This is a genomic window from Mucilaginibacter sp. JRF, assembly GCF_015223065.1.
Lineage (GTDB): Bacteria > Bacteroidota > Bacteroidia > Sphingobacteriales > Sphingobacteriaceae > Mucilaginibacter.
This window is the reverse complement of sequence record NZ_JADFBY010000005.1, coordinates 1-57,671: the sequence shown is the minus strand read 5'-3', so window position 1 is coordinate 57,671 and position 57,671 is coordinate 1. Positions and strand designations below refer to the sequence as shown.

The following is a 57,671-nucleotide window of genomic DNA, read 5'->3' as shown; positions in this document are numbered from 1 at the left end:
GCTCAGGCTCAGTTATTTTATGTAATGAGTACGTTAGGTGCATTATCTGTAAGGTTTTTTATGGTTAGTTGTGTAGAGTTAATTAGTAAGGTATTGAACCCGCAAGCCTGCGCACCCGCTACATCGGCCAGTTTATTGTCGCCAATGTGTATGATATCCGCAGGCATTATACCCGGATGCAGTTGTTGCGCACCCTCAAACATCAGCTTAAAAAATTCGGGGTGAGGCTTTGAATAACCGGCCTCGTCAGAAAACAATTGGAAAGCGAAGAAACCATCAAGCCCTAATTGCTTAAGTACCTTGCGCAGGGTTACGCCTTTTATAAAACCCGTATTACTGAGTATATTGGCGGTGGCTCCTTGTTCGTTTATTAAATGGTTAAGTACTTCAATAGTTTGCTCGCTGTATACTACCGGCAGGTATTGAAAAAGCAATTGCTCCATACGGTTGTACAGGTCGTCAACATCAATATCGGCAATACACTCGTGGGTATCATTTATCATGCTGATCACCATCAGGTACATCTCGTCGGCATCAATGTTTTTTCCGGTTTTTTCGTTGATGTGGTTCACCATCAGGTCAACCTGGCGGAATATGCGCAGCACCTCATCCAACGGTTTATTGCTGAAGTTAAGATGCTCAAAAAAATATTGGGCACGCCGGGCCTTGAACTCGGGGTTTGAGCGGATAAGGGTTAACCAAAGGTCGAACGAATAATGCTGATAAGTGGGCATTATGGGTCAGTTTTTCTTTATAAAATACCTGTTAAAGTAAGCCTTATTTTTTAACGACACAAATTACACTTTTAAAATAACATGTTTTTAAAGATTAGTTAAAGCATAAATACGTTGATTGTTTACCAGCGTTATACTTTCAGTTTTTATGTAAGCTATTGCAAAACAAGCCATAAAAACATCTGTTTACATTGTATTCATCATATAAAACTACTATGTTTGCATAGTAAACTCTTTTGATAATGAGAGCGGGCTTATTAAGATATCTGTTAACATTTCTACTCATTTTTTCCGTAATGGAAAAAACAGGTATCTCTTTGCTTTCATTATTCAGCACCAACAGTACCGAACTTTCAGAGAAACTTTTTACTGATGACGAGGAATCATCATCATCACGTACTGAAAGTAAGGAAACCGTGGTGACCGAGTTTTGGTTACATCACCCTTCATGGCTCCTGCCGGCACCACATTTTGAAGCGCAAGCCTATGCCTACACCCATGCCGACAGCGATGAGCACCTGGCCTATTTTCCATCGGTGCCTACCCCGCCGCCCAACGCCGTTATACCAGCCTGAGTACTTTTTATTTTGACCCCTTGAACTAAACGCATTGCGGCAGCGGTTGCCGCGAACGTTTGTTTACTTCTATTATTTTTTCTAATAAAATGACTATTAATAAAATTGGTGTTGCCTTAGCAACCATTGCCGGTGTAATTACATTTAATACAGCGTCGGCACAAACCGTGAGTGATAAACAGCTGCAAAAAAACGCCGAGCCTATCAAAAACTCGCTTACCTACATTAATCAGCTGGAGCCATTGAAATTCGAGTTCAACCTGGATAAATACAAACAACTTAACCTGCCTGCCGGTACCCAGTACGGTTTCTCGGCCGATGATGTTAAGCTGGTATTGCCTGAGTTGGTAAAGCAGGATAACAAATGGTACACAGCCGGTAAAAGCAACCAACGCGCCCTAACTACCGGTGCCGTTGATTACGAAAAGCTGATACCTATACTGGTAGGCGCCATAAAAGAGCAGCAAGCCGAAATAAACGAGCTGCGCGCCCACATACAGCAGCTAAAAAGCAAATAGTAAAATACAGTAAGTTTAGTGAATAGTGAGAGCGCCCTTGGCATAATGCCGGGGCGCTTTTTTTATGCAGCCTTAATTGGAAGTTCTCTATAGATTTTACCATCTAACTCACACCCACCTTTAGCGTGTTGCGGGTGATCTTTGTCAATTGTTGGATCATTAGGATTTATATTGAATTTGGGCTTTCCCCATTGTTTAAAAAAGAAAGGAACCGTGCCATTCTCACATTGCACCCTTACTTCGTCAATCCATTCGTATTTAACTGGCCTTGCACCATGACCAGATTCGCCACCAACTATAACCCAATTTATTTTTTCTAAGTTGATTTCACCTACAGAACCTAATAATGGCTCAATGGATAAAAACTTGGTTTTTGCCGGAGTTTGGCTTAGCTCATTAATTCTGAATGTATATTTTTCATTTTCAACCGAAACCCCCATCCAAATATTTTCCGTCCAATTCAGTTCATTAGCAATAGCCAAAAGCCTGTCTGACCGTTTGGTTAGCACCTGATAAATATGCTGAGGTGTATTATTCATTACAGAAAAAACCGCTTTGATAAAATCAAGCGGGATTTCATCATGGAATAAATCACTCATTGAATTGACAAATACAACTTTGGGCTTCTTCCATGAATAAGGAATGCTAAGTGCATCCGGATGAATTCTTATTTTGAACCCATCCTTATATTTTTCGACACCCATAGCTTTCAATCTCCGCGACATAACTTCTGCATAACAGAACTTACATCCGGGGCTTATTTTCTTGCAACCAGTAACAGGATTCCATGTTAGCTCGGTCCATTCAATAGATGATTCTGCCATTATAGTTTATATTGTGGCTTAATAACCTCATTTGCTATTTTTAGTCCTGATGGGTTGTTTGTAGCCATCATAAAATGATACATTATTGAATTTGTCTTATTACGCATAACGAAAGGCTCGGATACATACTCAAAAACTGTTTTCAATCTTTCTGAATATAACTTACTCGCTTTTTCGATAGCCGCTTTTTCTTTGTTCAATATTTCCAACTCTCCAAACAAAGTATTTACTATATCTTTTTTATAAAATCGGTTGTATACATCTGTTCGAGATATCCCTAAAAACTGTTCTAATTTATTTAACCAACCGTCATCTATTTCTCCACTTTTAGTTAGCAACCGATTTACGCCTAATCCCGTTGGCACCAATATCCAAAAATCAATTCCTAACCCTTTTAGCGCCTCAATGGAATTCCAATTAACCGACATTCCATATGGATCGATAAAAGCTAATGCTCTGAAATTTTTATTCTTTTGCAAGTATCGAGCCATATCTAATAATTTAGCATTACAGTCATCTTGCACTACGAATGCCTTCTTTTTAGGATATTCAATACTTACCTTATTTTCTAATGCCTTTTTATTTTTCTCATCCTTTTCAACAAAATAATATAAATCAAATGGTTTGGGTTCATCAATATCAAGTATTCTCAAAGCTGTACCTTTAATGGCATCCTCAGCCTCATTTTTCTCTATTAATCCCGAGCCAGCAAAACCGTCGAAATAAAGTGTTTTTACCCAAGGTTGTTTATTCATGATAGTTAAATATGCCTTAGCATAATCAACTACGATTTTCATTTTTGCTTCAGTCCAATTTCCTCCAAATTGATTTACATTTTTCATCAAAATTACTAAAATAATTAGCAATAAAAATATTATTGCTCGGTTTAGGTATTATTGTTATTTATCAGCCTAAACTTACAAACTTTTTTATGCAAAAAAGCCTCTCCCTTGCGGAGAGGCTTTTCTAACTAAATTAAACCAACAACATTTTATCCAAATGCTGTTATCTATTGCAGCTGTGCTGAGCTGTATATGTGGTACTCGCCCGGTTGCAGGGTGAGGCTCATGCTTGTGCTGGTTACGTTTAGGGTACTGCCGGTAACATAATCATACCAGGTACCGGTTTTGGTGAACGCTACGGTTGCGGTTTGAGCCGTTACATCATAGTTACCTACTACCTGCACATCAACCCCGCTGCCGCTAAGCGCCATGTTTTTCACCGCGCCGGTTAGCGTGTATGTAGCGGTGTTAGCGCCGAATACCGGGTTCTTCAACTTCATTTTTATGTATTTGGCGTAGGCATTGTACAGGGCTTTGCGCTCGGGTACGTTTTGGTAATCCCAAAGTATGGGCTTGTTGCCGGTACGGCCGTTTTGGTCAATGCTGATATCATAACCCAGCTCGCCAAACTGCCATATCATTTTTGGCCCTGGTGATGCCATCAGGAAGGCTGCCGTCATGGCGCCACGTTTAAGGCCGTTGTTCAGCAGGCGGGCGTTGTATCCATCCTGGTTACCGTAGGTTACATTCTTAAACATTACGCGTTCCTCGTCATGGCTTTCGGCGTAGCTAATCAAACCATCAGCAATGGTAAAGGTATGCGCCGCGAACATCAGCTGCGACAGGTCAGACGTCGGCATCCAACCCATATTAGCTTCCTGGAAACCATAGGCCAGGTTGTTCCACAGCATCATGCCATTAGCGGCCAGTTCCTTTTCTTCCTGCGGGGCGGCAAAGTGTTCCAGTATCACATAGGCGTTCGGATCTACGCTTTTAATAAAGGTGTTGTAATCTTTCCATATCGCTATACGGCTGGCATCATAGGCCGACCATGCGTTAACATCATTAGGGTTATTAGTTTGCGTAAAGCCTTTTGAAAGGTCGAAACGGTAGCCGTCTATCTTATACTCCTTCAACCAGTGGCGCATTACGTTTTTAGAGAAATACTTGGTTGCCTGGCTTTCGTGGTTAAAATCGTAACCTACGTTAAAAGGGTGCTTGGCATCGGCATTAAACCACGGGCTTAATGTTGATGGCTTGCCGGTATTTTGATCAAAGTACATCCTCACCATGGGCGATGAACCAAAGGCATGGTTAAGCACAATATCCATAATAACGGCAATACCACGCTCGTGGCAGGCATCAACCAAGGCTTTCAGATCATTCTTGGTACCATAATACTTATCGGGCGCGAAAAAGAACGAATCATTATATCCCCATGATTCATTACCCTCAAACTCGGCAACCGGCATCAGCTCAATTGCGTTTATACCCAGTCGACTGATATAGTCCAGCGTATCAATAATGGTTTTGTAACTATGGTCGGCCACAAAATCGCGCACCAGCAGTTCATAAACTACCAGATCTTTCTTAGCCGGGCGGGTAAAGTTGTTCACTTTCCAGCTGTATGATGGCTGGTTGGCCTGCATCACACTCACTATCTGGCTGGTTTTTCCTGTTGGGTAAGCCTTCAGGTTAGGATATACCGATGCCGGGATGTATTTATCATTATCCGGGTCGAGTATCTTCTCGGTATATGGGTCGGCCACGCGCAGGTTGCCATTGATGAGGTACTGATAAGCATATTCGGTATTGGCATTAAGGTTATCAACCTGCACCCACCAGCGGGTACCATCGGTACTGCGTTTCATGGCAGTGCCTGTCCAGTTGTTAAATTCACCAATTACCGATACCGATACTTTGCCCGGCGCATACAGGTTAAATATGGCCGATGTACCGTTGTTAATAAACGTTACACCATCGCCCGCGTTGTTGGGGATACCATTACTGCTGGTATCGGGCTTGTTGGTTCCCGGGTCGGTGGGGTTATTTGTTACCGGGTCGCTTTTTTTGCAGGCCACGTTGGCCAGCAGCAGCGCTATAATGGATAGTTTATATATTACTCTCATAACTGATATATGGGGTAGCTGTTAATAATTTATAACAAATTCGGTGCTGTTATTGGGTAAGGTAATGGTTCGGGTATCGCTGCCCTCGGCCTTGTTGGCCACCCCTTGCGGGTCAAACTTTGATATAGGGTTGATGAACGATACAAAGTCCGTTTTGGCCTGCACCTGCTTACCTGCCTGCTTAACCGTAGCACTGCCAAAGCCGTGCATATACAAGCGCACATATTTAAATTTAGATGTTAACGAGCCCTCAGCCTTTGCAAAGGTGATGGCTTTTTTAGCCGCGTTGTAGCTGATGTTACGTTTGTAAAAACTTCCTTTTTCGTAATTGTAACTTTCACCATCATCCTCGTAATACACAAAGCTATTGTTAACATCGCCTTTGTAAATGTGTACGTTAAGGGTATCGGTAGGTTGTTCAGTAGTGTTTTGTATAAGCGATTGCATCGGGATGATGGCGCTCTCTTTTACATAAACCGGCAGCTTGTTGTTAACCAGCTTAACAATGGTTTCGGTACCGCCATTGCTCACCTCATCTGAATATAGATTGTACCATTTGCCTTTAGGCAGATAGATAGTTCCGTAAGCATCAGTACCGGCAAACGGCGCTATCAGGAAAGCGTTACCAAACAGGTATTGGTTTTGATACTGATAAACTTTGGCATCGTGCGCGTAATTAATAGCCAGCGAACGCACCACGGGCCAACCATCCTGCGTAGCCTCATAAAAAGTGGAGTACAGGTATGGCAGCAATTTGTAGCGCAGGTTAATGTAGTTGCGGGCTATCTCCAGGGTTTCCTCACCAAAAGCCCATGGCTCGGCCGATTTGGTATTTACCCCCGTATGGTTACGAAAGTATGGGTTAAAAGCGCCTATCTGCACCCAACGGGTGTACAATGCAACGCTGGCATTGCCGGTAAAACCACCAATATCCATACCTGTGAAAGGCACACCACTTAGGCCCAAACTGCTTAGCAAACGTACGCCTTGCAGCATGTGGTCGTCCTCGGCACGGTTATCGCCTGTCCATAGGGCTGAATAGCGCTGCAAACCCGCATATCCTGAACGGCTCAAAATAAACGGACGCTTATTCAATGCCTTGCGGAAACCCTCGTAACTTGCCCTTGCCATTTGCATGCCGTAAGCATTGCGTGCCTCCGGATGAGCTGCTTTGCGGCCTTCCCAATCAAATATCACGTTATCCGGCATTTTTTGGCCCCAGGTGGCTATCTCATTCATGTCATTCCATATACCGCTAACACCGTCGGCAGCATATTGCTTTATTTCGCCCTGCCACCAATCACGACCTTTAACACTCGTAAAATCAGGGAAATGGCACCAACCCGGCCATACCTCGCCGGTGTAGTTATTATTATCGGCGTATTTTATAAAGATATCATCCTTCAAACCACGCTCGTAAACACCGTAGCCAGGCTCAGCCTTCACTCCCGGATCAACAATTACCGTAGTTTTAAAACCCATTTCCTTCAGGCGATTGTTCATCTTCACCGGGTCAGGGAAACGGTTTTTATCCCAGGTAAACACCTTGTATTTATCCATGTAATGGATGTCGAGCGTTATGCCATCGGCGGGGATCTTCTTTTCGCGCAGGGTTTGGGCTATGCGGTATACTTCCGTATCGGGATAATAGCTGTAGCGGTTTTGCTGATAACCCAGGCTCCACAGCGGCGGCAAATTCATGCGGCCGGTTAGCGCCGTATACGAGGTAATGATATCGCCCAGGTTTTTATGATAGATGAAGTAATAATTCATCTCGCCGCCACGGGCACCAAACGATGAAAAGCGGTTGTTGCTGGCACCAAAGTTAAAATCGCTTTGCCAGGTGTTATCTAAAAATATACCATAGTTTAACCCATGATGTATGCCGATGTAAAACGGAATGGTTGAGTATAAGGGGTCCTGATCAACACGGTAGCCAAACACATCCGAATTCCAGTGCGTATAGCCTGAACCACGGCGATCAAGTCCGCCGGTTTTTTCTCCCAGGCCAACAAAGCGCTCGCCCTCCTGCATTTTTTTGTAGGTGGTTACGTTCTCGTTAACCCACGAGGTGGTCAAACCTACCTCGTCCTGACTGATCACCTTACCATCCGGCGTGTAAAAAGCAACGCTGAAAGGCTTTTTACCTATAACCAACTTAACCGAATCGGTAACAACCTGTATCTCGTTATCATTTTGCGTTACCGATGATTTTGCCTTTTGGGGCTGCGCGATCACCGCGTACGAAAAATCGGCACCAAGCTCCTGCTTATCAATACGTACTCTGATAACCGATGGCGTGTACACCGTAACCTCGGCACGGGCGTTTTGCGTGGTTATTTTTAGCTGCTGGCCATTCTCGGTAACGGCGGTAACATTACCCATAGGTTTTACCGGGCTGTTTTGAGCCCAAACCGGCAAACTAAAGGCAAAGCACACCCCGAAGGCCAAAACTGCCCTGTCAAATATCTTCATGAAATAAACTGATTAAATGTGAACGCCTAATAATTAACCCCGGCATAAGCCGGGGTTAAAAAAAGGGTCAGTTTATAGTTTAGTAATAGTATACGTTTTGGCGGCAACGTCAAGCACAATACGGTAGCTACCGCTTGTGGCTACGTTAATATCAGCACCACCCTGGGTAAGCGCGCTTGGTGTACCACCAAGGTTTACGCCCCAATCATCATTGTACCTGAATTTGAAGAATTTTCCTCCTACCAGATTAACAGTTATAGACCAGGTGTTGTTACCGTTATTATATATCATATCGGTATCAGCATCCCAGCCGCCCGGTGTGGCATCGCCAATTACACCCCAGCTATCCTTGGCCATCTCAATGGTGTTGGTATTCAGATCGAGGGTTATTTGGTATGACCCTGCTGCCGGTGCCTTAAAGTTACCACCGCCTGTTGATACCGAACCACCACCGGCATCGCCATAAGATGAATTCCAGTTTTTAGCCGGAGTGATCTTGAACTCGTAGTTGGCGCCTGCATCAACCGGGAAGTATATAGTGCCTTTGTAAACACCATTACCTGTTGCTGATATTAAGCTATCGGCAGTAGCGGGGTTCCAGCCCTGGTAGTTACCCGGAACATATACCCAGCTAATAAGCGGATAAGGTGTAACGGTTAACTTTAATACGTTTGAATACACCGGTGCAACAGTTGAGTTAAGCTCTGACTTTACACGCAGCTCAACCTCGGTTGGGCTATCAAATGGCAGGTTTAGTGCCAGCAGCAGGCTGTTAAAATCAAGACCGGTATAGGTCAGGCTTTTCACTTTTCCTTCAAGCTCAACCTCTTTAGCTGGGGCAAAGTTGGTACCGCTTATGGCCAGCTGCAAGGTATTGGTGGCAGCGGCGCTAAAGCCAAACTCAGGCTCGGTAAAGTTTAGGGTGATCACATTTTCGGTTTCGGTAGCCTTTTCAAGCACCAATGTACTGGCTGATGCTGAAATGGTGCCACCTTTTGCGTTTGAAGACAACACGGCCCTGTTCTCATCTTTTTTACAAGCTGAGATGATGAGCATACCGGCGCATCCAAGCGCCAGCAGTTTTTTATATAATGTTTTCATTATCGTTACTATGATTTTTTATGACTAAAACATCATGAATTAATAACCCGGATTTTGTTTCAGATTTGGATTTGTGGTGATCTCGGCCGCTGGCAGTGGATATAAAGCCCTGAAAGCCTGAGTTTGCCTGCCGGCACGCACGCCGCCTTTCCATGTCCACAGGTAGCTACCCTGGGTAAATTGCTCATACCTGATCAAGTCGGTACGGCGCAAACCTTCCCAGTACAACTCACGAGCACGCTCTTTTAAAACAACATCAAGGTCAATTGAGGTAACACGGCCTGATGTATTGCCATAAGCCCTATCCCTTAACATATTGATATAGTTTATAGCAGTATTTAATGCACCGCCCGAACCGCCTCTTAATGTAGCCTCAGCATATATCAGGTACATTTCGGCCAAACGGAATACCGGAAAATCAGCATCTGAGTGACCCAGATCCTTGCCCACAGCATCAGTACTGGTAATGTTACGGAACTTAAGCACCCCTACACCATCAGTATAGTTAGTTAAGGCATTAACCGTAGTGCTAAAGCCCTGGAACCAAAACTGAGCACGCTTATCAGCAGCTGAGGTATTATTGGTAAAGTTTTTAGGGAACTGGCTATAGTCAGTATTACCATTATCAGGGAACAGGTTGGTCAGGTCGGTTGAGGTACGGATACCACCCCATTTGCTGTCAACACCCAAAGTAGCAGGCTCGGGCATTGGCGGGCCGTATGAGGCATGGGTAAAGAATGTCATACCACCAAAACCTTTGGTTCTAACACCATCATAGTTAATGGTAAAAATAGCCTCGTCCTTAAACTGATCATTATCGGCTAACAAAAGCTCACGATAGTTGTCGTGCAGGGTGTAACCACCGTTAATAACTTTCAAAGCGTAAGTTATAGCATCGCCGTTACGCTCGGTACCGGTGTAAACCTTAGCGTTAATGTATAACCTGGCAAGTAATGCCCATGCGGCACCTTTATCTGCTCGGCCATATTCATTGGCTTTAGCATCAACAAGGGTATTTTCGATGTCTTTTAATTCCGACTCAACATAGTTGAACAGGTCGGCACGGCTTATTTGCTTTGGCAAACCGGCGCCAAGTACATCATTCTCGGTAACAAATGGCGGGTTACCGTACAGGTCCATTAAGCCCCAGTAAGCAAAGGCTCTTAAAAAACGTGCCTCTGAACGGAATTGGCGAACCTTATCGGCATCAGCACCGGTAATGTTACGTGAGCTTAGCATGGCATCGGTTGATTGTCTTAAAAAATCATTCGACAAGGTAACCTCATACATCAACCTGTAATACTGGCCAACAATGGCCGGGTTGGTGGTTGACCATACCATGTTCTTAAAATCCTGCAAACCGGCATCGCCCCAGGCTATCATGGCCTCATCGGTAGGTAGCTCCTGCAAATACCAAAAAGTACGTAAAAAGCCCGCGTAGTTACCTTCATCAGGTACACCCTGTAGGTCATTGCTGCCGGCCGGGCCTTCGTTACCCGAAAGGGCCAGACTGCCATATAATTTAGCCATAGCCTGGGTATAGCCCAATGGAGTGCTATAAACCTGATCGGCCGTTATATCATTTTTGGGTAATTGATTAAGATCTTTTGTGCACGAAGCCAAACCACCGGCAATACCAGCGATCATCAATAATCTTATTATATTCTTTCTCATTGTAAGTAACTTAAATTGGTTATTAGAAATCAAGGTTTAAACCTAACACGAAGGTGCGCGGACGCGGATAGAAATTGTTATCAATACCGCTGTTAACCTCCGGATCTAAGCCTTTGTATTTTGTGAACACGTAGGCATTTTGCACGTTACCGTACAAACGCAAGCTGGCTGCCGAGTTAAACACCTTGCCAAAATCATAACCAATGTTCACGTTATCAATACGCAGGAATGAAGCGTTTTGCACGAAATAGTCAGATGAGTAGAAAGCATCGCCAGCGCCCTGGAAATTAGTTTCGAGCACGTTTGTTGATGCGTTATTCAGGTAACCACCAATTGGGTTAAACACGTTACGTAGTGTACCGGTGCTTGAAAATACGTTGTTGTATAAGTAGTTACCCAGGCTGCCCCTTAACACCATACCTGCACTCCATTTTTTATAGTTTACAGATGTGCTTAGGCCGAAGAATGCACGAGGGTCAACATTTTTGTAGCGGTAAAGGTCGTCCTGATTTATAACGCCATCGCTGTTACGGTCAACAAATACACCTTCAACCGGTTTACCTGCGGCATCATATACCTGTTGGTAAACGTAGAACGAGCCACGTTGATAACCCTCAGAGTGGATAAGTACCGAGTTACCTGTACCGCCTGATATTGTACCATAACGGGCACCAGGGTAGTTAGGATCAGGAGCGATGGTTAACTGGGTGATCTTGTTGGTATTGTAAGTAAAGTTCACACCCAGGTTCCAGCTAACATCCTTTTTGCGGATGATCTGAGAATTCAGGGTTAACTCAACACCGTGGTTTTCCATTGAACCAATGTTGGCCACAATACGGTTGCTAAAGTTAGTACCCGCCGGCTGATCGATCTCGTTCAACAGATCCTTGGTTTTTTTGTAATAATACTCCACACTACCGGTTAAACGCTCGTTAAAGAAACCAAAATCGGCAGCGATGTTAGTAGTCGCTGTTTGCTCCCATTTACGGTTAGGGTAAAAACCGTTCGGCCTGTACATATTGTAATAAGTATCGCCTAACTGGTACTGAGCCGTGTTTGAGCTCAGGCTGTAGAATGAGCGGTAATCATACAAACCAATGCCTTCCTGCTGGCCGGTTATACCGTAACCACCACGCAGCTTTAAGTTTGATACAACGTTATTGTCAGCCAGGAATGATTCTTCTTTCATGTTCCATGACAATGCTGCCGATGGGAACGTTGCCCACCTGTTTTGCGGTGAAAAACGAGATGAACCATCAGTACGTACAGTAGCGGTTAAAGTATACTTGTTTTTAAAAGTATAGTTTAAACGACCGTAGTATGATATCAACACGTTCTTATCCAGGTTATCAGGGAAAACCGGAGTTACAAGCACTGTATTATCAGCCGCTCTGGTTGGGAAATTGAACACATGGTTCTCAAATATCTGGTAGCTATAACCGGCAACCGCGTCGATACGGCTGTCAATTGATTTCAGATCCTTTACATAGTTCAGGTAAAACTCACCAACACGGTTTTTCTGATCTTGCTGATAGCGGTTATTTAAACCGTTATAAGTTACACCACCAACCGAGCCGCTGTTGTAACCTTGTGCTGCATAATCGGGTACAAAGATGGTTCCTTTACCTTGCGAGTAATCGTAACCTAAATTCAGGTTAGCATGTAACTCAGGTAAAAAGTGGAATGAATAATCAAACTGTACGTTACCTATGCTTCTTTTAACATCGCTTTTATCATTACGCAACTCAAGCAAGCCAACCGGGTTACGTGGCGCAAGCGTTTGCAATGAGTTACCAACCTTGGTTTCGTAATAGCCGCCAAACTCATCATTACCTGAATAAATAGGCTGAGTTGGGTCCATACTAACAGCGGCACCAATAGCACCCTGGTTAGCGAAACGGCTTTTGCTGATGGTTCCTTTTAAGTTAAGATTGATCTTTAAGTGGTTATCAAACAACTTAGGGCTCAGGTTAATTGCGCCCGATGTACGTTGAAGGTTATCAGTTTTAAGCACACCATCCTGATCAAGGTAACCTACCGAAACCCTGTAAGGCAAGCTTTTGTAAGCGCCTGATACGCTAAGGTTAGTATTGTGCGCTATGGCTGTTTGGTAAATTTCATCCTGCCAGTCGGTATTGGCCGAGCCTAACAGCGCTTTTTGAGCATCGGTACCGTTGGTGTTCACAAAATCTCTGAACTCGCTTGGCGAAAACACATCAACCTTTTTGCTGATCTGTGATGCTGAAAGCTGAGAGTTAAGTGATATTTGTGGTTTGCCGCTCTGGCCTTTTTTGGTAGTGATCAACAATACACCGTTTGATGCACGAGAACCGTATATAGCTGCCGCTGATGCATCCTTTAATACCGAGAATGATTCGATATCATCAGGGTTGATCAAACTAAGCGGGCTTGGAGCGCCTGAGATACTATTGTCGCTCAAAGGCACACCATCAACCACGATCAGGGGGTTGTTTGTAGCGCTTAATGACGCGCCACCACGTATACGTATCTGGCTGCCTGCACCCGGCTGACCACCGTTTGAGGTGATAGACACACCGGCAACCTTACCCGCTATCAGATCAACAGGTGAGCTAACAACAGCTTTCTGAAAATCCTTGCTGCTAACGGTGGCTATTGAGCCGGTAACATCCTTACGGTTTTGTGTACCGTAACCTACTACCACCACCTCATTTAATGATTGCGATTCGGCAGCAAGCAAAAACTCAACCGTTGTTGCCTGGCCCGCGGTTACATTCACGGTTTTTGACATTACGGTGTAGCCAATGTACTTGGCTGTAACGGTATGCGTACCGGCGCTGATATTGTTAATTTTAAATGCGCCGTTCACATCAGTAGCGGTACCGGTGGTTGTGCCGTCAACAGTGACTGACACGCCCGGCAGGCTCTCGCGCTTGGTATCAAGCACAGTACCGCTTATGCTGCCTGTTTGTGCAAATGCCAGGCCTGATACAAGCATCATGGCCAACAAAAGCACATAGTTTTTAAGATAAAATCTTCTCATACAAATTAAATTTTTAATGCGTAAAGCTTTAATCATTGGTTATAAAACTGGATATAATTGTGTGTTTTAAAAAAGCTGCCGAATACACAGCCCGTCAGGCGGGAGCGCCTTTTATTGTTATCCTCATCATGTTTATTTTTGGTTTATTTAGTTATTTCAGCTCGAGTATGAACTGCCCCCTGGCGGGTACAGTCACTTTTTTATCAATGCTTATTTGCTTACCCGTTATTACATCGGTACCTGTGGTGTACTTACCCGTTACATCGGTAAAGCGCTCCATATCCAGCTCCTGATCCTTACCTGCGCCGTTAAGCATTACCAGTACCGTTTTATCGCCATAAATACGGGCGTACACATACACGTTATCATAAGCGGCATAATGTATCAGCTTACCTGCTGTAACGGCCTTATTGGTTTTGCGCCAGTTAAGCAGCTTGCGCAGATAGTTGAAAGCCTCGTTCTGCTTATCGGTACGACCTTCGGCAGTAAAGGCATCAGTTTTATCGCCCGGCCAGCCGCCCGGAAAATCCTTGCGTATCTGCCCGTCGCCTTCGTTCTTGGCGCCTTCCATCAATATCTCGGTACCGTAGTATATCTGCGGAATACCGCGTGTAGTAAGCAAAAACGCGAATGCTTGCTTGAAGCGATCAAGGTTTTTATCATCCTTACGGGTAAAACGACCCAGGTCATGGTTATCCAAAAAGGTCAGGATGTTGTTCGGGTCAGGGTACAAAAAGTCTTGCGCTATAACCTCGAATATCTGGTACATGCCTGATTGTTCGCCGCCGTTCTTATTGGCATCCTCGTTAAAGCCCCAATCAGCAGTAAACGTTAACGGAAAATCCATTACCGTTTTAAGGTAGGTATTGTTAGGGTTGATGGCCGAGTTACGCTGCCACCAGGCAGTTTCGCCGCTTTTGCCATACCACGATTCACCTACGATATTGAAGTTAGGGTATTCGGCCATTACCTCTTTGCACCAGCGCGCCATAAAGGCATAATCAGGGTAAGGGTAAGTATCCTGACGAATGCCATCAATACGGGAGTACTCAATCCACCAAATGCTGTTCTGTATCAGGTAGGTGGCCAGGTGGCGGTTACGCTGATTCAGGTCGGGCATATCGGGCACAAACCATCCGTCAAGCAAAATATCCTGCTCCTTTTTCGCGGCGTGCGGGTCCATAGCGGTAAGCTTGGCATGGTTGGTTTGTACGTACTTGTTCGGGTTGTTTATCCAGTCGGCAGCCGGTTTATCCTTCATCCAGGGGTGAGCCAGGCCGCAGTGGTTAAATATCATATCCATTACCACCTTTATGCCTTTGGCATGCATATCGGCAGTAAGCGTTTTAAACTCAGTGTTTGAGCCAAAACGAGGGTCTATCTTATAAAAATCGGTAATGGCATAACCGTGGTACGAGCCGTTAGGCATGCGGTTTTCCTGTACGGGATTGAACCAAACGGTGGTAAAGCCCATATCCTTGATGTAGTTAAGGTGGTCGGCCACACCCTTAAGGTCGCCGCCGTGGCGGGCATCGGGGTTTTTACGGTCAACACCTACCGCGTCGAGCGCGTCATTTTCTGTGCTGCCGTTGGCAAAACGGTCGGGAGTTAGCAGGTAAAGCACATCGCTGCTGTTAAAACCTTGCGCGCCGGTACGGTCGGTACGGGCTTTGAGCTCGTAGTTTATGGCTTTGGTGTCGCCATTGGCGCCGGTAAATTTTACACGCATTACGCCCGGCTTAGCTGCCGCAGTAACGTTAAGATAAATGAACAGGTAATTCGGGTTATCAGTTTTGGCTACCTCAGTAACCTTTACACCCGGATAGGTGATAACCGGTTTCGCGCTGCTTATGTTGTTGCCATGAACCATAAGCTGCAATTGCTTATTCTTCATGCCTGCCCACCAAAAGGCCGGTTCTACCCTGTCAATATTCAACTGGGCAAAAACACTTGCAATGCCGGTGAGGCAAAAAATAATACAGAATACAAAACTTTTAGTATAGGTTTTATACATGTGTGGTCAGCTCAAAAAGTTGTTATCGGTTACCTTGGTTTATATTGGCTAAAACAGTTGTTGCCTTTGGGTTTCGGTGTTTTAATTTATACGAAACGGAAGGACTTAGTGTTTTACCTGATACAAATTTGATGAGCTTCCAAACGTTTAGCTATTTGTTTAGCTAAAATTTAAGAAAATATTGGATTATTTAAAATTAAAATACTGACAATCAGATATTTAATTTTTGATTTTTTTGAAAAAATTTAAACAAATTTAGGCTTGTATAACACTTACAAAGTGGGGAACAAGCGTGTAGAGGGGCATTTGCTACACATTCTCGGTAATTTTTTTACCGCTTCGTGTGTTATCAACGGCCTTGATATCCATTATGCGTTTATCAAATTCATCGGCCGGGAAAAGCGATTTGGCCTTTAAACGCATCTTATAAACGTAGATGGTTTTTTCGGAATACTCGAGTATTTTAGAGATGGTTTCGGTATCGTTAATACCCAGCCTGATGAGGGCGAAGATGCGCAAGTCGGTACTCAGCACCTCGTCGCTCTTTGGCCATATCTGATCTTCCTTTTTAAACAGGGCATTGAACAAGGCCACAAAGTTTGGAAATATCTTGATGAACACATGATCGAACGTATGGAACAGCGCCTCACGCTCCTTTTTTATCTGGATATTATCAACTATCAGCTGGATATGGTCATATCGTTTTTGCGACAGTTTGAGATCTACAGAGCGCTTCAACTTTTCCAGCTTTAGGATGTAGCCCGATATCACGTTAAAGAAATAGCCAATGTACTCCTCCTTAATATGCGTATCTTCCTGTAACTTAAGGTTGATGGCTTCCAGTTCGGCATTGGTTTCCTCAATTATCTTCTCCTTGGCCTTAAGGTTTTTCAACTGCCTGAACAGCATTACCGATATCACAATAACCAAAGCCGCCAGTATGGATAATGATACAATGAAGATGAGGAAGCGTGTTTTTTCGCGTTCGCTGTATTTCAGTTTTTCGGCTGCTATGATAGGCAGTATCGAGCTGATCTGCGCGCGGCGCTGGCGGGCACCATAAAAATCAGCATCGGCCATGGCCTGCTGAATGTACTTATAGGCATTTTTGATATCGCCTTGCTTATAAAATACCTCGGCCAGCCAAAAAATAGCCAGTGTTTCTTTGGTTGATGATTGTATATCGCTGGTAACAGCCTGCACCAATAGGTCGATACCCTTATTACGATCTTTATTGGTTAAATATATATTGCCCAGGGTTGATGCTACAATGGCGTTTTGATGCTCGGTAAGTTTTTTGGTATTAAGCAGGGTCAAAAAATCAGCCTCGGCAGCTTTCAGATCGCCTTGCTTTAGTTTTTTGTAGCCGATAAGGTACAGGTTATTGTATGATCCCGGCTGACTGATAGCAATGGCCGAATCGATATACTTATTGGCCTGCTCCACATACACCGGTGAGTACTGGTTATCGTTATCGTAATTAGCCAGGTCGAAGTTAGCGCGCATCATCAGGCGGTAATACTCGTAACGCATGGTATCGCTCAACTTACTCGCATCAATGCCCGAAAGATTATCGAACGCCTCCTTAAACATACCCGACGACAGCAGGATGAAACCCACTTTAACTTTACTGGTATACTCAAGCCCAACGTTATTAAGCTTTTGGCTTAGTTGCAGCAGCTTGTGGGCATATACGTAGGCCGAATCGTACTTATATGATTTATATTCTTCGTAAACCTGGCTGCATAGGGTAAAGCTGAGCATGGGGTTGCCGCGCGAACGGCCCAGTTTTGCCTTAAGCTGTTTTAAACGCTGCTCTTTAAGGCTATCATACTCTCCCTTGCGGTTAAGCTCAATATCCAGCTTATCCAGCAACTCATCCGTTTTGGCGGGTGCGGAGAAAACAGCATTACCAATAAAAAGCAGAAGAATAAGCAAGGCAGTGCGCATACGCAGGTTCAATTGTTCCGCAAAGTAAGCAATAAAAAAGCAAATAGACTTACTCCCGGCTCCCCGTAATAACGTTGTTGCGTTGGTTTATTTTATAATAAGCGGCAATTTTATACCGATCACTGCACCATGAACACCGCGTTACCAAAAAGCAGTTTGCCATTCTCCCAAAAACTGCGGAACAGCGGATCATCAGCCAGGTAAACAACCGCCCCACGACCAACAGCCTGTACACCTATCAGCATACCATCAACCAGTTTGGCCTTGCTGTTTTGCCCCACAAAGCCCGATGTGTAGCCATCCTTTTTAAGTGTGCCTACATTCCAGCCGTTAAGTCCTAAATACTCGTAAACCTCATCGTTCAGTTTAAGGGTATAATAATCGGCAGGCATACCAAAACCCAGTGGGTGGGTATTGTCCAGATGTATTTTGTAAACCGCGCCGGGTACATTGCTTTTCAGCGCTTCTTTATCCCTGTCGGCGTATGATATTACCTTGTTACTGTTATCCTTACCCTTATCGTCCTTTTTATCATCCTTAACCTCCTTATCGCGTATGCCGAACAACTTTTTATCCGCCAATTGCGATACGGCATGCTGCATGGCTATCAGCTTACCACCGTTGTTTACCCAGCTTTGTAGCTTATCAGATGGAAAATCCCCTCCGTAATATCCATCGGCGAAGATCATCACATCCACATCATTCCAGCTCATACGGTTAAGGTCGGTATAGTTAACCAGCGTTACGGGGTAGTTTATTTGCTGCTCAAAGTAATGCCATACCTCACCCACCGCTTCGGATGAGGTTACGTTGCCCGTAACCAGCACCACATTAAGCGGACGGATGTGTTTAATATAATCTGACCCCATATCGGCACCCTTATCTACAAAGCCGGAGTGTAGCTGTACCAGGGGATGATTGTACTCCCCGGCTAATGCGCGCATGGTTTCATCAAAGTTCTTACTATCATTTCCGGCACGGGTAATCAGCAACGAACCTGCCTTGAATTTTCTACCCGCGGCCTCAAAAGGTTTTTCGGAGTAACGTACCTTGATGTTCCGCTTTAACAAGGCACCCAAAAACTTAACATCATTTACCGATTGCCACTCTGATACATAGGCATAGGCCGGTTCGGTTGTAAATAACGGCACATCGGCCGGTACCTCTTTTTGGCGTAAGGGTTTTAACGATTCCTTTACCGCCCAGGCTTTTAAGCCATAAGCATACGGTAAGGCCCAGCCGGTAATATCGTAAGTGTTGCTATCGGCAATAAAGGTTTTGGGCTCAAGCAAAACGTTCAACAATACGGCTTTGGGTTGATAGGCGTTTATCACCAGATCATTTTCGGCAGGCTTATAGGTTTCGGTTTTACCGGTGGTATAATTCAATCCCTTTACCGCACGGTTCAGTCCGTAACCGAATTGTATGCCATTGCGCTTAAGCAAAGCGGCAAGGGCGGTTATCTTATCATTATTGCTGTTTTGTATCACATAGGTTTTATACTCGCCCGGCGGATTGGTACGCCCTGCGTCAAAATACTTTTTATACTCGGTAAGCGCTTTTTGCGCGTTGGCGGATGCCGCCTCGATAGTACTTAAGCTGTTAGAGTGATGGTGCGCAATACGATCAGCAAGGGTAAGCGTATCACCGGTGCGGGTTTGTATGGCGAGGCCGGCGGCTATGCCACCCTGCTCATACGTCATGCCGATGGAACCATTGTACAACGGATAGGTATCGCCATAAGATGGGTATAGCAGATCAAATATCTCCTTGGTAAAGTACGCCCAGCCATTCTTATCAAAATATTTGGCGTTGTTTTTCCCGATGATAACCTGGAATTCGCGCTGCCATGATGTAATGTCCTTATGCACTGGTTCAGCAGCGGGGGCAAAATAGTAAGGGGCGTTATAACCCTGCTCATGAAAATCAACGTGTATTTGCGGCAGCCATTGATTAAACAGCGCTACACGGCCCTGCGTTTCCTTTTGTACCTGCCATGCCCAGTCGCGGTTCAAGTCGAAAAAGTAGTGATTGGTTCGTCCTGCTGGCCAAGGTTCAAAATGCTCGCGCGCGGCAGGGTTGGCATCGGGCTTATCGCCTTTGGCCGCATTGTAAAAGTTAACGTAGCGTTCGCGCCCATCAGGGTTAAGGCATGGATCGATCACCACAACGGTGTTCTTCAGCCAGGCCTTGGTGCGGGTATTTGCCGGGTCAACCAGATCATACAGTGTCTGCATTGATACCTCGCTCGAACTTGGTTCGTTGCCATGCACGTTAAAGCTTAGCCATACAATAATAGGCGTATTACTGTTGATGCTGCCCGCGGCTTTCTCCATCCCGGCAAGACCTAAGTTGTTCTTGCGAATCTCCTCCAGTTTGCCAATATTATCTGCCGATGCAATAAACATGGCCATCAGCGGGCGCCCCTCATTGGTAGTACCATAAGGCACCAGCTTTACATTGGGGGCGGTTTTGGCGATGTAATTAAAGTATTCGGCTATGCGGGCATGGTGCGTAAAACGCGAACCCAGGCTATAACCCAAAAACTCATCGGGCGATTGTATTTTTTGTGCCAGGGCATTTATAAACAAACCAAGGCATAACAGCAGGACGGATATTTTTTTAAGCATATAACAGTGTAGAAAACTATTCGCGCATTGGCGCAGATGTTAAATGTCGATAAATTACAGGTAAAATAGCTAAATTTTTATGTAAATATCCTGAAACCCTTACCGGCACACAAGCAATAATCCGCACATTTGCACATCAGCATATCTGCACATAAAACAAATATATGACCCCACTACAAGCCCTGCACAAATATTTTGGTTACAGCGAATTCAGGCACGAGCAGGAAACCATTATAGGGCGTGTACTTAACGGGCACGATGTTATGGCGCTGATGCCAACGGGTGGCGGTAAATCGCTGTGCTATCAATTGCCCGCGGTTTTATTGCCCGGACTAACTATCGTAATATCGCCCCTGATAGCCTTGATGAAGGACCAGGTTGACAGCCTGAACCTGAATGGCATACCAGCAGCATTCCTTAACTCCAGCCAAACGCCTGATGAACAGCGAAACATTACCGACAGGCTAAAAAGCAACCAGATAAAATTGCTTTACCTGGCACCCGAACGCTTGTTCGGTACGGAGAATAAACTGATCGATTTTTTGAAATCGCTACCGGTATCATTGTTCGCTATTGATGAGGCGCATTGTATATCGCACTGGGGTCACGATTTCAGGCCCGAATACCTGATGCTTGCCCACCTGAAGGATCATTTTAAAAACATACCCGTAATTGCCCTTACCGCCACAGCTGATAAGCTAACGCAAAAGGACATTCTGGAAAAGCTGAACCTGCGCCAGCCATCAGTATTTATATCATCCTTTAACCGCGAAAATATTACTTACCGGGTAACGCCTAAAAACAAAAGCTTTAACCAGCTGCTTAATTTTTTAGATGGCAGGCGCGATGATTCGGGTATTATTTATTGCCTGTCCCGTAAATCTACCGAGGCCTTGGCCGCCGACCTTAAAGATGAAGGTTACAGTGCCGAGGCCTACCACGCCGGGCTTGACCATGCCACCAAAGCCCGTAACCAGGAAGCTTTTTTGCGCGATGAGGTGAAGATAATGGTGGCTACCATCGCTTTTGGTATGGGTATCAATAAAAGTAACGTGCGGTATGTGGTACACATGGATATGCCCAAAAACATTGAGGGCTATTACCAGGAAACCGGGCGTGCCGGGCGCGATGGCCTCCCATCAGATGCCATGCTGTATTATTCGCCGGGGGATGTTATCAAGCTGAAGAACTTTGTAACCCTTGACAATAACGAGGAGCAAAGCCAGATACTGTTTGATAAGCTGAACGATATGGCTGCCTATTGCGAACTGCACACCTGTCGCCGTAAATACCTGCTCAATTATTTTGATGAGCAAGCCACGGACAATTGCGGATCGTGCGATATATGCCTCAGCGAGTTTAAAAAGTTTGATGGAACGCTGATCGCCCAAAAGGCTCTGTCGGCAGTGGCGAGGCTTAACCAGCGTTTCGGGCTGGGCTATGTGGTTGATTTTTTACGCGGATCAAAAAGCGAGAAGATACGTGACGAGCACAAGCAACTTAAAACCTACGGAGTAGGGGCCGATATCAGCAAGGCACAATGGCAGCGCTACCTGCGCGAGCTTAACGCCCACGGTTATCTGCAAATCACAGATGATGCCTACCCTATTGTAAAACTAACCGACAAGAGCGAAGCCGTACTAAAAGGCCAGCAAAAAGTTGAACTTACCGAAGCGCAGATCATTGAAGAAAAAACGGAGGAAGCGTTGCCGTTTGAAGCGTCATTGTTTGATCAGCTTAAGGTGGTACGTTTAAACTTTGCCACGATGGAGAATTTACCGGCTTACGTTATACTATCTGACGCTACCTTGCTGGAAATGGCCACCTACCTGCCGCAAAGCATGGATGAACTGAGGCATATATCCGGCTTTGGCGATGTAAAGCTGGCCAGGTACGGGCGCGAGTTTCTGGAAGTGATAAAACCTTATTGCGCAGCCAACGGGTTAACCTCAAAAGTGAAACCCAAAGCCGCCAAACAACGGCAATCTAAGCCACGCAGCGAGAAGGTGAGCAATACCCAAAAGGAAAGCCTCAACTTGTTTAAGGCGGGCAAAAGCATCCAGCAAATAGCCGCCGAACGCAGCCTATCGCCCATGACGGTTGAAGGCCACCTCACCCTGTTCGTGCAAACCGGCGAGCTGGAAGTTACCGAGTTTGTTGACCAGGGCAAGATACCCGCCATTCAGGATGCCATTGAAAGTTACGGCCCCGAACGCCTGGCCCCATTAAAAGAGGTTTTGGGCGACAACTACTCGTACACCGAAATTAAGGCCGTTGTAAGCTGGCTTAAGCGCGAGGCCGAAGCGTAATAATGGTTAATATGATGAAGCTTTAATTAATTTTTAATCTACCGTCAGTAAAGCGTACTTTTTTTACTATTTGCCACACATTTTTATGGTTTAAGGGTTTGTTTGTTACGGTTAAATGTTAGTACCTTATGCCAATCTATAACCTATAATGAGAATATTCCATTTAAGTGCCGAATGTTTCCCGGTTGCCAAAGTTGGCGGCCTTGCTGATGTTGTAGGCGCGCTGCCAAAATACCAGGTTGCCGCCGGCCTGCAAGCTGCCGTTGCCCTACCCTATTACGACCGAAAATTTACCCGCGAACATGAGTTCGATGTGGTTTTTCAGGGGTTGACATTGCTTGGCACACGCCGCTTATATTTTGAGATACTTAAGGAAAAGACCAATGCCCTGGGCTTTGAGCTTTTTTTAGTTAAGATACCGGGACTGATAGACCGTGAGGAGGTGTATTGCTATCCCGACGAAACCGACCAGTTCATTGCCTACCAGATAGCCTTTTTAGATTGGATAAACTGGAGCGCCCAAACGCCCGATGTTATTCATTGCCATGACCACCACTCGGGGCTGGTGCCGTTTTTGCTTAAGCACTCGGCTACCTATAAACGCCTGGCTAACATACCTACCGTATTTACCATACACAACGGTCAGTATCATGGCGCTACCAGCTGGGATAAGCTGCAATATTTGCCCGAGATTGATATGACCAAAACCGGTTTGCTTGATTGGGCGGGCGCTTTAAACCCATTGGCTACGGCTGTTAAGTGCTGCTCGGCCTATACTACGGTATCGCCAAGTTATTTGCACGAGCTTACCATTAACTCCAACGGGTTAGAGTACCTGTTTTATATTGAGGGCTACAAAGGCCAGGGCATACTAAATGGTATTGATACCGATGTTTGGAACCCGGCAACCGATAAGCTCATCGCCTCAAAATATTCAACGGCACGCATCACCCAGGGAAAAAATAAAAATAAGGCAGCACTTTGTAAACGCTTTAACCTGAGCATCGAGCTACCGCTTATTGTGTTTATCGGTCGTTTGGTTATTGAAAAAGGTGCCGATTTGCTGGCCGCCGCCATTGAGCGCAGCATGCAGGAGCATTATGGCCAGGTTAACTTTTTAATGCTGGGCGCGGGCGATAAGGATATGGAAGCCGCTTTGTTAGGCCTTAAAGAAAAATATCCTGAACATTACAACGTGTTTATTGGTTATGATGAAGCATTGGCGCACCTTATTTATGCCGGTGCCGACTTTTTGCTGATGCCATCGCGCGTGGAGCCATGCGGCCTTAACCAAATGTACTCGTTACGTTATGGCACACTGCCTATAGTACGCAGCACCGGCGGATTGAAGGATACCGTAACAGACTTTGGCGATCAGGGTGGTTTTGGTATCAGGTTCAATAACACCAGTGTTGATGATATTTGCTACTCGGTAAGCCGTGCACTTGTATTGTACAGCAATATGCCGCATTTGCAAAAGCTACGAAAAACCATGATGGCGCTCGATCACTCCTGGGATCGTTCGGCCGCAGAATATGTAACCCTTTATAACCGAATAATATCAGCATCATGACTTCAAATGTAATAGCTATTGTGCTTGGAGGCGGCCAGGGCAGCCGTTTATCGCCGCTTACAGCTACACGTTCAAAACCGGCAGTGCCCATTGCCGGCAAATACCGTTTGGTTGATATACCTATCTCAAACTGCCTGCACTCGGGCATTGAGCGTATGTATGTGCTTACGCAGTTCAACTCGGCATCGCTTAACAAGCACATTAAAAACACTTACCACTTCAGCAGTTTCAGCGAGGCATTTGTTGATATATTGGCTGCCGAGCAAACGCCATCAAGCGTATCGTGGTTTCAGGGCACGGCTGATGCCGTGAGGCAAAGCTTGCACCACCTGATAGTGCACGAGTTTGATTATGTGCTCATCCTATCAGGCGACCAGCTATACCAAATGGATTTTCAGGATATGATCAATAAACATATTGAGCAGGAGGCTGAAATATCAATAGCCACCATACCTGTACACGCCAATGATGTACCGGGCTTTGGTATTTTGAAAACCGACGACAACAGCATGATAACCGCCTTTATTGAAAAACCTAAAAAGGATTTTGAAAGCTGGGCATCAGAGGTGAGTGAGGAGATGGCGGCACAGGGCCGTGTTTACCTGGCATCAATGGGTATATACCTGTTTAACCGCAAGCGCTTGTTCGAAATACTGCAATCAAATGATCACCCCGACTTTGGTAAGGAGATCATTCCGCAGGCTATTGAGGAGCACCGCGTGGCCAGCTACCAGTACGAAGGCTATTGGACCGATATTGGTACTATACCATCGTTTTTTGATGCTAACCTGGGCTTAACTGACGATATTCCGCAGTTTAACCTGTTTGATAAGAACCACATATTTACCCGTGCGCGCATGTTGCCGCCATCAAAAATATCAGGTACGCTGATGGAAAAAGCCATTGTGGCCGATGGTTGCATTGTTAACGCCAAGCACATTAAGCGTTCCATTATTGGTATACGTACCCGTATAGGCTTTGATACCACTATTGAGAACTGCTATGTAATGGGCAGCGATATGTATCAAACCCTTGAGCAAATTGAGGATTCGCGCGCTAACGACCGCCCTATAATGGGTATTGGCGATCGCTGCTGCATCAAAAATGCTATTATAGACAAGAATTGCTACATAGGCAACGATGTAACCATTAATTGCGAGGGCGACAAGCCTGATGGCGACTATGGCACCTACACCGTTCAGGATGGTATTGTGGTGGTTAAAAAGCTATCAGTAATACCTAACGGTACTATCATCAAATAATATTACAATTTTCGCAGATAGAATGCCGGGGTGGTTAACACTTCGGCATTTTTTGTGTAGTAGCATTGGGGCGCAATTATCACAGTGACAATTGTAATTACACCTAAAACTTTTTCAGGTTTAAATTGCTGTTTTACAAAGCAGTAACTAAAAAAGCAACCACTATGAAAAAAGCAGTATCAATGTTAGCCTTAGCGGCTATCAGTTTTGGTAGCGTTTACGCGGCCGATGTGAATGTTAAACCTGCCACCATGCAGCAAGACAGCACCAAGAAGATGAAGAAAAAAATGAAGAAGATGAAAAAAGACAGCACCAAAGCTGTTCAGGATACCATGAAGATGCGTTAAGAGGCTGTAATGCTAAACAAGAACGCCGAACCATTATCTGGTTCGGCGTTCTTATTTTTATTTCTTTAGTTCGATACCGGTAAACTCTTTGATCACATCGCGGCAGCCTTGCTCAACCATATCGTAAACGGTTTCAAATTTCGAATCGTCGTAATATGGATCTGGCACCTCGGCGTTGCCTAACAACAGGCGCACCTTATCACGGTCGGCCTGGTTGCGGGCTTTGGCCAGCACATCGCGCAGGTTGGCCTTATCCATCACCAATATCAGATCGAACTCATCAAAATCGGCCACGGTAAATTGCTTGCATACCTGCTTGCTGATATCAACCCCACGATTAAATGCAGTGCTTATAGATCGATGATCGGGCGCTTCGCCAATATGCCAGTTGCCTGTACCGGCTGAGTCAACCGTCCAGTCCAATCCATTTTTATCGGCCAGGTGCTGCATCACACCCTCCGCCAACGGCGAACGGCATATATTGCCCAGGCATACCATGAGTATCTTCATATTTTCTTATTTCGAATGGATTATTTTATTTCGAATTTCGAATGTTCAATTTCGGATTTGTAAGCAGTTGATTATACCCGAATGTTCAAATAAATTCGAAATTGAACATCCGAAATTCGAAATCCCCTCTTATCCAAATATCTCATTCAATAAACCAGCCAGGCGAACGCCGCCTTTTACCAATTGCTGATTAACCGTTTCAATGTATTTAAAGTTGTATTTGTAACCCAGTTTTTCTTCGGGTTTAACATCGGCATAAAGTTTTTGCGCTATCTGGTTCGATTCGAATAACCAATGCGATAGTGGTGTTTTTTGCCACTCGGCACGTTGTGCAGCGGTGGTGTGGTTAATGGCCATGGTGTATTCGGTATAGCTCAGTTGCTGAAAATCTATCAAATGCGAATCCCACACCGAGTGCAGGTTGCTTGGTGAACCCATCCAAAACAATTTAATATCATTACCACCCTTATCGCTCAAATGGCCGGTGTGGAATGGCTGGTGTATATCCTCAACAATGTGCAACAGCATACGCAGGTACAGCAGTTTATTTTTAGCGCTCAGGTTCTGTTTTTTCAGTTCGGCAGTTAAAAAGGTAACCTTGGTATAAGCATCGGCAATGGTATCAACCTTTAGGTAAGCCTCCATTTCGGGCTCGGTCATTACCTTATCAAAGTTTACAAAGTGCCAGTTGTAAAGGTAATTATAGGTAGAGTCTGATTTAGCGAAATCGGCCCAGTTACTGGCCATGGCAATACTTTCATCGCCTAAAATAGCCTTTATTGCCTTGCGGGCTTTGGCATTCAGGTAGCTATCGGCTATCTGGCCGCTTATGCGATGGCCCTGCTGTCCCCAGGCCATAGTTTGTACCGGTATGTATACTATCGCCAATACCGCGATAAGCATCATCATTACTTTATTTTTCATGCACTTAAATTTTACGGCAAAGATAGTAGCCTTACAAGCTATCTGATTGTTAATTTTTTGTTACGATGCTTAATAAGCCAGCGGCTTGGGCGTACAGGTTATACGGCGCACCAGTTTTGCCTGTACAGGCAGTATGGTTGTTGAACTGTTCAGGGTGATCAGCGAATCGCCCTGTGATTTGATATTATAGAATTCATCGTACGGCCCGAAACGAAAACAGCCCTTATTATCCTTTAATGAGCCATCGGCGTTGGTGAATACGCCACGCAGGTGCAGGGTATCGCCTGTTTGTTCGTAGCGGCCTTTAATGTATTCCGTCCATTGGCCTTTGTTCATACAGCTATCGGCCCCGCTGTTAACACGGCTTATGGTATTTATGGCGATGTAAAACGAATCGCATGTAAACTTGAATTTGGATAGCGAATAGGTAAGCAGCTTTTGCTCACCGGCAAGCGGGGTTTGCTGCCATTCGCCTTGCAGATACTCTTGCCCCTTGCCCTGTATGGGCGGGTTCATGGTGCAGCCTGCCACCATCAGCAAGGCAATAAGCGGATAAAGGACTAACAGCGTTCTTTTATTCAACATCACAAAACATCGGGGTATAAACAAAAATCCTCCCCTGCAATATACAAGGGAGGATCTATTTTTTAGCGCAGTGTTATTTTAAACTACCTATCATATTTTCGGGGCGTACCCATTGGTCAAACTGCTCGCTTGTTAACAGTTCAAGCTCAATAGCAGCCTCGCGAAGCGATTTATTTTCTTTCAATGCTTTTTTGGCAATTTTGGCCGCGTTCTCATAACCAATGTGTGGGTTAAGCGCGGTTACCAGCATCAGCGAGTTTTCGAGGTGTTTTTTGATGCCATCGTAGTTTGGCTCAATACCTACCGCGCAATGATCATTGAATGATACACAGGCATCGCCAATTAAACGTGCCGATTGCAGGAAGTTAGCAGCCATAACCGGCTTAAACACGTTCAGCTCGTAATGGCCGTTCGATCCGCCTACTGATATAGCTACATCATTACCCATAACCTGTGCCGCAACCATGGTTACCGCCTCATTTTGGGTTGGGTTAACCTTACCCGGCATAATTGACGACCCCGGCTCGTTATCCGGAATGTGGATCTCGCCGATACCTGAACGCGGACCGGAAGCCAACATACGGATGTCGTTTGCTATCTTCATCAACGCAACAGCAATTTGCTTTAACGCGCCGTGGCTTTCTACAATGGCATCATGCGCGGCCAGTGCCTCAAACTTATTTTCGGCAGTAATGAATGGCAGGTTAGTGAACTGGGCAATGTACTCGGCTACCTTAACATCATAACCTTGCGGGGTGTTGATGCCTGTACCAACGGCAGTACCGCCCAGCGCCAATTCGCTCAGGTGAGCAAAGGTATTGCGCAAAGCACGCAAGCCATGATCAAGCTGTGATACATAGCCCGAAAATTCCTGACCCAAGGTAAGCGGCGTAGCATCCATCAGGTGGGTACGGCCTATCTTAACCACGTTCATAAAATCTACCGATTTCGCTTTCAGCGTATCGCGCAGTTTTTCGATACCCGGAATGGTAACGTCTATCAGTATTTTGTATGCAGCAATGTGCATAGCAGTTGGGTAAGTATCGTTTGATGATTGCGATTTGTTTACATCATCATTTGGGTGTATAAAGGTTTTGCCCTCGCCCAGTTTGTTGCCTTGCAGCACGTGCGCACGGTTGGCCACCACCTCGTTAACGTTCATGTTTGATTGCGTGCCCGAACCGGTTTGCCATATCACCAACGGAAACTCAGCATCAAGCTTGCCTTCCAGTATCTCGTCGCACACTTGCGCTATCAGGTCGCGCTTTTCGGCAGGTAATACGTTAAGGTCGGTATTGGTGTAGGCCGCGGCCTTTTTAAGGTAAGCGAACGCCTCAATAATTTCCTTCGGCATTGACGCTTCCGGCCCTATCTTAAAATTGTTGCGTGAGCGTTCGGTTTGTGCTCCCCAGTACTTGTCGGCAGGCACCTTTACCTCGCCCATGGTATCATGTTCAATTCTGAAACTCATAAGGATGTATTTTTTAGCTGGGCAAAGTTAACCCTTATACAAACTATGCGGCAATATATTTTCAGAAATTTCTTTTGGTTGTTGCTAACCATTGGCTGAGTTTAGTGATCTTATCATCATTGTTTTTAAACCACTCCACACTGGTTTGATGATTTGAGCTAAGCGATATATACCGTGCAAATGCCGGCAAATTGCCCGATTGAGTGAGGGCATAAAAAAAGTCAGCATAGTAGTTCCAATAAAAACCTTTAGGAGCTTTGATCTCAGCCGATTGCTCTCCGGCAGCCTTGAATATGGTTTCTAACTGATACGTAAATATCACGGCCGAGTCAGCCACTCCTTTTTGCTGTAAACTATCAACAGCCGAAGCTGCACGAGTTATTGCCATTTCAGTTATCAAGGTTTTTAACAGGCCTCCATTAGTTTTGTCATAAATAATATTTATGTTCTTTTTATCTACACCTTTAAACACTTTATCAATGTTTTCCATCACAACCTTCGAGCGGTCGGTTTTGGGCTCTATCAATAAAAAGTTGCAAAACGCCATAACAGCACAAACTTTTCTGCCCTGATAGTAAGCCACCTCGCCATATAGTTTATGTGCGCTGGCATGTTCCGGCTCAAGTTTTATAGCCTCGATAGCATATTGTTCGGCCTCGGCATATTTATTTAAGCGATAATAGGTAAGGCCGATATTGTAATATAAAGTTGATAATCGGGCTGATTTTTAATGCCTGCCAAATAAACTTCAATTGCTTTTTGCGATTGCCCTTCATCATCATACGATGAGCCAAGCAGATCATACGCCTGCCCTTGCTGTCCTTTAGTATTTTTTAAGAGTTTTTCGAGTATCGTTATGGTTTGCTTTCTGTTACCTGATACTGAATAGGTATAGGCCATTTCGTACTTTGCATTGTTGTTATCAGGTTCAAGCTTGAGTGCATCGTTATATTTTTCAACAGCCTCTTTAAACCTGCCCTGGTCGTGCAACTTAATACCCTGGCTAACTAATGAGTCGGCTGTAATTTTCTGAGCCTGCAACATTGCCGGCATTACCAGCAAACAAAACAGCGATAATAATATGTGATAAAGGTTTTTCATGCTATAAACCTATATAACTTTGGTTTGATTTACAATGCCTTGAAAATAATTTTTGAGCACACTTGTAACCTTTTTCGTTTAAATACCATCTTCATTATTATTAAGAAAACTTATCATGAAAGTATCTGTAAACCTGTTCGCCTTTGTGTTATTCATCAGCCTGTGTGCCTTTACTGCGCCCGATAGTATAAAACAATGCTACCTATCGTTCAAAAAAGCAAGCAACTTAAAGGCTCAGCCTGCCGAGCGCATACCCGAAACAACCAGCAAAACCCGCATGCTGGCTACCAAAACAGGAGAAGTACCTATAACTGTTACCGATGGCTACCGCATCATCTACAACAATAAAAAGAAAGCCCCATTTGTAAACCTGAAGGTTGAGTTAAGCAAACCTGAAAATTACGAGCAGGATAAAAAGAATGTATTAGCCAATTTAAATTACATTAATTCACAATCAACCGGCATGGAGTCGGCAGGTAAACTGATCGAATTAAGCTATAATGGCTATAAGGCATATGGCCTTAGTCGTGCGGATATCAGCGAGGGCCAAACGTTGGGTACCTTCGTTATCTTTCCCGGCGACAATACTATTATTTACCTGTATTTTAATAATATCGAAGCCGATAAGAGTCACTTTAAAACAGCTACCGAATACAAGGGCTACCGTAACGATTTTATTGGCCAATACACTGCCCACCTGGCTGCTTGCAAATAAGCTTAGCCCTTTATACCCTTAACCCGTAGCGTTACCCTGCTGGTATGGGGTATACCTAAAGTGGTGCCGGGCAGTGTGGTAAGGTATAGTTTCAAATACCCATCCATTATGCCTTTCATCACTTTTACCTTTTGCTCGTAGTAATCGGGCATTATGGCTACCAAGGGCTTATCAAAATGCAGGCCTCCGCTGCCATCAACAAAGGCGGCAAAGGTGTAATTAAAATCACTGTAAGCCTTTTTTATGGTGACGTTATACTCAGGATACATGTAGGCATCCTCGGGGTCAACATGATCATAGCGGATGGCTTCGGCATGTACCTCTACCTTTTCAACGGTTATATTGGGGCTTTTGCTAATGAATTGAACCGGCTCTCGCGCGGCAAAGGCCGTGTCGGGATGAGTATTCACAAATTCAGATCGTGCCCTGATGAATGCCGTATCGGCCTTCGAGGGGCGCATCAGCGTTTTGGCATCGGTTTTCAGTACGTTTTTGATGTAATCATCGGCATACAGCGTCATGTATACTTTTGAATCTTCCAAATAGATGGTGGTTCCCTCTACTTTGAGTATTTGGAACACCAGGCTATCTTTTGTCACCTTTTTTACCCGCAACCAACTGCGGGCCATGTTCACAATCGAATCATGATCGTACGTTACCGGGAAGTTATAGAAAACCTTGCGCTCCGGACTATAAATATTTGCCGAATCATCCGACGGGAATGACATGAACCACTCCGGCTCCAGCTGGTAGCCGCCCTTATCAAACGTTAAGCCGTTAGCCAGCCAGCGCTTTATCTCAGTATATTTTATACCCCAAACTTTTTTAAATGATGGCTTTACATCTACCTTTTTCTTAGGTTTTTCGTAACAGCCGCTAAGGGTAATTAATGCTATGGTTATATATAAAAGTCCCGTTCGGGCTTGGGTAATATTCATACTACAATTGTACAAAAAACAGTTTTAACTTGGTTTTACAGGCATTTATTTAATAAACAAATATTTACATCAGCATAAAATATTATACCCTGTTAAACCACCAATTACTTTAATGTTAATAATATTTAAAAACATTTATTATTTAGGTGCTGTATAATTTCTATTTTTCGCCCTCGTTTTATCGATTGGATATATATTGTATATGAGATTTGTGACCAGGTGTGTTTTAACTCCCGCCCTTTGCTTAATATTATTTGCTTCGTGCTCGTCTGACAAAAAGAAAGCCGCCAACCGCGACGGCGAAAAGGTAAACTTTGATACCGTAGCCCTTTTAAAATACGATCCTAAAAAAGAGGATAAAAAGATAGATGAGTTTATGCAGCATCTGCATAACAAACGCTTTTTTAACGGCAACGTACTGGTGGCCAAAAAAGGCAAGATAGTTTACGAAAAATCATTCGGCTGGGCTAACCACCTTACGCGTGATAGTTTGAAACTGGGCTCAAAGTTCGAGCTGGCATCCATCACCAAAACGCTTACCGGCACGGCTATTATGATGCTGATAGAACAGGGCAAAATAAAGCTTGACCAGGATGTACGCGACTTTTTCCCGAACTTTCCGTACCAGGGCATCACTATCCGGCTGCTGCTAACGCACCGCTCGGGTATGATGAACTATGTTTACTTTGTTGATGACCTGTACCGCAAGGAGCACCGCGACCAGCGCAAGGGCCTGTCAAACAAAGATGCTATGGATTTGATAGCCCAATTTAAACCGGCACCATTCAACACGCCTAACAAAAGGCATTTATACAACAACTCCAACTACATGGTGCTGGGCGCCATTATTGAAAAGGTGAGCGGTAAAAGCTACGCCGAGTTTATGAAGGAGAATATTTTTGACCCGGCAGGTATGCACCATACAGCGGTATACTCAAAAGCGGTTTACGAAAAGATCCCGGTTGATGTGGTAGGGCATGATCGTGGGCAGTGGCGCTACTCGGTAGCCCAAAACTTTTTGGATGGCCCCGTGGGCGATAAAGGCGTTTACAGCACCGTTGCCGATCTGTTTTTGTTCGACCGTGCCATGCGTGCTGGCATCCTGCTGAAAAAGCAAACACAGGATTCGGCTTATACCGCTCATAACCCGCTAACACGAGGGCACTTTAGTTACGGCTACGGCTGGCGTACATTTGATGCACCCGGCCAAAAGGTGGTTTACCATACAGGCTGGTGGCACGGTTTCAGGCACATTTATTTGCGCGATCTGAAAAACGATGTGACCATTGTGCTGTTATCTAACTTAGCTAATGGCAGTTTGTTGCAGCTGGACGATCTGTTTAAAATAACAGGCATGCCAATTGTACGTAAAAACGCATACACCGGGCAAGGTGATGCCACGGATGATTAGGTGGCCCCCAGCCCCTAAAGGGGAGTAAAAACTTGTCATTTCGACGAGGTACGAGGAGAAATCTGTCGCCGGATTATGAACGCAGATAGATTTCTCGCTATCGCTCGAAATGACAGAAAAAGAATATATAGAACGCGCCTCTGCGCCACTAAACGACAATTAAACTAAGAACTTATGTTTGATAAATTATTTGAAGCCCAGCAAAAAGCAGGCGAAGTAAAAAAGAGATTAGATGCCATTACCGTAACCGGCACTGCCGAGGGTGGTAAAATAACGGTAACCGCCAATGGCAACAAGGTAATTCAATCGGTTAGTATTGATGAAGCATTTTTTGCCGATGCCGATAAGGAAGAAGTGGAAGAACTATTAGTAGTTGCCCTTAATAAGGCCCTTGAACAAGCCGACAACGTTAGCCAGGCCGAAACCGCTGCCATAGCCAAAGACATGTTCGGCGGATTGGGCGGTATGTTTGGGCAATAGTTTTTTTTAAGTGGCAGTTACGGTTGCAGTAGCAGTAATATTAATACATATTTTAACCTGCTACTGCAACCGCAACTGCTACCAAAATTAAGACGCTAAGTGCGCCTTAATAGCCTTCTCAGCTTCCTGTTTGTTTTTGGCTGAATCCCATTTTTCTTTTACGGATTGATCGCCCAGTTCAAAAAGCTTTTCGAATAGTATTTTGCCGTCAACCTTTTGGTTTAGTTTAAGGGTTGTGTTTTTGGCGAATACATCATCCCATACCTTGCGTACATCGGCCCAATAGCCTTTTTGGCTGCCCCACCATTCTTTGGCGTAGGCGAATTCCTTTTCGTCGGCCTTGGTAAATTCTTCGTAGCCCTTTTCCTGGGCCAGCAGTTTGTCGCCGGTTGCCGAGCGTACTATTTTTTTGTTATCCTGCTCAAACATCCAGCCTTCGGGGGTCAGGTAAACACGGTTACCACGGCGAAGCACGTTATAATCGCTGCGTTTTGTAAACTCGCGGCGAGGCAACGGCGAGTCGGTTTCGCTTTGCCATTGGTGGCGACCATCAACATGCACCCAGGTGCCAATGCTCTCGTATCGCGGACTATCATCAACCTGAAATACCTTTTGTACCCAGCGGCCTTTTACCTCGGCAGGCTTTAACTTAACCTTTTTCCAGGTATTACCCTGATCAAAGGCCAGCATGGTAGGCTCCTCATATTGCCAATCCTCACGCCAGTGTTTTATCACCATGCTATCGCCCACTACCAACAAGTGTTGTATCACAATTTTTTTAGGCGAGTCCTCCTCAATAACAGCCCACTCGTAACCCCATGAATGGTAACGCGGGTGGAATTTGTAAGCGGTATCGGGCGCAAAGGTTTCGGCATAATTAAAGGTAACCTTATAATACCCCGCCAGCGCGCGGATAGCCTGTTTGTCCTGCTCCAGTTTTGATTGGGCCATAGCAGCCACACATATCAACTGAACCAGCAAAAGGATGTATAATTTTTTCATGAACGTTTATTTGGATTGAATAAACAAATTAAGCAAGAAAATGCCATTAATCAAACCGCAGGTTCAGCCTTTAAAAGCTGAAGTGACGTTCAGCCCATAGCTTTAATATCCGGATACGCTCCCGCAAAAAGCGGTCGTTAAAAAACGTATTCGACCAATCATCATAGTTATCATACTGAAAACGCAGGTAAAACACCCAAAATGCAAAGCCCAGGTAAGGCACGGCAACAAGTTCCTCATCAGTAAATGGGCGCACTTCGCGATAGGCATCTATGAACAATTGAAAATCAGCATCGCCCCTTTCCATGGTTATCTTGTTAAGGGTTGTTTCCATAAAGTAATGCACGTAAAAGGATGCTATATCATTAGCCAGCATGCCCCACCCACAAAAGTCAAAGTCGAAAAAGGTAAGGGTACGCGCATCCTCAAAGTGAAAATTCTTGGGCAAAAAATCGTAATGGCAATAACCGAAACTAATTTTCGAGGTATCGAAACTATTGATCTTTTCAGCTACTTTATTAGATAAATCTTTCAGGATAGCATATTCATCCGGCAAGTTTTTAAATGCCGGAGCCACCACTCCAACCGGTTGCAGCAGCATGGTATCAACCGTAAACTCATGCCGTGGGTATTGTAATTTGGTTTTGCTGCTGATGTTATGAAAATGCGCCATAGCATGGCCCAAAGTCTGCAAATGCTCCGGCGAAAGATCATAAACCGGCTCGCCCTCAGCAAAGCTGAATAATACGCCATAACGTATGCCCTCGGCAGCATTAAATTGTTGGAGCTGTTGTCCGCTTTTATCCGTTATCGGGTAAGCAACGTTAAGTCCACCGGCTTTCAGTATGTTGAGCAATTCTACCTCGGCCAGTATTTCGGTATGCTTGCGGTGGGCATCCCGGTATATCTTGAAGATGTATTTTTCGGTATTGTCCTCCAGCAGATAGGTGTCGCTCACATTGCGTATCAGCAAGCGACAAGTTGTGCCGGTTAAACCATAATTATCCTGTAAATGAATATTTAAGGCAGCGGCAGATAAGGTTGAGTATTGGGTAGGGAAAATGGGCATGATGCACAAATATAGCTATTTGCACACCATGCCCGTTGTATTTTAAGGGATTAACCTTTAACCCTGATCATCATTACACCGTGTGGCGCAAGTTTGTAGCTGAAGCCCTTAGCGGCCTTACCCAAATCTTTTTGCCTCCACACATCGCGCACATTGGCTGATGATTTTAAGCCGATCTCGGCCGCGTTTACTGATATAGTTTTGTATTGAGCGTTCAGGTTAAAAAAGCCTACTGCTTTGCTACCATCGGCCAGTTCCTTAACATAAACCTCGTAACCATCCCTGGCCAGTACACGGCGGGCTTGTTTGCCCAGCACATCCTGGTTAACGGCAATCACCTCATCGTTAGTAAGCAGGTTGAGGGTAAAGTCGTCCATCTGGGCAATATCGCAACCTATCAGCAATGGCGAGGACAGCAGGCTCCACAGGCTGATGTGGGTGTATTGCTCATCGGGCGTTAAACGGGTGTTGCGCAGGTTGCCGCTCCAGCCCACTTTGCCTACTATCAGCATATCCGGGTCATTCCAACGACCTGGCTTGGCGTACTCAGATATTTTATACTGACGGAAACCAATATCGTGCAAACTCTCCCAGGTGTCGGTAATATCTCCTGTAGTGCGCCAACTGTTGGCATCAACACGGTCGCCCCATTTCCAAACATCTTTCATACCGTATTGGCAAAGGCTGTAGTAAATATCACGGGGTTGCGCGCGTAAGGCCTTTTGCATAACACGATAGGGCTTCATAAAGGTTTCCAGCGTAGTATCGCTGCCCGCTACTTCGCTATAGGCGCACCAGTCGTGTTTCAGGTAATCAACGCCCCATTTGTTGTAAGTTTCGGCATCCTGCAACTCATGGCCAAGCGAACCCAGGTAGCCACCACAGGTTAACCTGCCCGGTGATGAGTAGATACCGAATTTAAGGCCATGACCATGCAGCCAGTCGCCCAGCGCTTTCATATCCGGGAACTTTTCGTTGGTAACTATTGTACCATCGGCAGCACGCGCGGGTGCTTCCCAGGCATCATCAACGTTGATGTATGTCCAGCCGTGGTCAATCAATCCTTTATCTATCAAGGCCTGTGCCGAGCTTTTCACCTTATCAGCCGTTACCGAAAGGCCCCAGCAGTTCCAGCTATTCCAGCCCATGGCCGGGGTTAGCGCCAGCAGATCGCCAACCTTAATAGTGAGAACACGCTCGGCATTACCCAACGCGTTCTTAACCATTATCCTAACGGGATAGCTGCCTTCTTTAGCCACAGTACCGGTAATAATACCTGTAGCGGCATCCAGCTTTAAGCCCTCGGGCAAATCAGCTGCCGAGTAGGTAAGTGGTTTTGTACCCGTAGCGGCAATTTTGTACAACAACGGCGAATTCGGCCTAACGCCGGTTATCTGCGCACCGTTGATACGTGGAGTTGGCGGGGCTTTAGGGGTTAATATATACGGAGGCTGCTCGGTAGCGTTGATGCTTTTGCCGGTCAGCTTTTCGGTAAAGTTATAGGTGAGCGTAACGCCGGGTTTACTTACAATATCAATTTTAACAGCAGCGCTGGCAATAGGTGATGTGGTGCCGGGCACAATGCCAATAGGGTATTCTTTGGTATAAAGTATCTTGCCGGTTTCTTCGTCTTTAGCCTTAACGGTGAACAAACCCTTAACAAAGGCGGGGTTTTTGTTAATGATGCTGATCTCCTTTTTTACGTTTCCGCCCGAGAAGGTGAAGCTGTTGTTTGTGTTGATAGTAATATTATCAATATAATCGAGCATGGTGATGTATGGGGTAGCATTGCCGATACCGCCGTCGCCATCACCGTCGTACACCTTAACGGTTATAACATTCTCTTTATCCCAGTTTATGGTCAGATCTTTCAGGGCCAGGTGATAGGCACGCTCTTTAAAGTACGCGGTTGAATAACCACCCTCATCGTTAGGGAAACGACCGGTTTGGCCTACCTTTTTGCCATTGAAGAAAACCTCATCGCAATCATCAATATAGGCCAGATTAAGCAGCAGCGAATCCTTAAGTGCCGATTTGGTTTTTAACGATGACGGTATGTTTACATGGAAACGGTACCAGGCATAGCCATTATAGTCAACACCCTGTTTCTCCCAAAAGGAGCTGGTTTTAAGGTTTTGCCATGATGAATCGTTAAAGCCGGGATCGCTCCACGCGGCCTCGTTGCCCTTGCTGAATTTGGCCTGCGGCATTTCTACACGCTGAGCCCTTGCCGTGTAGGCGCATGCCGCTACACAGGTCATAATTAGTAGTTTACGCATTGGTTAATGGTTTAGAAATGTCTAAACTACATTTTAAACCAATATAATGCAACTATAAATCAATGGATTATTCTATGATATAGATATTTACTAAAACAAAGCCACCAAACGCTCCAAAGCCATACCACGTGATCCTTTGATGAGGATAGTGGCATTGGTTATCGGATCGTTTTGCAATGCTTCGATAGCATCCTCGGCAGTTTCAAAATATTGCCCCGCGTGCGATACTCGGGCAGCGCTAAACTCTTTGCCTATAAAAATACGCTCGTTAACTCCGGCGGCTTCCGCCTTTTCAATTACGGCCAGGTGCTCAGCGGGGGCATCATCGCCCAGTTCGAACATATCGCCTAAAATAAGCACCTTTTTCTCGGCGGTTATCTTGTCAACATTCTCAATAGCTACCATCATGCTGCTTGGGTTGGCATTGTAGTAGTCGCAAATAAGCGTGTTAGTAGCAGTTTTTACAATTTGCGAGCGGTTGTTTTTAGGCTGATAACCCTCCAAACCTTTGTTGATCTCCGTCGGGGTAAGCCCCAGATAGGTGCCAACACAAATAGCGGCCAGTATATTATCCAGGTTATAAACACCCGTTAAGTTCGATTTAACCTGATGAGTTTTTGATGAGCCTTTCTCGTGCCACTCTAACACCAGGTGTGGTGAGTTCTCTATCAGTTTACCGGTTATCAGGCTATCATCGCCCTGCGTACCGTAAAACAATTGCTTTTTAAAGGTGCGCTTCGCTGCCATTTGCTGCAAGGTAGCATCATCAGCATTGATGAATACGTTGGCACCATGCGTGGCCAGGTGATCGTACAGTTCGCCCTTGGCTATCTTAACACCCTCAACACCGCCGAAACCTTCCAGATGCGCCTTGCCAACATTGGTTATCAGGCCATGCGTAGGTTGCGATATGGTGCAGAGCATCTCTATCTCCTTTTGGTGATTGGCGCCCATTTCTATTACTGCGGCTTCATGCTCGGCAGTAATACTCAGAATGGTTAGCGGCACACCTATATGGTTATTCAGGTTACCCTGTGTGGCCAGCGTATTAAAATGCTGCGACAGCACGGCATTGATCAGCTCCTTTGTTGTGGTCTTTCCGTTGGTACCCGTTAAACCCACCACCGGAATATTCAGTTGCTTACGGTGGTAGCGGGCCAGATTCTGCAAGGTTTCCAGCACATCATCAACCAGAATATACTGTTCGCTAACACGATATTTGGCATCATCAATCACCGCATAAGCCGCCCCGGCCTCAACAGCTTGCGCCGCGAAGGTATTGGCATCAAACTTATCGCCCTTTAAGGCAAAAAACAAGCTGCCCGGCGCAATACGGCGGGTATCAGTACTGATAACAGGATGCTTTGTATATAGCTGGTATAGATGGTCGATGGTCATGGTTAGATAATGATATAATTAGCTGATAAGGCTGTTAATTATACTGACAACTTTATTATAAGCAGATTGATTGAGCGTTCCCGCCTTTTTGAGAATTATATTTTTATCCGCAGTAAATATTCGTGATGGACGAACGTTTGAGGCCACGGGCAGTGAACCTGAAAGAAAACTGCTTGCGTCAATCGGCACGGCGAATGAGTCCCACGCTTGCTGACTGGTTATCTGGCAAAGAATAATATCATCCCCCGGCAGATCGGCAAGTACAAGTGCCGGCCTTTTCTTACTTCCGGAAAGATCAGAGAACGGGAACAGGATAACAACTACGTCGCCTTTTACAAATCCTGCCATGCTTCGTCTTCTTCTGCTGATAACCAATCCTTTGCCAATACGTTTTGGGAAGCGAAATGCGCAAGCGGTTTATCTGTCGCTATTTCATTCTGCTGTGTTTCCTCAACAGTAAAAGCTATAACCTCCACCTGCTTACCTACAAAATTTTCAGGCAACCGGATAGAGATATTTTGATTATCAGGCTTTAAAAGCGTCCTTATCATATATCAAATATACCAATTATCTAATTTAATAGATGCCAATTTATAACTAACACTTCCTTGTCATGTTGAGCCTGTCGAAACACTAACGGACTATGCCCACCACACGCACCCTTCGACAAGCTCAGGGTGACAGGCCTTCCATGTAGTAATGTCCTGTCGAAGCATCAATGCGCTTCCAGCCAGTTAGTGCCCGTGCCTATCTCTACAATAATGGGCACTTCAGTTTTTATGGCGTTCTTCATGTTTTCCATAATAATGGGCTTTACCAACTCCACTTCGTGGTGAGGCACGTCGAACACCAACTCATCATGCACCTGCATGGTCATTTTGCCTTGCAGGTTTTGCGCTTTTATTTCGCGGTGAATATTGATCATGGCTATCTTGATCATATCTGCGGCCGAACCCTGTATCGGGGCGTTAATGGCATTTCGTTCGGCAAAACCACGCACGGTAGCATTGGCCGAATTAATATCGCGCAGGTAACGGCGGCGACCCATCAATGTGTTTACATAACCGTTCTCGCGGGCAAAGTTCATGGTATCGGCCATGTAGCCTTTAATGCCGGGAAACTGTATAAAGTATTGTTCAATGATCTCGGCGGCCTCCTTACGTGGTATGCCCAGGTTTTGCGATAAGCCAAAAGCCGACTGCCCATAAATAATACCAAAGTTAACCGCCTTGGCATTTCTGCGCTGGGTGCTGGTTACCTCGGCAACCGGCACGCCATAAACATTGGCCGCCGTAGCGGTATGAATGTCAATATTATTCAGGAAAGCCTGCATCATGTTCGCGTCCTTGCTTATCTCGGCTATAATGCGTAGCTCTATCTGTGAGTAATCCGCAGAGATAAGGGTATGGCCGCTATCGCGCGGGATGAAAGCCTTACGCACTTCACGACCACGCTCGGTACGGATAGGGATATTTTGCAGGTTAGGGTTTTGTGAACTTAAACGCCCCGTAGCCGCCACCGCCTGGTTGTACGAGGTATGTACCCGACCGGTTTTAGGGTTGATCATTTGCGGCAGGGCATCAACATAGGTTGATTTTAGCTTAAGCAGCTGCCTAAAATCCAATATATCCTTAACAATATCGCTCTTTGCGGCTAAGGCCAACAGTACATCCTCACCGGTTTGGTACTGGCCTGTCTTGGTTTTTTTGGCTTTGGGATCGAGTTGTAGTTTTTCAAACAGCACCTCGCCTAATTGCTTTGGCGATGATATATTGAAACGCACCCCCGCCTTTTCGTAAACCACAGCCTCAAGCTTAGCCAGGTCAGTTGTCAGATCCTTAGAGAATTCTTTGAGTGTATCCTGATCTATTTTCACGCCCTCGCATTCCATATCAGCCAGTACATAGATCAGCGGATGCTCTATCTCGTTGATCAGTTTCTCGGCCTCGGCTTGCTTTATCTTTGGCTCGAACACCTGTTTTAATTGCAGGGTAATATCGGCATCTTCGGCGGCATAATCCTTTATCTTTTCTATCTCCACATCGCGCATATTGCCTTGGTTCTTCCCTTTCGGGCCAATCAGTGTGGTAATAGAAACCGGCGTATACCCCAAATAATTTTCGGACAGGATATCCATATTATGCCTCGTATCCGGATCGAGCACGTAGTGGGCCAGCATGGTATCAAACAAACTACCCTTTACATTGATGTTGTACCATTTAAGCACCATTACATCAAACTTGATGTTTTGGCCTGTTTTGCCTATGCTTTCATCCTCAAGCACATCCTTAAACTCATTAACAATAATTTGCGCCGCAGCCTGATCTGCCGGGACAGGCACATACCAGGCCTCACCCGCCTTAATGGCGAACGATAAACCTACCAGCTCGCAATTGTTGGCATCGGTACCGGTGGTTTCGGTATCAAAGCAAATATCTTTTTGTTGTTTAAGCAGCGCGATAAGTTCGGCACGCTTTTCAACAGTATCAGCCAGGTGATATTGATGATCTGTGTTATCTATATTTTTGGCGATGGCCGGAGTTTCCGGTTCTTTTATATCCGTAACATCAACCGTAAGGCTGGTATAGCCGCCATTAACCGGATTGCCAAACAGATCGGTTTGTACCGATGCGGCCTTCATTTCGGTAATGCTGTACTCCTCGCCAAACACGCGCTTGCCCAGCGTACGGAACTCCAACTCGGCAAACAATGGCTCTAACAAGTCACGACTTGGAGCACATATCTCCAGTCCTTCTTCGTCCAGCTCAACCGGAGCATTCAGCATAATGGTAGCCAGTTTTTTTGATAGCAGGCCCTGCTCGGCATAAGTTTCAACGTTCTCTTTCAGCTTGCCCTTCAGCTCGTGGCTGTTGGCAATAATATTTTCAACCGAACCGTATGTTTTGATCAATGACTTGGCAGTCTTTTCGCCCACTCCGGGAATGCCGGGGATATTATCCACCGCATCGCCCCACAGGCCGAGGATATCTATCACCTGTTCAACACGCTCTACCTCCCATTTGGCTAAAACTTCCTTCACGCCTAATATCTCCATCTCGTTACCCATGCGTGCAGGTTTGTAGATGAATATATTATCGCTCACCAATTGGGCAAAATCCTTATCAGGGGTCATGCAGTATACAGTGTAGCCTTGTACCTCGGCTTTTTTGGCCAGGGTGCCAATAATGTCATCGGCCTCGTAACCATCTGATGTTATTACCGGAATATTGAAGCCCAGTATTACCTTGATCACATAAGGCAATGCCTTGGCTAAGTCTTCGGGCATGGCTTCGCGGTGTGCCTTATAGCCTTCAAAATCAGTATGGCGTTCGGTGGGCGCATCGGTATCAAATACTACGGCCATGTGGCTTGGCTTTTCTTTACGCAGCACATCAAGCAGGGTATTGGTGAAACCCATAACAGCTGATGTATTCATTCCACCCGAAGTAAACCGCGGGTTTTTGCTCAACGCGAAGTGGGCGCGGTAAATAAGCGCCATGCCATCCAATAAAAAGAGTTTTTTCATAAAGTATTTAGTGATTACACCGATCCCTTGTTACGGCAATATAATTTCACCGACCGTTCAAAAGTACGATATTTTACTCACCCTATCACCGCGACATAAACAGGCAATGGATTACTTAGCGTACCCTCTGATCACTGACTACCAACTACCGATCACTGACTCACTATCTAAAATCGCAGTTCAGCGCATGATCATTCACCATGCCGGTGGCTTGCATAAAAGCGTAACAAATGGTGGTGCCGAAGAATTTGAAGCCACGTTTTTTCAGGTCCTTACTTATCGCGTCACTCTCGGGCGTACTTACCGGGATACCGCCCTGCGGAGGTTTGTTAATGGCCTTGCCACCGGGTATAAAGCTGTACAGATATTTATCAAACGAACCGAACTCCTTTTGTATATCCATAAACAACCGGGCATTGGTTATTGAAGTTGTAATTTTTAGGCGATTGCGGATAATGCCTTCATCGGCCAATAAGCGCGACACATCATCATCCGTAAAAGCAGCCACCTTTTTTGCATCAAAATTAGCGAAAGCCTTGCGGTAGTTTTCGCGACGGCGCAGTATGGTGATCCAGCTCAGGCCTGCCTGTGCCGATTCTAATATCAGGAACTCAAAAAATACCTTATCATCATGCACTTCTTTGCCCCACTCCTCGTCATGATATTTTATATAAAGCTCATCAGTGCCGGACCAGGCGCATCGGTGAATTTGTTTGCTCATTGTACCAAAGGTTATTTTGTAATTTTATTATCAGGTTTAGATCTATATTGTAAACAGAGAATCTTTATTTCTTAGGTATTTGCCTTGTTTGAATAATCCTGTTTGAGATTTTGTCAAAATCAGATTGGAAGTTTTTATCCTGAACCACCCTAAACTGTTCATATTGCTTCTCTGCAAATTCTTTGGCAAGCTTAGCTGTTATAGATCCGGAATTTTGTAAAATTTCGTATTCGTTGAACTTCAGGAAATCATCCAGCTTCTGCACCCAATCACTCATTTCCATAAGCCGGTTTCTTTTCGCCTGTAAATCAGCATAATCTAAATACATATTTACTATTGAGTTCAACTCTGATATCTCATCCTGGGTAAGATAATTCTTCGCTATTGAAACATCTGTTTTCAACACCTTTCCATCAGGTGAGTTTTTCCATGTGGTTAAACCCATGTTCGGTGATTTGGAATTTGCCCTTGATTTTACTATTTCACCTGCTGTTTGTTGGGTTATAGCAAACTCTAATTTATTTTGAACTGTAGCGAAAAAGGTTTGGGTAATGGGCGAATTCTTATCGTAATCGGCACTACATTGAGCATATATATCGGTTATCTTTTGATAAAATCTTCTTTCGGATGCGCGTATTTCTTTAATACGCTCAAGTAATTCATCAAAATAATCTTTCCCGAAAACTGTTTTGCTTTGCTTTAGTCTGTCGTCATCTAATGTGAAACCTTTAACAAGGTATTCTTTAAGTATGTTTGTTGCCCAGATTCTGAATTGGGTGGCTTGATAAGAGTTTATTCTATAACCTACAGATATTATAGTATCTAAGTTGTAAACGTTGGTTAGATACTTCTTCCCGTCATTCGCAGTTATTCGGATTTTCCGAATAACTGAAATTTCATTTAGCTCTCCGGTTTTGAAAATGTTTTGCAAATGCTCATTAACCGTCGGTATTGACACTCCAAATATCTCAGCCATCCCTTTTTGAGTAGCCCAAACAGTTTCTTCGTCTGATAATATTTGAACCTTTATTTTCCCCTCATTTGAGGTGTAAAATAAAAAGTCTGCCCCACTGCTTAGTTCCTCGGTCATTTAGTAATTTTTATTGTTAAATGCTTTTCAACAATCGTAAAATTACAACATTTTGCTAATTTAATTAGCTTTTATTGATAAAAATTACCGAAATGAATGAGCACTCCTGCCGGGTCTAATATCATGCATTCCTGGCCCCATTGTTCGTGGCGTAAGGGCACCAGCTTTACACCGGGATATTTCTTTTCCAGGTCGAGGCTTTGCATCCAGTTAAACCATTCGGCGGCGCTTTTTACCTCGAAAAATATCATAGTATTTTCTACCCATTCCTTGGCGTAATAATCTTGCAGGTAAAAGGCCAGATCATTAAGGCGGATCAGCGACATTTTAGCGTCGATGCTGTGCTCCTCAAAACCCAGGTCGCTGTAAAATGCTTTTGATAGTTCAAAATCCTTAGCGCCTATAAATGGCCGTATAGATACTGTTGCTGGTGCCATAAGCTCATTGTTTTTAGGTTATACTTAGCGTACCAAACGCCCTTTCCAGGCGTATTTGCGGGTATTGCCCATCAATCCCACATAAACAAAGTACAATATATGTATTGGCGATAGTAATATCAATAAGCCTACTAAACCCGGTCGTTTCCAAAATGAAGTGATCGGCAGCAGAAACACGCCCTCAAACAATACCTTCAACCCAAACTGTACACAAAACAGCTTGAAGAAAAATATATCATAAAAACCCAGCAGCGCATTAGCCAGTAACGATACATTAAACAGCCATATACAAATGGCCATAGCCACTATCTTTTTATCCTTATACCGGGTTGATTTTGATGCCCAGCGACGGCGTTGCTGTAAAAATTCCTCGAGTGTTGGTTTGGCGTGGGTGTATACAATAGCTTCGCGGTTCTTTAAAAAACCTATCCTGCCGGGATATACTTCGGCCACTTTTTGCAGCAGCAATTCATCATCGCCCGATGCCAGATCGTCAATGCCCTTAAAGCCGCCTACCTCATAAAACACATCCTTACGGTAAGCAAAGTTAGCCCCGTTACAGGTTGATGCCCGACCATTACCAATGAAGGCGGCGCCAATACCGATCAGGTACGAAAATTCCAGCGTTTGCAGTAGCTCAAACAATGATTTCTCCTGAAAATAAGTAACCGGCGACGAGATCATGACCGGATTCTCTGTTTCGTAGTATGATACTACCGATGATAGCCATTTGCTACCCATACGGCAATCGGCATCCGTAGCCACCATCAGCTCACCGGTCGACATGGCGATGGCCTCGGCAATAGCAGCTTTTTTGTACGAGTTCAATGCCTCGCCCGCGCGCATCTGGTATAACTTTACCCCTTTATCGGCATAACTGCGGATGATTTCGGCGGTGCGGTCGGTAGAGTGATCGTCAACAATAATTATTTCGGTGAGGTGTTTGGGGTAATCCTGCGCCAGTATATCCTCAATAGTTAAATGAATACCAGCCTCCTCGTTACGGGCGGCGATGAGGATGGTAACCTTTGTTTTGAATGATGTTAGTGATGGTTTAGCCCGTTTAAGCAAAGCCCAGCCTTTTATGAGGTAGATAAGCACACACAGATAGATACCGGTGAGCAGCATGGATATGATACTATGCATAACGGTCAAAAAACTTTAATTTAAGTACAAAAAAACAACCTATCACCGCGGGAATGATGAGGTTGATAAGCCATATAATAGATACGCAGGCAACCACGGCCAATTGTTCGTTAGTTACGTAAGCGAACAGGCTGGTAGCGGTAAAACTGCGCACACCGATATCAAATATATCCAGCGATGGCAGCGCCGATTGTATGATGAGGAAGGTAAATACCATCATCACCACGGTAAACAAACCTATTTGTGGCAGCAGCAAATGTATCAATAAATAATACTGTAGGGTAAACACCATGAACCGTGCTACCGAGTACCATAAAATGTTCAGCAGTTCGGTGGTATCATACCTGGCCATAATGTTGAAGAACCGCTCGTATTTTTTGATGAACTTTATCTTGCTCAGCAGGCTCACCATCCACTCAATATTAAAATAGAACAGTATCAGCATAAACAAAAAGGCAACCACCAGCACGGCTATACACCAAAAAAACAGATCGCCAATGTGCATCTTCTCCTTATATGTATAAATGAACCATAAGGTTCCGGTAAGGCCTAAAATATTGGTAACTAAATTTTGCCCCAGGCTGCCCACCATCATGGCAAACAAGCCATGTATACGCTTGCGGTTAGGCAAAAACATAATGCGCCCGCCATACTCGCCCACCCGGTTGGGGGTAAATATGGCCCAGGTCAAACCGCAAAAAACAGATTCGAGGGCTTTCCATATCGATATGCTGATGAGCTTACGACTAACATATTGCCATTTAAAGGCTTCCAGTGTCCAGTTAAGCAGCATCAGTATGGATACCGCCGTTATTGTACCGATAACCTGCGCGTTAGTGAGATCAGCAATTTTTAGGCGAAACTCTTGCAGATCATTATTCTTGGTGAGGAATTTATGATAGATGAACCACCCGGCAAGCCCGAGTATAGCGGCCTTGATAAGCCACGAGAACAGTTTTTTAACAATTACGGTCAACAGGTAAAATTTTTCAAAAGTAAGAAAAAAGAAGGGCAAGTGCCGATAGCGGCCATTACAGCCTGCACCTGCCCGATCCTAAATCAACGGCACGAACATTACAAGCGTTACTCCAAATTGTTTTATTTGAACTTGATTTTATACATAACCGCCTATCTGCCAAAACAAAAAAAGGCGGCACTATTACAGCGCCGCCCTCATGTTTATATAACAGGTAGATGATAATTACAGATCAAGCCCATCAAATGTTACGGCTATGTAGTACAGGCCGCCAATGGTTGGGCCGGCAGCGTACTGGTAATATTTGCGGTTAAATATATTCGATCCGCCCAGTTTGATGGTTGCCTTTGCCGTAGGTACTTTGTATGATACCTGCGCATCAAAAGTATTGATGGCAGGCACTGTACCATTAGCCAGCGGACTCTCCCACAAAAAAGAGTTTTGGTAACGGTAAACCACGTTAAAGCCTACGTTCTTCACCACCTCGCGGTTAGCTAATGATACGTTGGTTACCCATTTTGGGGTGTTAAAACCGGTCACAAAAATATCGGCACTTTCGTTACCTTTTATGTTGTTGTATGCCAGGTTACCGGTTACGGTGTAGCGCTTGTAAAAGTTATATGTTAAACCTAACGACGAACCGTAGTTGGTATAAGAGTTTTTAGCATTGGTATACACACGGTAGCGGGTTTGCTGCGCGGTACGGTTTTCGGCAAGGGCGGCAATAACCGCCTGATCGCTGCCTACCTGTGCTTGTGTGGCCAGGGTTCCGCCGCCATCGGTAGCGTTAAGGTATGGTACGGCAACTTCTACCTGGCCTAAAAAGCCGGTGTATTTATTCAGATAGCCATCAATATCAAGCACTACCTTGTTATCAAACAACAGGGCTTTATAACCCGCCTCGAAAGAGTTGATCTGCTCGGGCTGGGTATTGCCCAGGTTGGTTACCTGCAACAGGCTGCGGTTATTTAATGCGGCCTGGCTACGGGTAACTGTACCATTGCTGTTGGCTACCTCGGTATTTACCGCGGCGTTAAAGTTATTGATAGATGCCAGCGTGTACGAGTTATCCAGATAGTTCAAACCCTCGTTAATGTATGGCAGGCCACCTATACGGCGCACGTTGCCATTATTAACAAACGATAGCGCCTCGAATAAGGCCGGGAAACGGAAACCGTTTTGGTATGATACCCTGAAGTTATGCTTTTCGGCAAGGGTATACACCGCGGCTATACGGGGGTTAAGCTTAGGGTCAAATTCCTTGTTATAATCCAAACGCAGCGAGCCGAATATTTTAAGGCGTTCCTCAAAAAATGTTTTGGTGATCTGCGCGAAGGCACCCACTTTGGTGTAGTGTACGTTGTTACCGTAGCTACCATCTGCCAGCGGGGTGTTACGCTCGTTAACCGGGCGCGAAAAATCAACAAAGTTATTACCGTCCGGAATGATCGAGTACTCCCTGAAATCGGCACCTACCAACAGGTTGAACCATTTTATTTTATTGGTAAAATCATACTGCGCATCGGCATGGTAGGTACGGCTTTTTTGGAACAGCGCCGCGCCGCCTATTTGCGTGGTGGCATTATAATCCCAGTTGTTAATGCCACGGATACGGCTTTTCAGCGCGTCGAACTCAGGCGTGCCGGGTATAACACGGCCGGCATCAGCAGCGGTGCGGGCAATGGTCATGGCGTCGGCAAGCGGGGTATTGGCATCCAGCGCGGTTTGCAGGGCGGTTTTAAACTTGGCGCCCCATACGGCATTGGTACCACCGCTGGTAATATCAAGGTTATCGGCCATTGGCTTTACGTTATACGAGTCGCCTGAATTTTCAACAGACATGTAGGTACGTACAAAATAATCAGCACCCTTTAACTCCAGCTTGTGGTTTTGTACCACCACATTATCCAGCTGTATTTTGTTACCACGCTGAAACACGCCATCCATCTTACCAAAACGGTAACCGTATGATAGTTCGGCATTATCACTCACCTTGTAGTGCAATGATCCATCCAGTTTCAGGTTATCCACTATCGGGCTAACAATATCACGCTCGTTATAACCCGTACGGCGAACGATGAATGACTGACCGGCATTGCCGTTATAATTTATACCGCTTACGGTTACGGCGTTGTTGCTCTCATCGCCATACTTGTTCCAGCCATCATAGGCCGGGTTATTGGCGGCCAGTTCGGGGTAGTTAGGGTTGGCGGTTACCAGGTTGTTGGGGTTTTGATCGCGGCGCGTATCCGACACCCAATCTGTACCCCTCATGTAACTCATGTTAACCTTAAAGGCGAATTTATTATTGAACGCCTTGGCATAACGCAGGGCTGTTTCGGTCAGGTTGCTCAAATCGCGACCGGTGCCACCTACATGGTTAATACCGTTTTTAACATAGATGCTCAAGCCTTGATAATAGAACGGATTTTTAGTTTGCAGCGATGCCATACCGTTAATAGCGTTCATGCCATATAATGCCGATGCCGCGCCGGGGATCACCTCTAAACTGGCAATATCCAGCTCGGTTGGGCCAATGGCGTTCCCCAGTGGTACGCCCAATGTAGCGGCTTCCATATCAATACCATCAACAAGCTGCTTAAAGCGGAAATTGTTGGGGATGTTAAAGCCACGGGTGTTAGGTACCTTAAAGGTTAAGCTTGATGTAGTTAGCTGTACGCCTTTTACGTTCTCCAAAGCATCATAAAAACTTGGCGCGGGCGATTCCTTTAAAGCCCTTACATCCAGCTTTTCGATAGCTACCGGCGATTTCAGGATGTTCTCCTCAACCCTTGAGGCTGATACCACCACCTCGTTACCCAGAATGGATTGTGTGCTCAGCGCTATATCCAAACTGGTGCCGGGCGAGTTGACCGCGAACTCCTGCGTTTTAAAGCCCACGCTTGAAAACACCAGCGTAAACGGAAACCTCAACCTGCCACGCAGCGAGAAACGACCCTGCGAGTTGGTTGTAGTACCCGATACGGTACCTTTTATGGTTACGCTTACACCGGGCAATGCCTCCTTAGTGGTATTATCGGTAACCTTGCCCGATATTTCAACCAGTTGGTTCTCCTGCGCGGCGGCGTACTGCACCAGCGCCAAAAAGAGTGCAAAATTTATTAAGGCCGCTTTTAAAACGACGCTAAACGTTATTCGATAAAGTTTCATTATAAAATATGGTGGTTATAGTATGTGATAGTGTGATCGTTAATTAATGCGATGAGTGAGCCGGCATCAACAACAACACATACAGCCTTTACGCGAGGTGGCAAAATATTTAACAAGGTGGTTGGCGTGTAAAAATTGTTTCATTTAGTGATTGTTGCAATATTATTTGCAATGATAATAATAATTATTATTATATCTATGGATTTAGTAGACAATAATTTAATTTTTTATTTTCCGCATTTGCCTGCACATGTTATTTTTGAGATCTATATAAATTATAATGTACAACCAACCTTATCAAACAGAGATATCTTACTCCAATGGTTGGAAAATATTTTTCACCGTAGGCGCATTACTTTTATCAGCCCTTTTTGGCTGGCTCATTTATGCTGGATTTACCGAGAAAGCAGGTATTTTCGGAGTGCTTTTTGGATCGGCAGGAATATTGTTTTTTGCATACTGCCTTTTACTTGTGTTTAAGGAAAAGCTTATTGTTGAACCTGACCGATTTATCCATGTAAAGGTATTTTCACAAAAAGAAGTATTGTTTAGTGATATCGAAGGTTATCATGTGGATAACAATTATATTTCCATTGTATCTGCCCAAACACAAAAACCAGTAATTAAACTATCAACATATATCGGAAAATCGAAAGTTTTGAGTTTACTGCGTGCTAATTTTACTGATCTTGATCTGCGCGATCAACATCAATCAGAGGAAGATATTATTTATAACAACGATTATGGCTTAACGCCCGAAGAAGCTGCGCAAAATTTAAAGAACGCTAAAAAACTATGTAATATACTTAGTGTGGCAAGTATTATTTTGGCTTTATGGGTGGGTTTTTATCCTGATACAAATTCTCTTGTGGTAAACATGATATTCCCTGTAGTTATATTATTGGTTATAAAACGTAGCCGCGGACTGATCAGGGTTGACTCAAGTAAAAATTCAGCTAACCCTAACCTTTCATTAGCCTTCATAGCTCCACTGTTTGCATTAGCATTACGCTGCTTCTCTGACTATCATATATTTTCATTTCAAAATATGTGGACTTTTACTATCGCGGCGTTTGTAGTTTTAGCCACCATAACTTTTATTGGTAGCAAAGAATTTAATTTTAGTGGTTACGCAAACATTGCTAACACTTTAATGATAGCTGTATATCTTTTTGGCTATTGTGTAGTTGATGTGCTCATTATCAATTGCACTTTCGATAAATCAATACCACAAACCTACAAGGCCGAAGTATTGGACAAGAGAATATCAAAAGGAAAACAACAAGCTATTATCTTACTTTAAGCGCATGGGGCCCGCAAAAGCAAATTGATAAAAATTCGGTAAAACTGTACTTTTATTCAGAGGTTGAGATCAATGACACTGTATCTGTTTACTATTACAAAGGCTTGCTTAATATTCCCTGGTTTGATATTGCAAAATAAATCCACTCCTTTGTAACAACCCAAGCCTAACGCCGTCAAAATGTTATCGTTATAACGCTAACATTTAATCTGCTATCCGCATGAAGCTGAACTTATTTTCGCGCAAAAAACAAGAGGTTCCGGTTAAAAAGAAAAGCAAGGCCCGCGAGTGGCTCGATGCCATTGTGTTTGCCCTGGTGGTATCAACCGTGGTGCGTGGTCTGCTGTTTTCGGCCTATGCCATTCCTTCCGGCTCAATGGAAGGTACCGAAATGACGGGCGACTACCTGTTTGTAAGCAAGCTGAGCTATGGCGCACGCATGCCTAACACGCCGCTGGGTATTCCTTTCCTGGAATCGCATGTTACCTCGGCCAATATTAAAACCTATTGGGATGCCATCAAGCTCCCCTACTTCCGCCTGCCCGGATTATCTGAAGTAAAACGCGGCGACATTGTGGTGTTCAACTACCCGGGCGGCACACCTAAAGATCCGGTTGATATGCGCGTGCATTACATTAAACGCTGCGTTGGCACTCCCGGCGATGTGCTGAGCATTGTTGATACTAAAGTAATGGTGAACGGTAAGGAATTAAAGAATGCCCCCAAAGCACAAACATCATGGCTGGTAAGTACCAATGGCAGTGATATCAATCCCGAATTATTGAAAGACCTTAATGTTGAAGTGCGCGGTCAGCTGAACGTTAACGATTATGTGATGATCATCCCTACGGATAGTTTTGATCAGCTGAAAGGTTTATCGAACATAAAATCCATCACCCCGGTTATTGAGCCTAAAGGTCAGCAGGATCTGACCGTTTTTCCGCAAAGCGAACTATTTAGCTGGAACCAGGATAATTACGGCCCCATCACGGTACCAAAACGCGGCATGACCATTCCGCTTAATGATTCAACCGCCGCTTTGTACAGCCGTAACATTACCTTGTTTGAGCATAATACCATCAAGAAAGAGAACGGCAGCTACTACATCAACAACAAAAAAGCCGACAGCTACACCTTTAAAATGAATTACTACTGGATGATGGGCGATAACCGCCACAACTCCGAAGATTCACGGTACTGGGGCTTTGTGCCAGAGGATCACGTGGTGGGCAAGGCTGTGCTAACCTTTATGAGTATTGATAGCACCAAAGGCCCACTCAATAAGATACGCTGGAACCGTGTGCTGCGTAGCATTGAATAAAGTACTATCCCTATTTTATATATAAATATGAAAGCCCTTGTGTTGTGCAAGGGCTTTCGTGTTTTATTTATCTTTTAGATCTATCCAAACCGGGGCATGGTCGCTGGTTTTTTCCCAGCCGCGCACCTGCTTATCAACACCGGCGGCGGCCAGCCTGCCCTCCACCTGCGGACTCAGCAAAAAATGATCTATACGCAGTCCGGCATTTCGCCCGTAAGCATCGCGAAAATAATCCCAAAAGGTATAGATCACCTCATCGGCGTATAGTTTGCGCAGGGCATCCGTCCACCCCTGGTCAACAAGTTTTTTAAAGGCCGCCCGTGTTTCCGGCCTAAACAGCGCATCCTCTACCCAGCGTTCGGGTTTATAAACATCCAGCTCGGTAGGCATCACGTTATAATCGCCCGTTAGTATTACCGGCTTTTTTGAGGCCAGCAGTTCGGCGGCATGCAGGGTAAAGCGTTCAAACCAGCTCAGCTTATAATCGAACTTGGGGCCGGGCGCCGGGTTGCCGTTGGGCAGGTACAGGCAGCCAATGGTCAAGCCGTTTACTTCGGCCTCAATGTAGCGGCTGTGGGTATCTTCCGGGTCGCCGGGCAGTACACGGGTTATCTCGGTTATATCCATGCCTTTGCTCAAAATGGCTACCCCGTTCCAGCTTTTTTGGCCGTGCCATATAGCATTGTAACCGGCATCGGCAATGGCCTGCTCCGGGAATTTCTCCTGCGGGGCTTTTAACTCCTGCAAACAAACCACATCGGGCGCGCTCTCGTTGAGCCAGCGCAGTAGCACCGGCAGGCGGCCGTTAACGCCGTTCACATTATAGGTTGCTATCTTCATTTTAGGCAAATTTTATAACAATAATACCGCTAAAATAAACCTAATGCTTAAACAATAGTTTTTGATGCCCATATTTGCGCCGTAACCAATTACATCGTAATGAAAAAACTATTACTTAGCCTGCTTGCCGCGGGTTTTATGTACAACGCCCAGGCGCAAACCCTCGAAAAAATGCAGTGGTTCAATGAGCCCGAAAAGTGGGAAATAAAAAACAACAGCCTGATAATGCAGGTAACGCCACAAAGCGATTACTGGCGCATATCGCACTATGGCTTTACCGTTGATGATGCCCCCTACCTGTACACCACTTACGGCGGCGAGTTTGAGGCCAAGGTAAAACTGGTTGGCGCCTACAAAGCCCGGTTTGACCAAATGGGCATGATGATACGTACCGACCACGAAAACTATATTAAAACCGGTGTTGAGTTTGTTGATGGCAAGCTGAATGTAAGCAGCGTAGTTACCCACCACACCAGCGATTGGAGCGTTACCCCGCTTGACAAGGTGCCGCCATTCATCTGGATAAAAGTAGTGCGCCGGTTAGATGCCCTGGAGATATTTTACTCGTTTGATGATAAAACCTACATCATGTCGCGCAATGCGCATTTGCAGGATAATCATCCCGTAACCATAGGCTTGATGGCTGCCAGTCCGGATGGCAACGGCTTTGAGGCCCGTTTCGAGAATTTTAAGGTGAAGCACCTGCCCGATCAGCGCAGGCTGGAGTGGTTGAAGAAGAATAAGGGAGAGTAAATGCACACCCCTTATCAGGCAAGATTGGGTCGCATCCCAAATTTCCGTGTAAAATATCGCTTTAAAAGCGAGGTAGAGGGCGGGCGTAAGTCTTTACCCTATCAGGGTATACGTTGTGATTTTTCATACGATGAAGGCAATAGCCTGTTCATGATCTGGCCTGAATTTGAAGATGAACATAGAAATATCATATTAAACGCTGATATACCTGTTCCCTCCGCAGGAACGGCCTTAATGTGGATCATGAATCCTGAGAGCATTCCATTTCATCAAGAGAAAATACAGATCGGTACAACAGGATTTTTTCGGGAAGGTGCCAATATTATTGCCGAATGCGAGGTTATGATGTTCCGGCTGATAAATAGCTCCGATAAACATTCTCACCATCAAAACTGTTACACTTTCACATTACCAGATAAAGCTACATTTGAGTAAAACCTATTGAACATGAGCCAAATCAACAAAGAGGATATTAAGCAGGAGGTATTTGATCTGTATGATGATTATGCCCATAATCGGTTAGACAGGCGCGCTTTTATGCAAAAGCTGTCGCTGTACGCGGTAGGCGGGTTAACGGTAACCTCATTAATGAGTTTTTTGATGCCCGATTATAAGGGCAATGTGCAGATCAAAGCAGACGACAAAAGACTGAAATCAGAATATATTAATTACCCCTCGCCAAAAGGTGGCGGTACCATAAAAGGCCTGCTATCAAAACCTGTTGATGCTAAAAAGAAACTGGGCGGCATCATAGTAGTGCACGAAAACCGTGGCCTTAACCCTTATATTGAGGATGTGGCACGCCGTGCCGCGCTGGCCGGTTTTGTATCATTAGCGCCCGATGCGCTTACCCCGCTTGGCGGTTATCCCGGTAATGACGATGATGGCCGTGCCCTGCAAAGCAAGCGCGACAAAGGCGAAATGGAAGAAGATTTTATAGCCGCGTACGAATACCTCAAAAACCATAAGGATTGCAACGGCAAAGTTGGCGTTGTAGGTTTTTGCTTTGGCGGCGGTATTGCCAACACCATGGCCGTACGGGTACCTACCCTGGCGGCATCGGTACCTTTTTACGGTGCCCAACCTGATGCAGCGGATGTGCCTAAAATAAAATCGCCGTTAATGTTGCACTATGCCTCGCTGGATACCCGCATAACCGAAGGCTGGCCCGCTTACGAGGCAGCCCTAAAAGCCAACAACAAAAAGTATCAGGCCTTTATTTACGAGAATGTGAACCACGGTTTCCATAACGATACCACCCCACGTTACGATAAAGCCGCCGCCGAACTGGCCTGGAAACGCACCATCGAATTTTTTACACAGAATTTGGCCTGATCATTCCGCGCCGTTCCACAAGTTGAGCACATGCTCAAGCGCGCCGGGGCTGTGCATGGCTTCGGTTTGTTCGAGGGTGATGGCGGTAACTTCGGCGGCACGGGCAAGCATTTGCTTTTCGTAAGCGGCTATGGCTTGTTGTACGCTGCTATATTCGGGGTTGATTAATGCCTCGACCAGTTCAAGGGCATCCAGCATGGCCATGTTCACCCCTTCACCGGCATAAGGCGGCATGCGGTGGGCGGCATCGCCTAACAGGGTAATATCAGGCTGTGCTTCCCAATGCTGATCGGTCGGGTAATGATACATAGGCCGCGGCACCACATACATATCATCCGTAGCGAACAGTTCATGCCATTGCGGGCTCCAGTCGGCAAAGCGGGTTTTAAACCATGTGAATACACTGTTTCTATCTTTAAAGTCGATAGCGATTTTGGTTAACCAATCTTCCGCCTCGCGGGTGCCGGTATAAAATGATAGTGCGCCATCGCCCTTGGCACTCAGTACAATTGTTTTTTCACCGCCGAGGGCAAATATTTTACCGCCTTTCACCATCTCATTCAATACAGGTGCATTTACAGCGGCATTGTAAATATTGCCCTCAACTACAGTAACGTTTGAGTAAATGGGTTTTATATCACTTACCAGATGCCTTAATGCCGAGTTAGCCCCATCAGCAGCTATGACAATATTCGCATAAGTGGTTTTTCCGTTTTTAAATTGGATTCTCCAGCGGCCATTTATTCTTTGTGCTGATGAATATTGACTGTTCCATTCAATGGTACCTTCGGCCAGGCTGTTGATCAAGATATCGCGCAGCGGTCCGCGGTCTATCTCCGGCCTGAAGTGTTCCTGACCAAACCCTCCTTCGGGTCTTCCGTCGTGGTCAGTGTATCGTGTATTCAGATCCTTATCCGTTACGATCAGTTTATCAGCCCCCGGGCGATAATGTTTTTTGAACTCATCTATTAGCCCGGCATGGCGAAGGGCTTTCAATCCCGATTCGTCGTGCAGATCGAGCGTTGCCCCTTGCTGGCGGGCATGCCTGTCGGTATCGCGTTCGTAAACCTTTACGTCGGCTCCCTTTAATTGCAGCAAGCGGGCAAGGGTAAGCCCGCCGGGGCCGCCGCCTATTATGGCTATTTGTTTATTATCTATGGTCATGGCTCATTATGTTAGCGCCAAATTATAAGCGCATTTATAATGCCGATGACGAACGAAAAGCAGAAATATTTTACACCATCCCCCCC

Annotated in this window: 48 protein-coding genes (1 of these 48 running past the window's edge); 14 read left to right on the top strand and 34 right to left on the bottom strand. The window is 45.1% G+C overall.

Annotation, left to right across the window (positions count from 1 at the left end; genetic code table 11):
- A protein-coding gene (locus tag IM792_RS13995; RefSeq protein ID WP_228085119.1) for a phosphoribosyltransferase family protein crosses the window boundary here: on the bottom strand, window positions 1–43 show its start. 791 nt of this gene lie to the left of the window's left edge; 43 of the gene's 834 nt are visible here — the first part of the coding sequence; the start codon lies at window positions 41–43; its stop codon lies beyond the left edge, outside the window.
- Window positions 18–734: an HAD family hydrolase gene (locus IM792_RS13990; protein ID WP_194102506.1), complete on the bottom strand. Its 717-nt coding sequence runs from the start codon at window positions 732–734 to the stop codon at window positions 18–20. Before IM792_RS13990 ends, IM792_RS13995 begins: the two co-directional genes overlap by 26 nt.
- Before the next feature lie 296 nt (window positions 735–1,030).
- Between IM792_RS13990 and IM792_RS13985 the strand changes: the two genes are divergently transcribed.
- Window positions 1,031–1,309 (top strand): hypothetical protein, encoded by a 279-nt coding sequence (locus IM792_RS13985; RefSeq protein ID WP_194102505.1) that lies wholly within the window; start codon window positions 1,031–1,033, stop codon window positions 1,307–1,309.
- 89 nt (window positions 1,310–1,398) lie between these two features.
- Window positions 1,399–1,827, top strand: coding sequence for a tail fiber domain-containing protein (locus tag IM792_RS13980; RefSeq protein ID WP_194102504.1), 429 nt, complete (start codon window positions 1,399–1,401; stop codon window positions 1,825–1,827).
- Between the two features lie 62 nt (window positions 1,828–1,889).
- Here the strand turns inward: IM792_RS13980 and IM792_RS13975 are convergent, their stop codons facing one another.
- The 10 genes from IM792_RS13975 to IM792_RS13930 form a co-directional block, all read right to left on the bottom strand.
- Complete coding sequence (locus IM792_RS13975) at window positions 1,890–2,651, bottom strand: phage Gp37/Gp68 family protein (protein WP_194102503.1); 762 nt, start codon at window positions 2,649–2,651, stop codon at window positions 1,890–1,892.
- Complete coding sequence (gene tcmP / locus IM792_RS13970; protein WP_194102502.1) at window positions 2,651–3,493, bottom strand: three-Cys-motif partner protein TcmP; 843 nt, start codon at window positions 3,491–3,493, stop codon at window positions 2,651–2,653. The genes IM792_RS13975 and tcmP overlap by 1 nt, the downstream gene beginning before the upstream one ends.
- Before the next feature lie 167 nt (window positions 3,494–3,660).
- Window positions 3,661–5,562 (bottom strand): alpha-amylase family glycosyl hydrolase, encoded by a 1,902-nt coding sequence (locus tag IM792_RS13965; protein WP_194102501.1) that lies wholly within the window; start codon window positions 5,560–5,562, stop codon window positions 3,661–3,663.
- Between the two features lie 21 nt (window positions 5,563–5,583).
- Entirely contained in the window at window positions 5,584–8,037 is a 2,454-nt protein-coding gene (locus tag IM792_RS13960; RefSeq protein ID WP_194102500.1) for a TIM-barrel domain-containing protein, read from the bottom strand.
- Between the two features lie 72 nt (window positions 8,038–8,109).
- Window positions 8,110–9,138, bottom strand: coding sequence for a SusE domain-containing protein (locus tag IM792_RS13955; RefSeq protein WP_194102499.1), 1,029 nt, complete (start codon window positions 9,136–9,138; stop codon window positions 8,110–8,112).
- 39 nt (window positions 9,139–9,177) lie between these two features.
- Entirely contained in the window at window positions 9,178–10,812 is a 1,635-nt protein-coding gene (locus tag IM792_RS13950) for a RagB/SusD family nutrient uptake outer membrane protein (RefSeq protein ID WP_194102498.1), read from the bottom strand.
- A gap of 22 nt (window positions 10,813–10,834) precedes the next feature.
- Window positions 10,835–13,834 carry a SusC/RagA family TonB-linked outer membrane protein gene (locus IM792_RS13945; protein ID WP_194102497.1) on the bottom strand — a complete coding sequence of 1,000 codons (3,000 nt, stop codon included), beginning with the start codon at window positions 13,832–13,834 and terminating at the stop codon, window positions 10,835–10,837.
- 151 nt (window positions 13,835–13,985) lie between these two features.
- The gene (locus IM792_RS13940; RefSeq protein ID WP_194102496.1) at window positions 13,986–15,848 is read right to left on the bottom strand and encodes a glycoside hydrolase family 13 protein; all 1,863 of its coding nucleotides are present in this window, start codon (window positions 15,846–15,848) and stop codon (window positions 13,986–13,988) included.
- 309 nt (window positions 15,849–16,157) lie between these two features.
- Complete coding sequence (locus IM792_RS13935) at window positions 16,158–17,798, bottom strand: DUF6377 domain-containing protein (RefSeq protein ID WP_194102495.1); 1,641 nt, start codon at window positions 17,796–17,798, stop codon at window positions 16,158–16,160.
- 119 nt (window positions 17,799–17,917) lie between these two features.
- On the bottom strand, window positions 17,918–20,428 hold the full coding sequence (locus IM792_RS13930) for a M14 metallopeptidase family protein (RefSeq protein WP_194102494.1): 2,511 nt from the start codon (window positions 20,426–20,428) through the stop codon (window positions 17,918–17,920).
- A 164-nt stretch (window positions 20,429–20,592) separates the two neighbouring features.
- Between IM792_RS13930 and recQ the strand changes: the two genes are divergently transcribed.
- From recQ to IM792_RS13910, 4 genes are all read left to right on the top strand, one after another.
- Window positions 20,593–22,737, top strand: coding sequence for a DNA helicase RecQ (gene recQ / locus IM792_RS13925; protein ID WP_194102493.1), 2,145 nt, complete (start codon window positions 20,593–20,595; stop codon window positions 22,735–22,737).
- 148 nt (window positions 22,738–22,885) lie between these two features.
- Window positions 22,886–24,310, top strand: coding sequence for a glycogen/starch synthase (locus IM792_RS13920; RefSeq protein WP_194102492.1), 1,425 nt, complete (start codon window positions 22,886–22,888; stop codon window positions 24,308–24,310).
- Complete coding sequence (locus IM792_RS13915; protein WP_194102491.1) at window positions 24,307–25,572, top strand: glucose-1-phosphate adenylyltransferase; 1,266 nt, start codon at window positions 24,307–24,309, stop codon at window positions 25,570–25,572. Before IM792_RS13920 ends, IM792_RS13915 begins: the two co-directional genes overlap by 4 nt.
- Window positions 25,573–25,736: 164 nt before the next feature.
- Window positions 25,737–25,919, top strand: a complete 183-nt coding sequence (locus IM792_RS13910; protein ID WP_194102490.1) for a hypothetical protein — start codon at window positions 25,737–25,739, stop codon at window positions 25,917–25,919.
- Window positions 25,920–25,976: 57 nt separating this feature from the next.
- Here IM792_RS13910 and IM792_RS13905 read toward each other — a convergent pair whose 3' ends face one another.
- From IM792_RS13905 to IM792_RS13880, 6 genes are all read right to left on the bottom strand, one after another.
- Window positions 25,977–26,429 carry a low molecular weight protein-tyrosine-phosphatase gene (locus IM792_RS13905; protein ID WP_194102489.1) on the bottom strand — a complete coding sequence of 151 codons (453 nt, stop codon included), beginning with the start codon at window positions 26,427–26,429 and terminating at the stop codon, window positions 25,977–25,979.
- Window positions 26,430–26,558: 129 nt separating this feature from the next.
- Entirely contained in the window at window positions 26,559–27,353 is a 795-nt protein-coding gene (locus tag IM792_RS13900) for a S1/P1 nuclease (RefSeq protein WP_194102488.1), read from the bottom strand.
- A 69-nt stretch (window positions 27,354–27,422) separates the two neighbouring features.
- Window positions 27,423–27,938 (bottom strand): fumarate hydratase, encoded by a 516-nt coding sequence (locus tag IM792_RS13895; protein ID WP_194102487.1) that lies wholly within the window; start codon window positions 27,936–27,938, stop codon window positions 27,423–27,425.
- Between the two features lie 73 nt (window positions 27,939–28,011).
- A complete protein-coding gene (gene fumC / locus IM792_RS13890; protein WP_194102486.1) occupies window positions 28,012–29,409 on the bottom strand; it encodes a class II fumarate hydratase in 1,398 nt (465 codons plus the stop codon).
- A 61-nt stretch (window positions 29,410–29,470) separates the two neighbouring features.
- Window positions 29,471–29,956 (bottom strand): hypothetical protein, encoded by a 486-nt coding sequence (locus tag IM792_RS13885; protein WP_228085117.1) that lies wholly within the window; start codon window positions 29,954–29,956, stop codon window positions 29,471–29,473.
- A gap of 122 nt (window positions 29,957–30,078) precedes the next feature.
- Window positions 30,079–30,510 carry a tetratricopeptide repeat protein gene (locus tag IM792_RS13880; protein ID WP_194102485.1) on the bottom strand — a complete coding sequence of 144 codons (432 nt, stop codon included), beginning with the start codon at window positions 30,508–30,510 and terminating at the stop codon, window positions 30,079–30,081.
- A gap of 115 nt (window positions 30,511–30,625) precedes the next feature.
- On the opposite strand from IM792_RS13880, the gene IM792_RS13875 reads away from it, so the two are divergent.
- Window positions 30,626–31,225, top strand: a complete 600-nt coding sequence (locus tag IM792_RS13875; protein ID WP_194102484.1) for a hypothetical protein — start codon at window positions 30,626–30,628, stop codon at window positions 31,223–31,225.
- A gap of 2 nt (window positions 31,226–31,227) precedes the next feature.
- Here IM792_RS13875 and IM792_RS13870 read toward each other — a convergent pair whose 3' ends face one another.
- Window positions 31,228–32,163: a hypothetical protein gene (locus tag IM792_RS13870; RefSeq protein WP_194102483.1), complete on the bottom strand. Its 936-nt coding sequence runs from the start codon at window positions 32,161–32,163 to the stop codon at window positions 31,228–31,230.
- A 202-nt stretch (window positions 32,164–32,365) separates the two neighbouring features.
- On the opposite strand from IM792_RS13870, the gene IM792_RS13865 reads away from it, so the two are divergent.
- Window positions 32,366–33,574, top strand: coding sequence for a serine hydrolase domain-containing protein (locus IM792_RS13865; RefSeq protein ID WP_194102482.1), 1,209 nt, complete (start codon window positions 32,366–32,368; stop codon window positions 33,572–33,574).
- Window positions 33,575–33,748: 174 nt separating this feature from the next.
- Window positions 33,749–34,054: a YbaB/EbfC family nucleoid-associated protein gene (locus tag IM792_RS13860; RefSeq protein WP_194102481.1), complete on the top strand. Its 306-nt coding sequence runs from the start codon at window positions 33,749–33,751 to the stop codon at window positions 34,052–34,054.
- Between the two features lie 87 nt (window positions 34,055–34,141).
- Here IM792_RS13860 and IM792_RS13855 read toward each other — a convergent pair whose 3' ends face one another.
- The 13 genes from IM792_RS13855 to IM792_RS13795 all read right to left on the bottom strand — a co-directional run bounded on the left by IM792_RS13855 (window position 34,142) and on the right by IM792_RS13795 (window position 50,869).
- The gene (locus IM792_RS13855) at window positions 34,142–35,056 is read right to left on the bottom strand and encodes a DUF6607 family protein (RefSeq protein ID WP_194102480.1); all 915 of its coding nucleotides are present in this window, start codon (window positions 35,054–35,056) and stop codon (window positions 34,142–34,144) included.
- A 70-nt stretch (window positions 35,057–35,126) separates the two neighbouring features.
- Complete coding sequence (locus tag IM792_RS13850) at window positions 35,127–36,125, bottom strand: phosphotransferase (protein WP_194102479.1); 999 nt, start codon at window positions 36,123–36,125, stop codon at window positions 35,127–35,129.
- Window positions 36,126–36,175: 50 nt separating this feature from the next.
- Window positions 36,176–38,404 (bottom strand): putative Ig domain-containing protein, encoded by a 2,229-nt coding sequence (locus IM792_RS13845; protein WP_228085115.1) that lies wholly within the window; start codon window positions 38,402–38,404, stop codon window positions 36,176–36,178.
- A 90-nt stretch (window positions 38,405–38,494) separates the two neighbouring features.
- Window positions 38,495–39,802: a UDP-N-acetylmuramoyl-tripeptide--D-alanyl-D-alanine ligase gene (gene murF, locus IM792_RS13840; protein ID WP_194102478.1), complete on the bottom strand. Its 1,308-nt coding sequence runs from the start codon at window positions 39,800–39,802 to the stop codon at window positions 38,495–38,497.
- Between the two features lie 18 nt (window positions 39,803–39,820).
- Entirely contained in the window at window positions 39,821–40,150 is a 330-nt protein-coding gene (locus IM792_RS13835) for a type II toxin-antitoxin system PemK/MazF family toxin (protein WP_194102477.1), read from the bottom strand.
- Entirely contained in the window at window positions 40,135–40,353 is a 219-nt protein-coding gene (locus tag IM792_RS13830; RefSeq protein WP_194102476.1) for a hypothetical protein, read from the bottom strand. Before IM792_RS13830 ends, IM792_RS13835 begins: the two co-directional genes overlap by 16 nt.
- 164 nt (window positions 40,354–40,517) lie before the next feature.
- Complete coding sequence (gene polA / locus IM792_RS13825) at window positions 40,518–43,328, bottom strand: DNA polymerase I (protein WP_194102475.1); 2,811 nt, start codon at window positions 43,326–43,328, stop codon at window positions 40,518–40,520.
- A 163-nt stretch (window positions 43,329–43,491) separates the two neighbouring features.
- Window positions 43,492–44,049: a DNA-3-methyladenine glycosylase I gene (locus IM792_RS13820; RefSeq protein WP_194102474.1), complete on the bottom strand. Its 558-nt coding sequence runs from the start codon at window positions 44,047–44,049 to the stop codon at window positions 43,492–43,494.
- Between the two features lie 64 nt (window positions 44,050–44,113).
- Window positions 44,114–45,139, bottom strand: a complete 1,026-nt coding sequence (locus tag IM792_RS13815; RefSeq protein ID WP_194102473.1) for a virulence RhuM family protein — start codon at window positions 45,137–45,139, stop codon at window positions 44,114–44,116.
- Between the two features lie 71 nt (window positions 45,140–45,210).
- Window positions 45,211–45,576 (bottom strand): glyoxalase, encoded by a 366-nt coding sequence (locus tag IM792_RS13810; RefSeq protein ID WP_194102472.1) that lies wholly within the window; start codon window positions 45,574–45,576, stop codon window positions 45,211–45,213.
- Window positions 45,577–45,600: 24 nt separating this feature from the next.
- Complete coding sequence (locus IM792_RS13805; protein ID WP_194102471.1) at window positions 45,601–46,722, bottom strand: glycosyltransferase; 1,122 nt, start codon at window positions 46,720–46,722, stop codon at window positions 45,601–45,603.
- Complete coding sequence (locus tag IM792_RS13800; protein ID WP_194102470.1) at window positions 46,715–47,698, bottom strand: hypothetical protein; 984 nt, start codon at window positions 47,696–47,698, stop codon at window positions 46,715–46,717. Before IM792_RS13800 ends, IM792_RS13805 begins: the two co-directional genes overlap by 8 nt.
- Window positions 47,699–47,923: 225 nt before the next feature.
- Window positions 47,924–50,869: a TonB-dependent receptor gene (locus IM792_RS13795; RefSeq protein WP_194102469.1), complete on the bottom strand. Its 2,946-nt coding sequence runs from the start codon at window positions 50,867–50,869 to the stop codon at window positions 47,924–47,926.
- 280 nt (window positions 50,870–51,149) lie between these two features.
- Here IM792_RS13795 and IM792_RS13790 point away from each other — a divergent pair, with 280 nt between their 5' ends.
- Together IM792_RS13790 and lepB are read left to right on the top strand one after the other, a co-directional pair.
- Window positions 51,150–52,172 carry a hypothetical protein gene (locus IM792_RS13790; RefSeq protein ID WP_194102468.1) on the top strand — a complete coding sequence of 341 codons (1,023 nt, stop codon included), beginning with the start codon at window positions 51,150–51,152 and terminating at the stop codon, window positions 52,170–52,172.
- A 220-nt stretch (window positions 52,173–52,392) separates the two neighbouring features.
- Complete coding sequence (gene lepB / locus IM792_RS13785; RefSeq protein ID WP_194102467.1) at window positions 52,393–53,493, top strand: signal peptidase I; 1,101 nt, start codon at window positions 52,393–52,395, stop codon at window positions 53,491–53,493.
- Between the two features lie 63 nt (window positions 53,494–53,556).
- On the opposite strand, the gene xth is transcribed toward lepB, so the two are convergent.
- Complete coding sequence (xth, locus tag IM792_RS13780) at window positions 53,557–54,333, bottom strand: exodeoxyribonuclease III (protein ID WP_194102466.1); 777 nt, start codon at window positions 54,331–54,333, stop codon at window positions 53,557–53,559.
- 99 nt (window positions 54,334–54,432) lie between these two features.
- Between xth and IM792_RS13775 the strand changes: the two genes are divergently transcribed.
- The 3 genes from IM792_RS13775 to IM792_RS13765 are packed head-to-tail and all read left to right on the top strand — an operon-like array spanning window position 54,433 to window position 56,421.
- Window positions 54,433–55,086 carry a DUF1349 domain-containing protein gene (locus tag IM792_RS13775; RefSeq protein WP_194102465.1) on the top strand — a complete coding sequence of 218 codons (654 nt, stop codon included), beginning with the start codon at window positions 54,433–54,435 and terminating at the stop codon, window positions 55,084–55,086.
- On the top strand, window positions 55,087–55,521 hold the full coding sequence (locus IM792_RS13770) for a hypothetical protein (protein WP_194102464.1): 435 nt from the start codon (window positions 55,087–55,089) through the stop codon (window positions 55,519–55,521).
- Window positions 55,522–55,533: 12 nt separating this feature from the next.
- The gene (locus IM792_RS13765) at window positions 55,534–56,421 is read left to right on the top strand and encodes a dienelactone hydrolase family protein (protein WP_194102463.1); all 888 of its coding nucleotides are present in this window, start codon (window positions 55,534–55,536) and stop codon (window positions 56,419–56,421) included.
- On the opposite strand, the gene IM792_RS13760 is transcribed toward IM792_RS13765, so the two are convergent.
- Window positions 56,422–57,585, bottom strand: a complete 1,164-nt coding sequence (locus IM792_RS13760) for an NAD(P)/FAD-dependent oxidoreductase (protein WP_194102462.1) — start codon at window positions 57,583–57,585, stop codon at window positions 56,422–56,424. It lies immediately after the preceding gene.
- Window positions 57,586–57,671 lie beyond the last annotated feature (86 nt).

Bases quoted from the DNA above. Each gene is read 5' to 3' on its own strand.
- murF (WP_194102478.1), bottom strand. From the start codon at position 39,802: ATGACCATCGACCATCTATACCAGCTATATACAAAGCATCCTGTTATC.
- IM792_RS13945 (WP_194102497.1), bottom strand. From the start codon at position 13,834: ATGAGAAGATTTTATCTTAAAAACTATGTGCTTTTGTTGGCCATGATG.
- IM792_RS13935 (WP_194102495.1), bottom strand. From the start codon at position 17,798: ATGCGCACTGCCTTGCTTATTCTTCTGCTTTTTATTGGTAATGCTGTT.
- IM792_RS13870 (WP_194102483.1), bottom strand. From the start codon at position 32,163: ATGAATATTACCCAAGCCCGAACGGGACTTTTATATATAACCATAGCA.
- IM792_RS13810 (WP_194102472.1), bottom strand. From the start codon at position 45,576: ATGGCACCAGCAACAGTATCTATACGGCCATTTATAGGCGCTAAGGAT.
- IM792_RS13830 (WP_194102476.1), bottom strand. From the start codon at position 40,353: ATGATAAGGACGCTTTTAAAGCCTGATAATCAAAATATCTCTATCCGG.
- IM792_RS13920 (WP_194102492.1), top strand. From the start codon at position 22,886: ATGAGAATATTCCATTTAAGTGCCGAATGTTTCCCGGTTGCCAAAGTT.
- IM792_RS13910 (WP_194102490.1), top strand. From the start codon at position 25,737: ATGAAAAAAGCAGTATCAATGTTAGCCTTAGCGGCTATCAGTTTTGGT.
- IM792_RS13960 (WP_194102500.1), bottom strand. From the start codon at position 8,037: ATGAAGATATTTGACAGGGCAGTTTTGGCCTTCGGGGTGTGCTTTGCC.
- IM792_RS13905 (WP_194102489.1), bottom strand. From the start codon at position 26,429: ATGAAGATACTCATGGTATGCCTGGGCAATATATGCCGTTCGCCGTTG.
- recQ (WP_194102493.1), top strand. From the start codon at position 20,593: ATGACCCCACTACAAGCCCTGCACAAATATTTTGGTTACAGCGAATTC.
- IM792_RS13930 (WP_194102494.1), bottom strand. From the start codon at position 20,428: ATGCTTAAAAAAATATCCGTCCTGCTGTTATGCCTTGGTTTGTTTATA.
- IM792_RS13760 (WP_194102462.1), bottom strand. From the start codon at position 57,585: ATGACCATAGATAATAAACAAATAGCCATAATAGGCGGCGGCCCCGGC.
- IM792_RS13855 (WP_194102480.1), bottom strand. From the start codon at position 35,056: ATGAAAAAATTATACATCCTTTTGCTGGTTCAGTTGATATGTGTGGCT.
- fumC (WP_194102486.1), bottom strand. From the start codon at position 29,409: ATGAGTTTCAGAATTGAACATGATACCATGGGCGAGGTAAAGGTGCCT.
- IM792_RS13860 (WP_194102481.1), top strand. From the start codon at position 33,749: ATGTTTGATAAATTATTTGAAGCCCAGCAAAAAGCAGGCGAAGTAAAA.
- tcmP (WP_194102502.1), bottom strand. From the start codon at position 3,493: ATGAAAAATGTAAATCAATTTGGAGGAAATTGGACTGAAGCAAAAATG.
- IM792_RS13770 (WP_194102464.1), top strand. From the start codon at position 55,087: ATGCACACCCCTTATCAGGCAAGATTGGGTCGCATCCCAAATTTCCGT.
- IM792_RS13765 (WP_194102463.1), top strand. From the start codon at position 55,534: ATGAGCCAAATCAACAAAGAGGATATTAAGCAGGAGGTATTTGATCTG.
- IM792_RS13895 (WP_194102487.1), bottom strand. From the start codon at position 27,938: ATGTTGAATAAAAGAACGCTGTTAGTCCTTTATCCGCTTATTGCCTTG.
- IM792_RS13880 (WP_194102485.1), bottom strand. From the start codon at position 30,510: ATGAAAAACCTTTATCACATATTATTATCGCTGTTTTGTTTGCTGGTA.
- IM792_RS13875 (WP_194102484.1), top strand. From the start codon at position 30,626: ATGAAAGTATCTGTAAACCTGTTCGCCTTTGTGTTATTCATCAGCCTG.
- IM792_RS13805 (WP_194102471.1), bottom strand. From the start codon at position 46,722: ATGCATAGTATCATATCCATGCTGCTCACCGGTATCTATCTGTGTGTG.
- IM792_RS13955 (WP_194102499.1), bottom strand. From the start codon at position 9,138: ATGAAAACATTATATAAAAAACTGCTGGCGCTTGGATGCGCCGGTATG.
- IM792_RS13795 (WP_194102469.1), bottom strand. From the start codon at position 50,869: ATGAAACTTTATCGAATAACGTTTAGCGTCGTTTTAAAAGCGGCCTTA.
- lepB (WP_194102467.1), top strand. From the start codon at position 52,393: ATGAAGCTGAACTTATTTTCGCGCAAAAAACAAGAGGTTCCGGTTAAA.
- IM792_RS13915 (WP_194102491.1), top strand. From the start codon at position 24,307: ATGACTTCAAATGTAATAGCTATTGTGCTTGGAGGCGGCCAGGGCAGC.
- IM792_RS13835 (WP_194102477.1), bottom strand. From the start codon at position 40,150: ATGGCAGGATTTGTAAAAGGCGACGTAGTTGTTATCCTGTTCCCGTTC.
- IM792_RS13975 (WP_194102503.1), bottom strand. From the start codon at position 2,651: ATGGCAGAATCATCTATTGAATGGACCGAGCTAACATGGAATCCTGTT.
- xth (WP_194102466.1), bottom strand. From the start codon at position 54,333: ATGAAGATAGCAACCTATAATGTGAACGGCGTTAACGGCCGCCTGCCG.
- IM792_RS13850 (WP_194102479.1), bottom strand. From the start codon at position 36,125: ATGCCCATTTTCCCTACCCAATACTCAACCTTATCTGCCGCTGCCTTA.
- IM792_RS13950 (WP_194102498.1), bottom strand. From the start codon at position 10,812: ATGAGAAAGAATATAATAAGATTATTGATGATCGCTGGTATTGCCGGT.
- IM792_RS13940 (WP_194102496.1), bottom strand. From the start codon at position 15,848: ATGTATAAAACCTATACTAAAAGTTTTGTATTCTGTATTATTTTTTGC.
- IM792_RS13865 (WP_194102482.1), top strand. From the start codon at position 32,366: ATGAGATTTGTGACCAGGTGTGTTTTAACTCCCGCCCTTTGCTTAATA.
- IM792_RS13985 (WP_194102505.1), top strand. From the start codon at position 1,031: ATGGAAAAAACAGGTATCTCTTTGCTTTCATTATTCAGCACCAACAGT.
- IM792_RS13990 (WP_194102506.1), bottom strand. From the start codon at position 734: ATGCCCACTTATCAGCATTATTCGTTCGACCTTTGGTTAACCCTTATC.
- IM792_RS13980 (WP_194102504.1), top strand. From the start codon at position 1,399: ATGACTATTAATAAAATTGGTGTTGCCTTAGCAACCATTGCCGGTGTA.
- IM792_RS13885 (WP_228085117.1), bottom strand. From the start codon at position 29,956: ATGGCGTTTTGCAACTTTTTATTGATAGAGCCCAAAACCGACCGCTCG.
- IM792_RS13965 (WP_194102501.1), bottom strand. From the start codon at position 5,562: ATGAGAGTAATATATAAACTATCCATTATAGCGCTGCTGCTGGCCAAC.
- IM792_RS13820 (WP_194102474.1), bottom strand. From the start codon at position 44,049: ATGAGCAAACAAATTCACCGATGCGCCTGGTCCGGCACTGATGAGCTT.
- IM792_RS13900 (WP_194102488.1), bottom strand. From the start codon at position 27,353: ATGAAAAATAAAGTAATGATGATGCTTATCGCGGTATTGGCGATAGTA.
- IM792_RS13775 (WP_194102465.1), top strand. From the start codon at position 54,433: ATGAAAAAACTATTACTTAGCCTGCTTGCCGCGGGTTTTATGTACAAC.
- polA (WP_194102475.1), bottom strand. From the start codon at position 43,328: ATGAAAAAACTCTTTTTATTGGATGGCATGGCGCTTATTTACCGCGCC.
- IM792_RS13790 (WP_194102468.1), top strand. From the start codon at position 51,150: ATGTACAACCAACCTTATCAAACAGAGATATCTTACTCCAATGGTTGG.
- IM792_RS13845 (WP_228085115.1), bottom strand. From the start codon at position 38,404: ATGCGTAAACTACTAATTATGACCTGTGTAGCGGCATGCGCCTACACG.
- IM792_RS13815 (WP_194102473.1), bottom strand. From the start codon at position 45,139: ATGACCGAGGAACTAAGCAGTGGGGCAGACTTTTTATTTTACACCTCA.